Consider the following 55,980-nt stretch of genomic DNA (forward strand, 5'->3'; position numbering starts at 1 on the left):
TGGAAACCCGTCCGCTCCTCGTCGAAACCCTCCTGCCCGGGCAGGAACACCTCACCCTCGACCCGCGACACCAGCGAAGAGAACTCACTCATAAGCCACCCTTTAGACTCGGCGCTCATGGAACTGCGCCAGTTGGAATACTTCGTCGCCGTTGCCGAGGAGGCGAGCTTCACCAGGGGCGCCGCGCGCGTACACGTGGCGCAGCCGGGAGTGAGCGCTCAAATACGCCGGCTGGAGCGCGAGTTGGGACAGGAACTGCTCGACCGCAGTGGCCGTCAGGTGCAGTTGACCGATGCGGGCGTCGCCGTGCTGCCGTACGCCCGGGCCGCACTGGCCGCCGTGGCCGGCGCCCGCCTCGCCGTGGACGAGGTCACCGGGCTCCTGCGGGGTCAGGTATCCATCGGGACGGTCGCCTCCTCCTCCCATCTGTCGTTGCCGAAACTGCTGGCCGATTTCCACGCATTGCACCCGTCCATCGACATGGCCCTGTCGGAGGGGAATTCGGACCACCTCGCCGAGGGCGTCCGTACGGGGCGGATCGACGTCGCGGTGATCGGCATGGCCACCGATCCGCCGCCCGGCCTGGACGTCCAGGTCATCGCCGACGAACTGCTCGTCGGAGCGGTCAGCGCCGGCCATCCCCTGGCCCACCGCGAGCGGGTGTCCGTCGAGGAGATACGTGATCACACCCTGATCTGCCTGCCGCCCGGCACCGGGCTGCGGACGTCCGTCGAGGCGGCCTGGTCCGCCGTGGCCGCCACCCCGCGCATCGCCTTCGAGGCCAGCGATCCGCTGGTGCTCGCGCAGCTGGCCGCCCGGGGGCTGGGGCTCGCCATCCTTCCCCAGCCCTTCGCCCGCGCGCACGCCCGGCAGCTGCGCACCGTACGGATCGACAGTGCGCACCTGCGCGGGCGGCTGGCGCTGGCGTGGCGCGCGGAGGGCCCGGTCAGCCCGGCGGCGCGCGCCTTCCTCACGCACGCCCGCCGGGAGCTCGGGGAGCCGGCCGGAAGCTGAAGGGCCGGTCAGCGCGCCGCCACGGAGTCCAGGGTGAACCTGGTCCGGCGGAAGGGGTGTCCTGGCAGCCGGACCCGGCGGCGGCCGCCCGGATGCAGGGCCGCCCAGTCCAGCTCCGTACCCGCGAGCCAGAGCCGGCCGAGGGCCGTCAGCAGGATGCTCAGCTCCGGGGTCTCGTCGGCGGGGTGCGGCAGGGTGTGGAGCATGAGGCGGTCCGGGCCGGCGAGCGCCGGATGGCGGCGGGCCAGACGTCAGCGTCAGGCCCGGCCCGACCTCCAGGAGGGTGCCCGCGGGCTCCCGCGCGAGCGTGGACAGCGCGTCGCCGAACCGTACGGCGTGGCGCAGGTGCCGGCGCCAGTAGCCGGGAGTGGCGATGTCTCCGGGGTCGGCCCAGCCTCCGGTGGTGTCCGAGACGACGGGCACCACGGGCCTGGCCGGGCGCAGTGCGGCCACGTACGCCTCGAACTCGTCGAGGATCGGCTCGACGAGGGCCGAGTGCCCCGCCGTGGCGATCTTCAGCAGTTTGACCTCGACGTCCGGGCGCGGGAATTCCCGCACGAAGCGCTGCACCAGGCCGGCCGGCCCCGATACCGCGACCTGTCCGGGCCCGTTGACGGCTCCGATGCCCAGCCCGTCGGGGAGCAGCGGGAGGACCTCGGACTCGGGCAGCCCGACGGCGGCCATCGACCCCGGCGGCAGGCTCTGGAGGAGTCTGCCCCGGGTCACGACCAGGTCGAGCGCGTCGGGCAGGGAGAACACCCCGGCCAGGCACGCGGCGGCGTACGCCCCGAGACTGTGCCCGACGACCGCGGCCGGGCGTACTCCCCACCGTCCCAGGGCCCGGGCCAGCGCGTACTCGACCACGAAGACCGCCGGCTGGCCGACCTCGATGGTCGACAGCGCGTGGCGCGCCCGCTCCTCCTCGGCCGCGTCGCGCGGGTCGATCAGGGAGCGCAGGTCGAGTCCGAGCGCGGGCCGGGCCAGTTCGGAGCAGGTGTCGACGTCGGCCCGGAAGCCGGGGTCGGCGCGGTAGAGCATGCGGGCCATGCCCACGTGCTGGCCGCCCTGGCCGGGGAAGGTGAAGACGACGGGGCGCGCGGTCCCCGGGGCCGTACCGGACGGGGTCAGCCGGCGCTTGCCGCTGTTCAGCGCCGCCGCGGCAGCGGCCGTACCGGGAGCGACGACGAACCTGCGCGCGGGGCGTGCGGTGCGCCCGGTCTGGAGCGTCCACGCCACGTCCGCCACCGGCTCCCCCGGCCGGCCGGCCAGGTGCGCTCCGAGCCGTGCGGTCAGTTCGTCGAGGGCGTCCCCGTCGCGCGCCGACAGGGGCAGCAGCTGCCAGCCCCCGTCCTCTTCGGGCCCGGCGTCCGTGCGGTCCGCGCGCGGCGGCCGGGCCACGACGGCGTGCGCGTGCAGGCCGTGCGGGCCCGCGGCTTCGACGCCGGTCAGGCCCGGGCCGCCGGGCGCCTCCGGCGAGACGGCGAGCACGGCGTCGAGGAAGGCCGCGACGCCGGGCACGGTGTCGGTGACGGCGGTCCCGGGCGCCCGCGAGCGGTCCGCCCGGAACGGGACCACCGCCTCGGCCGCGACCCCGGCCACCGCGCGGGCCTGCCGCGCGACGCCGCCGGCGTCGTCCCCGTTGGCCACGGCCGTGCCGCGGACCACGGCGTGGATGCGGTCGCCCGCCTCGCGCGCCTCGCGCAGCGGCTTGAGGACGACGATCCCGCAGCCGCCCACCGACCCCTCGCCGTCCGGGCCGGCGGGGCGGACGGTGACCGCACCCGCCAGCGCGAGGTCGCAGTCGCCGGCGAGGAGCCCCTGCACCGCGGTGTGGACGGCCAGGAGCATGGTGGCGGCCCCGCCCTGCACCGTCACCGCGGGCCCGGCCAGCCCCAGCTTGTACGCGGGGCGGGCGGCGAGGAAGTCCGCGCCGGTGGCGATCCTGATCTGCCAGTCGTCCGCGAAGGGCAGCCGGTGCGGCTCGCGGCGCAGCCGCGCGGCGTACGGGGTGCTGCCGCAGCCCGCGTAGACGCCGATGACCCCTTCCTCGCGGGCGGGATCGCAGGCGGCGTCCTCCAGCGCGTGCTGGGCGCATTCGAGCAGGACGCGCTGCTGCGGGTCGGTGATGAGGGCCTCGCCGGGCGAGAGGCCGAAGAACGCGTGGTCGAAGGCGTCCGCGTCCTCCAGCAGGGGTCCGGGGCGGGCGCCGTGCGCCCACCGGTCCCGGTAGGCGGCGATGCCGTCCGCCTCGGGGAACCGGGCCGCCATGCCGATGACGGCGACGGCGGATCCGTCGTCGGCCGGGTCGGGGGCCTGCCCGGACGACGGTTCGGGTGCCGGGGCAGGTGCCGGGTCGGATTCCTGGGCATGTGCCTGGCCGGGTGCGGGGGCGTCGGCCTGGGCGTCGGCCGGGTCGGTCGCGTTCATGTCGTCGTTCCTCCTCCTTCGTTCGCTCACGCCACCGGTACGGCCGGCCGTACGACACGCCCGGCTCCTCCGCCGAGGACCACGTCGAGCGTGTTCGCCACCAGCTCGTGGGGCGTGCCCGGCCGTACGGCGCTGACCTCGTCGAGCCGCCGCAGGGACGCCTCGTCGAGGGTCACGTCCAGCGCGGACAGGTAACCCTCCAGCTGGCCGGCGCTGCGCGGGCCGATGACGGGCACGAGGGCCGTGGCCGCCGCCGCGGCCCGGGCGCGCAGCCAGGCCACGGCCACCTGGGCGGGCTGGTGCCCGCTCTCCCGGGCGACGTCGAGCACGGTGTCGAGTACGGCGGTGCGCTGCGCGCTGTCCTCCGTACGGATGCCGCGGCCCTCCCAGTCGCTGAGCCTGCCGCGCCGGCTGTCGCGGTACTTGCCGGTCAGCAGCCCGCCTCCGAGCGGCGCCCAGAGGGCGGTGCCGAGGCCGAGCGCCTCGGCCATGGGCAGCAGTTCCCGGTCGGCGCTGCGCTCGGCGAGGCTGTACTCGAACTGGACGCCCACCAGCGGGGTCCAGCCCCGCAGTTCGGCCAGTGTCACGGCCCGGGAGACCTGCCAGGCGGGGAAGTTGGACAGCCCGGTGTAGCCGATCTTTCCGGAGCGGACCAGCTGGTCGAGGGTGGTCAGGATCTCCTCTACGGGGGTGACGGTGTCGGGCAGATGGGCCCAGTAGAGGTCGATGTGGTCGGTGCCCAGGCGCTTCAGGCTCGCGTCGACCGACCGGATGATGTTCTTGCGGCTGTTGCCGGTGGTGGAGACGTGGGGGCGTGCGTTGCCCAGCGAGAACTTGGTGGCCAGGACGAAGTGATCCCGCTCGCTGCCGATGAGCTCGCCGAGGAACTGTTCCGACTGGCCGAGCTGGTAGCTGTCGGCGGTGTCGATGAACGTTCCGCCGGCGTCGGCGAAGCGCTCGAACATCTTCCGGGCCTCCTCCCGGGTGGCCCCGCCGCCCCAGGAGGCACCGAAGTTGGCGGTTCCCAGGGCGAGTTCCGAGACCCGCAGGCCGTTGTTGCGTCCGAAGGTCGTATAGCGCATGGTGCGCCTCCTCTGTCGCGTCAGTGCTCGGCGCTGAGCGCCCGGTGGACGTGGCGCAGCAGCTCTCGCCGCTGCTCGGGGTCGCGGAAGTAGAAGTGGCCGCCGCGCAGGGTGTGGTGGCGGAAGGGGCCCGTGGTGTGGGCGCCCCAGCCGGTCAGGTCGCCGTCCTCCTGGTCCCCGGCGAACGCGGTGACCGGGACGGTGAGCGGGGTCCCAGGGTCGAACGCGTAGGTCTCGGCGATCTCCATGTCGGCCCTGAAGTAGCCGAGGACGACGTCGCGCAGCTCGTCGTCCTCGTGGACGACGGCGGGCAGCGCACCCCAGCGCCGCTCGATCTCGGTGAGCAGTTCGGCCGGGGGCAGCCGGTGCACCGGCTGACGGGTGGTGAACGGCGGGGGCTGGACCGAGGAGACGAAGAGCCGCCGCGGTCCCGGCCGGCCGGCGTCGCGCAGCCTGCGGGCGACCTCGTGGGCGACCAGGCCGCCGAGGCTGTGTCCGAAGAAGGCGAACGGTCCGGGCCCGAAGCCGACCTGCTCCACGAGGGCGTCGACCAGGTCCGGCATGCGGGTGAACGGCGGCTCCTGCTGGCGCGGGGCTCTGCCGGGCAGCTTCAGGCCCAGGACCCGGACCCCCGGCAGGTCGTCGGACCAGCGCAGGAACTCGCCCGCGGAGCCGCCGGCGTGGGCGAAGCAGTACAGCTGGGCCGTGGCGCCGGGTTTGCGGTCCCGGCAGGCGAGCCAGCGGGTCGCGGTGGGCCCGGCGGACCGGGCCGCCGCCGCGGTGGGGTGCGCCATGTTCACGCCTGCCTCTCGTGGGTCCGTACGTCCTCGCCGGCCAGCTTCTCGTCGAGGAACTCCGCGAACTCGACGGCGGTGGGGGCGGCGAAGAGCGCTTTCGCGGTGAGCTCGACGGGCAGCCGTTCACGGATCTCGGCCAGCACTCGGGAGGCGATCAGCGAGTCGCCGCCGAGGTCGAAGAAGCTGTCCTCGGGGTCGACCTCCGCCATGCCCAGGACCTGGCGGAACAGTTCCAGGACGAGGGCGAGGGTGCCCCCCTCGGTGCTGTCGTCGTTCCCCTCCCGGCCGGCGGCGGCAGCGGCGGGCCCGGGGGCGGGCAGGTCCTGGCCGGGGTGCGGGCCGGTGGCGGACTCTGCTTCCGGCCGGTCCTGCGGGGGCAGCAGCACGTACGGGCGGCGTTCGAAGGGGTAGCCGGGCAGCGGGACTCTGGCGCGGCGGGCGCCGTCGTGCGCGCCGCTCCAGTCGACGGGGACTCCGGCGGCCCACAGCCTGCCGAGCGCGTCGAGTACCGAGGCCGCCGCGTCGCTCTCGTACTCCGGCCCGGCCAGCGGCGCGAGCAGCAGTTCCTCCCGGCCGCCGGGGGCCGCGGCCGGTCCGGGTCCCGGTCGCAGCAGGACGGGGGCGGCCCTGCCGGAGGGGGCCGGCACGGTGGTGAGACCGGCGGCCTGCGGATCGCACGGGCCGTCACCCGCCCACTCACGCGCCCACCAGGCGGCGCCGGGCGCCGGGCCGGAAGCGTCGTGCCATCGCCCGTCCCGGCTGGAGTACAGCGGGATGCGGGGCGGCCGGGGGCCGCTCGTACGGGCGAGGGCGAGCAGCGCGTCCTGGCGCGCGGACCCCGTGGCGCGGGCCCGGGCGGCCGCCAGGCGCAGTGCGCCGGGCAGGTCGAGGACCTCCGCCACGGCGGCCGCGACGAGAGCCCCTCCCCCGGTCCCGGCGACGCCCGCCGGCCGTACTCCCCACCGGATCCACAGCCGGGCCAGGGCGTACTCCCGGGCGAAGGCGCGGACGGCGCGGACGGCCGGGTCCGGGGAGCCGTCGCGCTCGTCCGGGACATCCCCGGACAGGCCGGCGCCGCGGACGACCGCCGCCAGATCGGGGTCGAGGGCGTCGAGGCAGGCGGCGAAGGCGCGCTCGTACTCCGGCTCGGCGAGCGGGTGCCGGCCGGGGCCCGGGAGCCCGCCGGCGCCGGGGAACACCAGGACCACCGGGCGGTTGCCCGGCACCCCCACGGTGGGCCCGGTGCGGGCGGCCCCGGCGGCCAGGGTGTCGAGTGCGGCGGCCGCCTCCGCGGCCCCCCGTGCGACGACGTAGCCGCGGCAGGGGTGCTCACGGCGGCCGGTCTGCAGGGTCCAGGCGACGTCGGCCAGGACCGCCTCGGGCGCGGTCCTCAGGTGCGCGGCGAGCCGGCCGGCCGCGGCGCCCAGGGCGGCCGGGGTCCGGGCGGAGAGGACGAGGAGCTGCACGGGCCGGGCCGGGCCGGTGGGCGGTGGGGCGGGCGCCTCCTCCAGGACGACGTGGGAGTTGGCCCCGCCGACGCCGAACGCGCTGACTCCGGCGCGGCGGACGCCGCCCCGGGGCTGCCACGGCTCATGGCGGGTGGCCACCCGGAACGGTCCGGACGCGAAGTCGATCTGCGGATTGGGTTCCTGGAAGTGGAGGGTGGGCGGTATCGCGGCGTGTTCCAGCGCGAGGATCGTCTTGATGAGCCCGGCGGCACCCGCGGCGGCGTCGGTGTGGCCGATGTTGCTCTTGACCGATCCGATGGCGCAGTAGCCCCGCTCGGCGGTGTCCTCCTGGAACGCCCGGGTCAGTGCGGTGACTTCGATGGGGTCGCCGAGCGGGGTCGCCGTGCCGTGCGCCTCCACGTAGGTGATGGTCCCGGCGTCCACCCCGGCGGTGAGCTGGGCCGCCCGGACCGCGGCCGACTGCCCCTCGACGCTGGGCGCGGTGAAGCCGATGCGCGCGGAGCCGTCGTTGGTGACGGCGGAGCCGCGGATCACGGCGAGGATCCTGTCGCCGTCGGCGCGCGCGTGGCGCAGGCGCTTGAGGACCACGATCCCTACGCCGTTGCTCGCCACGGTCCCGTCGCCGCGGGCATCGAAGGTACGGGTGAGGCCGTCGGCGGAGAGGATGCCGTCCTCGCTGTATCCGGACGCCTTCGGCGGGACGTGCACGGCGACGCCCCCTGCGAGGGCGAGGTCGCAGTCGCCGCTCAGCAGCCCCTGGACGGCGAGGTGGACGGCGACGAGAGCGGTGGCGCAGGCGGACTGGACGGTCGTCGCGGGTCCGCGCAGGCCCAGCCGCTCGGCGGTGCGCGAGGCCAGGAACTCCGGTGCCGCGCCGAGCAGCAGGTCGTCGTCGGTCAGGTGGGCGAAGCGCTCCCGGTGGGTCAGCACCGTCCGGAGGTGGGCGGTCTCGGTCGATCCGCCGTACACGCCCACGGGCCCCGGGCAGCGGTCGGGATCCTGCCCCGCGTGTTCGAGGGCAGCGACGGCGCATTCGAGGAACACCCGGGCCTGCGGGTCGAGGAGGAGGGCCTCGTCGTCGGAGTAGCCGAAGTAGCCCGCGTCGAACCGTTCGGCGTGCTCCAGCAGGCCGCGGGCCGGTACGTGGAGCGGGCCGCCCGCCGTACCGGCGCCGTCACCGGCGGCGGTACGGAGCGGCCGGGCCTCGTCCCGGGTGATGGTGTCGAGTCCCCCGGCGAGGTTCTGCCAGAACTCGTCGGTGTCCCGCGCGCCGGGAAAGCGGCCCGCCATGCCGATGACGGCCACGTGGCCGCCGTCGTCCGGGAACGGGCCTGCCACGTGGCCGCTGTCGTCCGGGAACGGGCCTGCCACGTGGCCGCTGTCGTCCGGGATCCGGTCGGCGTCAGTCACCGGTGCCTCCCCTCAGGGCGGCGCGCCGGCTGCCGAGCCGGGCGCGGTCGACGGCGCGGGGCCTGGCCGCCGGGGACCGGCCGCCGTCGTCGAGGTAGCGGGCGAGCGCGCTGACGGTGGGGTGGGCGAACAGCTCCACCAGCGGCACGTCCCTGCCCAGCCGCCGGGCGATGCCCTCACGGACCATGGCCAGCAGGAGGGAATGCCCGCCCAGGTCGAAGAAGTTGTCCTGCGGACCCACGTGCGGCAGTTCGAGCACCTCGCTCCAGATGTCGGCGACGACCTGCTCGGTCCGCTGTTCCGGTGGGGGCGACTGGGATGTCACGGGGGCCACTCCAATGCGTCATTCGCGGGAATTACAGGGCGGTCGGCCATTTGATCGTCCAAGTGCCGGACCCGGATGTCCAATAGCTGCATTCCCTCGGGGTCAGAAGAATTCGTTATGGGAATTGCGGGCACGGGCATGCGCGAAGGCGCCGGCGGCCCGTCGCGGGAAACGGGTCGCCGACGCCTTGCGGAGTGAACGTCTTTCAGCCGCGCAGCACCGTCTTGCTGCGCATCAGGAAATCGGCCAGATAGCCGTCGTGGGGCATACCGGTGTCGGTCCAGTGGGTGGGGTGGTCGCCGATGTGGAGGTTGCTGATGCTCGGCTCGTGCAGGAGGGCGTCGATGAGCCGCTCGTCGGCCGTGTAGGCGCCGAGGACCAGGGTGTCGCGCAGCGGCGCGGTCCACGCCTCGCGGTTCCAGGGGCACACCCAGACGCAGGGGAAGGGCACTTCGGTGCCGGCGGCCGGGTCGTCCGGCCGGTCGAGCTGGAAGACGGCGGGTCGCAGTACGGCGCTGCCGTCGCCGAGTTCGTCGACGATGCCGTCCCCGCCGAGCCAGGTCCTGGCGCCCTCGGCCCGTCCGAGGACGTACTTCTCCAGCATCCTGGCGGAGGCCGCGCTCTGCACGGGCAGCACGGCCTTCTCGTCCTGCGGCGGCAGGCTCGGCAGCGTGGCGAGGCGCTCGGCGAGGGCCCGTGCCACGGGCGCCGGGTCGCCCTCGACGAACACCGCGGTCGCGTTGACGCAGCCGGTGCCGCCGTGGTGCGCGATCGAGTCGACTACGGTGTCGAGATGGCGCCGCCAGTCGCTGTCGGCGGTCAGGAGGACCTTGCTGCGTCCGGGGGTCAGCGGCAGCACGCTCCGGTCGTCCGCGAACTCCCGGATGACCTCGTCACTGCCGTACGCGAGGTCGGCGTCGCGCAGCATGGCCCCGGCCGCCTCGTGCTCGGCAGGCAGCAGGACCACGTGGTCGTCGGGGAAGCCCGCGGCGCGCAGGGCCGTGACGAGCCGGTGCGGGGTGAGGGGTTCGCGGCGGGAGGGGCGTACCGCCACCCGGTAGCCCAGGGCCAGCGCCTCGGGCCACAGGCTGTGCGTGCCGGGGTGGTTGCCGGCGGCGTGGACGGCGAGGACCTCGCCGCGCCGGGCCCACACCGCCCGTCCGGTACGGGTGAGGGGGTCGCGCCAGTCGCCGACGGCGCCGGCGGGGCGGGCGAAGCGGAGCCCGCGGTAGAGGTCGGCGGTACGGCGGGCCAGGGTCCGGGTGGCCGTGCGGACCACGGGGAGCGGGATGCCGGCGACACGGCTGACGGCGTGCTCGTAGGCGGCCGGGGTGAGTCCGCCGAGTTCCGCTGTGGCGAACAGCTCGCCGGCGCGGGCGATGGCCGCCACCCGGTCGTCCAGCGGCAGCGGGGTGGCGGTGCGCAGGGCGCTCATGGCCCGGCTGACGAACAGCCGGGGCGCGAGGCCGAGTTCGACGGCCGGGACGCCGGTGAGATCGGGTACGACCTGGCGGTTGCGGGCCCGGTACGCCCCGGTGGGCCCGAGCACGTCCAGTACGAGCGGCCCGGGTCCGGCCGTGGCCGCGCTGTCGTGCGCGGCGGGCGCCGGCCCGGCAACGGGTGCGGTGGGGGGTGTGAGGGGCGGCCGCGTCATCAGTAGACCCCCTCGATGACGGCCTCGTCGTCGAAGCGGGTCACCGGCGCGATGTCCTGGACCGAGTCGCCGGCGTGTCCCGCCGGCGCCTCGACGCGGGTCGCGAGATCGCGTTCGAGGTTGTTGGGCAGCAGCAGCCCCTTGCTGACGTGGTTCATCACGACCTGCCCGCGGGCTCCGTGCGGCACCGGGTCGCCCGTGGCCGGGTCGACGACGCGGAAGGTCACGTACGGCGAGAGGGTGTCGAAGACGCACGCGTCCGCGTCGTCCTCGTCGAACCGCTGCCCGGCGATGCCCAGGATCATGGTGCTGCCGTAGTGGCCGTAGAGCCTCACCCCGGGGAAGACCTCGGTGCGGTACAGGTGGCGGGTGTCGGCGTCCATCTGGGTGCCGCCCCAGCGGATCGCCTTCACCTTCTCGTTGACGAGGTCGACGAGTTCGTCGCGGCGCGCGAGCCGCTCCAGCAGCGGCGGGGTGATGGTCATGACTCCGATGTCCTGGGTGCGCAGGATGAACGCGGCCTGGTCGACGACGTGTTCGGCGTAGTCGTCGGCCAGGTCCTGGCGCCCGGCGGCGATCAGCTTCTTCACCCAGCGCGGGTCGAGGTCGACGTGGAAGCCCAGGCTGCCGTGCGTCGTGGCCGACTCCTGGAAGATCCGCCCGACGATGTGCGGCCCGGAGGGGGTGACCCCGAGCCACTGGGCCCCGCGCGGGAAGCCGTGCAGGTCGAGGTTGGCGGTGCTCCAGGCGAGCATGCGGTCCATCCAGTCCCGCAGGCAGATCACGCGCTTGGGCGCGCCGGTCGTGCCGCCGCTCTCGAAGGTGCCGACGATGTCCGCCGCACCGCCGTAGCCCCGCGGCAGCAGGTCGGTCACGGGGACCTCGCGCAGCTCGTTCACCACGTTGGGGAAGAGCCGGAGGTCGGCGTGGGTCTTGACGTCGCGGCGCGGGTCGAAGTCGAGCGAGGCGGCCCGGCGCAGCCAGTAGGGCGACCCGGTCCGCGGGTCGAAGTGCCATTCCATGGCCGCGCGGACGAACTCGTCGGGATCCGGGGCCACATCGAAGGGCAGGTCCAGCACGGATCGCTCTACGGGTGACACTGTGCCTCCTGGGGCAGCTGGAGCGGGGATACGGTGACCGCGCCCGGCGGGCTCACGGCAGGGTGTGGAAGGTCCGCCGGTACCAGAGCAGCGGACTGCCGGGGTGCCCGGCCCGGACCCCGGCGAGCGCCCCGAGCAGCAGGTCGTGGTCGCCGGCGGGTACGACCTCGTGGCGCAGGCAGCGGTAGGCGGCGTGCGCGTCGGGCAGCACGGGCAGGCCGGTCCCCGGCCAGTGGGCGAACTCCTCGCCGGCGAAGCGGTCGACGCCGTGGGCGGCGAACTTCGCGGCCAGGTCGCGGTGTTGCCCGCCGAGTACGTTGACGACGAACTCCGGTGCGTTCACGAGCGCCTCGTGGCAGCTCGAGGTCCGGCCGACGCCGACCATCAGCAGCGGCGGGCCGAGCGAGACGGAGGTGACGGAGCTGGCGGTGAACCCCCAGCGGCGGCCGAGGCCGTCGACGGTGGTGACCACCGTGAGGGCGGCCGGCAGCAGCGCCATGGCGTCGCGGAACCGCCCCGGGTCGGTCAGGGTGGTGGCGTCCTGGACCGGTGTCCTCACAGTGCACGCTCCATCGGGGAGGCGGTCGCGGCGGTCCGGCCGAACCGGCCGGGGGAAAGGAAGCCGAGGGTGATCTCGGAGGTGCGGCCGGTGGCCAGGTCGGCCAGGGCCTCACCGATCCCGGTGGCGTGTTTGAAGCCGTGGGCGTTGCACCCGCCGGCGACCACGATCCGTCCGTCGTCGTCCAGCGGGCCGAGCACGAACTGGCCGTCCGGCGTGCGGGTGAACAGCGATACGGCCACCTGGGCCGGCAGGTCCTCCAGGCCCGGCAGCCGGCCCGGGAGCATCCGGGCCACGTCGGTCCAGTCCTCGGGCCGGACCGACCGCTCGCCGTCGTCCTCCGGGTCGAGGGCACGGGCCCCGGGCCCGTACCCCTCCAGGCCGAGCTTGACCTCGTACCCGCCCTCCCGGCCGTTGCCCCACAGGACGGGACCCTCCTCGGTCTCCCGCATGAAGACGGGGAAGCGCTCCAGGTCGAAGCTCCCGTCGTCGGCCGCCGGCCGGAACCAGGTCAGGGGCATCCTCAGGGTCCGCAGCGGCAGTCCCGGCACCAGGGCGGGCAGCCACGACCCGGCCGTGACCACCACGCGGCGCACCCGGGTCCCGCCCTCGGCGGTCCGCAGCAGGACGCCGCCGGGCACCGCTTCGACCGCGCTGACGCGGGTGTCGGTGCGCACGCGGGCGCCGGCGGCGCGGGCGAGTCCGGTCGCGGCCCGTACGGAGTCCTCCGCCCGCAGCAGGCCGGCGGACGGCTCCCACACGGCGAGGTGGTGCCCGGGTACGCCGGTGTGGCGCGGGAACCGCTCGCGCAGCTCGGCCGCTCCCATGGTGCGCACCTCGATGCCGTGCGTCCGGGCCGCGCGCAGCGTCCCGCCGACGACGACGCCCTCCTCGGGCCCGATCAGCAGGCCCCCGTGGGGGAAGAACAGCCGCCGGCCGGCCTCCTCCTCCAGCCGCTGCCACAGCTCGCCCGACCGCCTCGCGAGCGGTACCAGCCCCGGGTGCTCCAGGCACGTGGTGCGGAACATCCGCGAGCCGCCGTACGAAGAACTCAGTGCGTGCCCGGGCCGGCGGCTCTCGAAGCCGATCGTGTCGACGCCGCGGGATGCCAGCTGCCACAGGGCGGCGGACCCCCACGCCCCCAGTCCGATCACGGCCACGTCCGCGTCCCACCGACTCATCTGCTCCTCTTCCCGTTTCTCCGTCTGCGACCGGACCGGCCGGAACGACCGCGACCACCGGACCACGCGGTCGCGGTCCGGCGCCTGAGTGGTCGGTACTCAATTCCGGTACCCGGACAGCACCGGGCCGGGGCGGTCCGGCCGGTGTGGCGCCCCCGGGCGCCCCGGCCCGGTTGAGTACCGCTCACTCACGCCCCCGCCACCCCGCCCGTGGTCCTCTCGGAGCACGAGAGCGACGAAGGGGGAACGGATGCTCATCAGGATCCTGGGCGTGCCCGAGGTGCACGACGAGCGGCAGCGGCGTCGGGTGCGCCTGGCCGGCCCGATGCAGGGCGCCCTGCTCGGTGCGCTGCTGGCGCGGCCGGGCGTGGTGGTGCCGACCGGGCGGCTGACGCGTGAGCTGTGGGGCGAGCGCCCGCCCGCCAAGGCGGCCAACGCCCTGCAGGCCCACGTGTCCCGGCTGCGGGGACGGCTGGCGCTGGCGGAGCCCGAGCGCGCCAACGCGCCCCGCCTGGTCCGGCACAGCACCGGGTACGAGCTCGCGGCCGGGGAGCGCGATACCGACGCCGGCCGGTTCCGGCTGGCCGTGGCCGCGGCGCGGGGGCTGGCCGAGCAGGAACCGCAGGCCGCGTACGAGGCGTTGCGGCAGGCGCTCGCGCTGTGGCGGGGCGAGGTGCTCGAAGGCATTGCCAGGGGTCCGATCTGCGCCGGGCTCGCGGCCGGGTACGAGCGGATCCGGCAGGACGCGCTGGAGACGCTCTTCGACACCGCCCTGCGCACCGGGCGCCACGAGGACGTGCTCGGCGAGCTGCGGGCGGCGGTGGCGGCGCACCCGGGGCGGTCCCGGTTCCAGGAGCAGCTGGCCCTCGCGCTGCGCGGCCGGCCGGCCCCGGTGGTGGTGCGGGCCCGCCGTCCGGGGCCGGACTCCGGCCGCCCCGACGAGATCGAACGGCTGCACGGGATCATCCGGCTGCTCGCCTCCGAGCAGCGCTCCCTGCGTACCCGGCTGGAGCGCCTGACGGCGCTGGTCAGCTGTCCGGAGTAGACGGCTTCACGATCATGTGGCCGTGGCCCGGTGCGACGCGGAACGTCGAGTCCGGCTGCACGAGATGGGTGCTGATCGGGGTGTTCATGTGGTAACAGACCATGGATGAGGGCACGTTGAAAACGGTGGGCGCGTCGACGAAGAGCGGCGCCTCGGCCCGGACGTAGCCCATGCCGGCCTCCCAGTGCGCCGTGGTGGCGCCGGCTCCCCGGCCCGTGCGGTGCTCCAGCACCTGGCCCACCATCTCCTCGCAGGTGGCGGCGAATCCGGCATCCTCCAGCAGGGCACGGTCCGTCCGGCGCCGCACTTCCCGGTACTCCGGGGTGTCCTGCAGTTCGCTCAGCGCGCGCACCCGGATCCGCAGGCCGTCCGGGTCGACCCGCTCCACCGCTCTGCGGATCCTGCGGCGGACGTCCTTGACGGTGCTACGGGCCGAGCGCGCCGCGTATTCGGGGGTGCGGCCGTCGGCGACGAGCATGGTGTCGATGTGCGTGTCTACGTACACCACGTCCACTTCGGCGAAAGTGCGGCGGGCCCATTCCAGCAGTGCGGTCAGGCGCTCCTGGTCGAAATAGCTGTTTCCCGCACTGACGCCGACGAGAGCGTGCTCGCCGCGTTCGAGGATGCGCCGGCAGGATTCACTGAGCGGCTCGGTGTACATCCCATGGCGTAATTCGGCGAGTTGATTGCCTCGCATGTACGGTCCCTCCCTCAGCTCTTGTCGGATGCGGGCTCGCGCAGGGCGTCGATCATCCGTTCGCAGAGGCCGTCCAGGATTTCCGCCATGTCGACGTCACCCCCCATGGGGGCGAACATGACGTCGTCCAGGCTCCGTCGGACGGCGTGCAGCCCGGGGTTGTGCCCACCGGTCCGCTCCAGGAGGTCCAGGACCCGGCGGGCCGCGTCGGTGCAGCGGTACGCGCCGTAGTCCGCGGGTTCCTCCAGCAGTCCGCGCCCGCTGCTCAGCAGGTACGCCGCCAGCAGGGCGAGTTCCTCATGCAGCCGGGCCTGCGGCAGGACGCTGTCCCCAGATTTCATGGCTGATCACCTCGTTCTTGTCGCGGCGGTCGGAGCGTGCGGGAGCCTCGGCCGGGTGGCCCACGGGGACCACCAGCAGCGGCTCGATGTGGTCGGGGATGCCGAGGAGGGTGCGTACGGCGGCCTCCCGGAAGCTGCTCACCGGGCAGCCGCCCAGCCCGCGCGCGTGCGCCGCGAGCAGCAGGTTCTCCACGGCCATGGCTACGCACAGGCGGCTGGTCTCGTAGATCTTCCGCGAGATGTGCCCGGGCAGCCGGTCGGTGCGGGAGCGGTCGACGCAGGCCACGACGACGAGCGCGGGGGTGCCGATGATGCCGGGCGAGAAGGCCCGCAGCCGGCGGACCCGTTCCGGCTCCCGTACCACGACGAACGACCAGGCCTGCTTGTTGGAGGCGGTCGGGGCGCTGACCATGGCGCTCAGCAGGTCGTCGACCACGATGTCGTCGACGGGCTTGCCGGAGTAGTTGCGCAGGACGGTGCGGCTGCGCATGACGTCGAGCAGGTCGCTCATGCGGCCACGTCCTGTCCGGTGAAGGCGGGCATCACGTGCGCGGCGAACAGTTCCATCGCCGTGGCGGCGCGGGCGAAGGCCGTGGCGCCGGGGTTGAACTGGAGGCTGAAGGACAGGTCGGTGCCGAACCGGGCACGCACCGCGGCGATCTGTTCGCGTACGCCGTCCGGGTCCCCGGCGAGCACCTTGCCCCCTTCGAGCGCCGCCCTGAACTCGTAGTTCTTCGCCTTGTCCAGGAACTTCTCGTAGCCGGGGTAGTCGGCGGAGCCCTCGGTGGCCAGTGGGGCCACCGCGCGCGCCATGTGCTCGACGTACTGGCGCTCGTGGAACTCGGCCTGCCGGTGGGCCTCCTCGCGGTCCTCGGAGACGTAGCAGGTGAACTTGATCTGGATACGGCGCTCGGCGGAGGGGTGGCCGGCCCCGTCCCAGGCGCCGCGGTAGGCGTCGAGCATCGCGGCGAGCTGTTCCGCCGAGGTCACCGAGGGCACCACCTGGAGGTGGTGACCCGCGGCGCCGGCGGCCACACAGGAGTCCACGCTGGTCGCGGAGGCGATGTACAGGGGCGGATGGGGCTGCTGGTAGGGGCGGGGCAGCAGCGTCACCGGGCCGAACTGGTGGAAGCGGCCTTCCCAGACCAGGTCTTCCGTGGTCCACAGCTGCCGGACGGCTTCGACGCCCTCCGCGAACCGGGCGCGGCTCTCGTCCATCGGGATGCCGAAGGCGGCGAACTCGGTGGGCAGGAAGGCCCGTCCGAAGCCGACGTCCAGCCGCCCGTGGGAGAGGTGGTCCAGCATCGCCAGCTTGCCGGCCAGCTTCACCGGGTGGGTGAAGGCGGGGACGACGGCTCCCGTGCCGATGCGGATGCGACTGGTCCGGGCCGCCGCCGCGGTGAGCAGCGTCACCGGGTCGGGGCTGTAGCCGCCGTAGGCCGTGAAATAGTGCTCGACCGTCTGCGCCTGGGTGAATCCCAGCGCCTCGGCCAATTCGATGAGCCGCAGCGTCTCGTCGTAGTACGCGGTGGCGGATTTGACCGCTGGATCGACCACCGGGAAGAAGTTGACACCGAATTCCGTCATTCCCGCACCTCCTGGTAACCGGGGTTGGTGTGCCGGACCAAGGGAAAGCGGGTGCGCCGCAGCCCGTCAACCGGAGGCCGCATTTCGGCGTCAGGCTGTCAGCCCGGCGTCAGGAATGCTGTTTTCCATTGCCCGGGGCGGGGCCGGAATGCTTGATTTCCGGCATGCCTGCCGTGGGATGCGGCAGCGCCCCCCGACCTCAACGCCGGAGGACCCGTCATGCGCGGAACCTACGCCGTGCCGTACGCGAGCCGTGGCAGCATCCTCGGTGCAGCCGAGGCCAAGGCGCTAGAGCAACTGATCGCCTCGGACGGCTCGTTGTCCACGGGATCGTTCCGGAACCGCTTCGAGCAGCGGTTCCGCGAGCACATCGGCACGCGGCACGCCCTGTCCGTCACCAGCGGCACGGTCGCACTGGAACTGGCCATCCACCTGCTGGACCTGAAGGAGGGCGACGAGGTCATCGTCACCCCCCAGACGTTCCAGGCGACCGTCCAGCCGCTGCTCGGGCTGCCGGCCACCGTCCGGTTCTGCGACGTCGACCCCGACTCGCTGAACATGGACCCGGCGTCACTGAAGTCGCTGATCACCGACCGCACCCGGGCCGTGGTACTGGTCCACTACGGCGGCTGGACCGCCGAGATGGACGAGATCACGGCGGTGACCCGGGACCGGGGCATCACGGTGATCGAGGACTGCGCGCACGCCCTGGGCGCGGTGTACGACGGCCGCCGTCCCGGCTCCCTGGGCGACATCGGCTGCTTCAGCTTCCACGCGTCCAAGAACATCACCACCCTCGGCGAGGGCGGCATGATCACCCTGGACCGGGACGACTGGGCCGAGCGGCTGGACCGGCTCCGCTCCAACGAGGTGGACGGAGACTTCGCCCCTGCCCGCCACGAGGGCCTCGCGCCCGGCCGGGAGTTGCTGCCCTGGATGAAGTACGCGTCGTCCGCCTACGAGCAGGTGTGCTCCGACGTCCGCCGCGCGGGCACCAACGCGACCCTGTCCGAGGCGGCGGCCGCCGTGGGCCTGGCCCAGTTGGAACGGCTGGACGAACTGGTGGACCGCAGGCGGGAGATCGCCCGCCGACTGGACGAGGTGATCGCCCGCCACCCCTGCACCCGCCTCCAGCGCCCCCGGCCCGGCGTGCGGCACGCCCAGCACCTCCACACCTTCTTCGTGGACGGCCCGCCCGGCCTGCGCGAGGCGGTGGTCCGCGGGCTCGACGAGCGCGGTGTGGAGGTCCAGCTGCGCTACCTGCCGCTCCATCTGCTGCCGGAGTGGCGCGAGCGGGGCCACGGCCTCGGGGAGTGCCCGGTCGCCGAGGAGACGTGGTTCGGCCAGCACGTCAACCTGCCCTGCCAGCCGGGCCTCTCCGACCGCCAGGTCGACCATCTGGTGGCCGCTCTCGAAGACGTTCTCAGCTCCGAAGTGAAAGGACTGTCATGCCTCTCATCGACGTAAAGCTCTACCAGGACCGGATCGACGAGCGCACCCGCGCCGAGCTGATCGGCCGCCTCACCGACGCCGCGGCGGGTGTGCTGGGCGAGGAGGTGCGCGACGCCGTCTGGGTGGTGCTCACGCCCGTGCCCCGGGAGAACTGGGGCATCGCGGGGAAGCCCGGCGCATGAACTTCGAGAGCGTCCACCTCGCGGGAGTCGGCACCTACCTCCCGCCCGCCGTCACGACGCAGCAGGCGGTCCGCACCGGCCGCTACGACGAGGAGGCCCGCGCGGCCTCCGGCCTCGAGTCGGTCGCCGTCGAGGAGTCCCTGCCCGCCGTAGACATGGCCGTACGCGCCGCCCGGACCGCCATCGGGCGATCCGGCCACCGGCCCGAGGACTTCCTCGGCCTGCTCCACAGCAGCACCTACCACCAGGGCCCCGAAGGCTGGTCGCCCGCCCACTACGTCCTGCTGCACACGCTGGACCGGCCGGTGTCCGCCTTCCACGTCCAGCACGGCTGCCTCGGTCTGCTGGCCGGACTCCAGACGGCGGCGCTGCGCCTGACCGCCTCGGCCGATCCCGGCGCGGCGATGCTGCTGACGGCGGCCGACAACTTCGCGACACCCCTGGTGGACCGCTGGCGGTCCTCGTCGATGTTCGTGCTCGCGGACGCCGGCTCCTCCCTGGTCGTCTCACGGCGCGGCGGCTTCGCCCGGCTGCTCGCCATGGACTTCGTCTCGCAGCCCGGCATGGAGGCCATGCACCGCGGGGACGAGCCCCTGCTGCCCCCGCAGACGCCGGTGGACCGGGTGATGGACTTCGAGACCCGGCTGGAGCACTGGCGGCTGAAGTGGGCCGAGGGCGGCGCCATCCCCCTCGGGGACTTCGGCGAGCTGATCGCCGACAGCGTGCAGCGCACGCTGGCTTCTGCCGGCAGCTCACTCGACCAGGTCACGCGGATCGTGCACAACGGCTTCAACCAGGATCCCCTGAACGTGTTCCTCCTCGACCCGCTGGGCCTGAGCGCCGAGCGAGGTACGTGGGAGTTCAACCGTCGCGTCGGCCACGCGAGCGTGTCCGACTTCGCCCTCGGTCTCGAACACCTCTGGAGCAGCGGACAGGTACGGCCCGGGGACCAGGTGCTGATGCTCGGCTTCACCACCGGCATGGAGGCCGCCTGCGCCCTCCTGGAGATCACCGCCGAGCCCGGCGGGACCGGCTGACCCGGTCAGAGACCGAGAGGAGTTCTTCCGATGCTCGAAGGATGCACCCCCTGGCCGCCCGAGGCGGCCGCACGTCACCGCGCCGAGGGCCACTGGCGCGGCGAGAGCCTGGTGGACCTGCTGGACACGGCCGTCGCCGCACACGGCGGCAAGGCCGCGCTCGTCCAGGACGACGTACGGATCCCGTACGCCGAACTGGGCCTGCGCACCCGCCGGATGGCCGCCGGCTTCCGCGCGCGCGGCATCGGCGCGGGCGACCGGGTCGTGGTCCAGCTGCCCAACGGACCGGACTTCGTCGTCGTGTGCTTCGCGCTGTTCCGCCTCGGTGCGCTGCCGGTCTTCGCGCTGCCCGCCCACCGCGCCCAGGAGATCCGCCACCTCTGCGACCACTCCGGCGCGGTCGGGTACGTCTTCCCGCGCAGCCACCACGGCTTCGACCACCTCGCCCTGGCCCGGCAGGTCCGCGCGGAGGTCGTCGGGCTCACGCACCTGTTCGTCTCCGGCGCCGCGCAGGCCGGGGACGGGGACGTCGTACCGCTGCCGGAGGTGGACGCCGAGCCCGTGCCGCTGCCCGCCCCCGACCCCTCGGACGTGGCGTTCTTCCTGCTGTCCGGGGGCACCACGGCCCTGCCGAAACTGATACCGCGCACCCACGACGACTACGTCTGCCAGACCCGGGCCGCCCGCGCGGCGGGCCCCGTCGGCGGCGACGACGTGTACCTCGCCGTCCTGCCGGTCGAGTTCAACTTCACCTGGGGCTGCCCCGGGGTGATCGGGATGATCGGTGCCGGCGGCACCGTGGTGCTGGCCCAGGACCCCACCCCCGAGCGGTGCTTCCCGCTCATCGAACGGGAGGGTGTGACCTTCACCTCCGTCGTGCCGAGCGTCCTGCAACTGTGGCTGGAGGCAGCGGAGTGGCACGAGGCGGACCTCGGCAGCCTCCGCTTCCTCCAGGTCGGCAGCGCCAAGCTGTACCCGGAGGTGGCCGCACGCGTCGAGCCCGCCTTCGGCTGCCGGCTCCAGCAGGTCTTCGGGATGGCCGAGGGACTGCTCACCTTCACCCGCGAGGACGATCCGGCCGCCACCGTACTGACCACCCAGGGGCGGCCGGTCTCCGCCGCCGACGAGATCCGCATCGTCGACGAGCAGGACCGGGAGCTGCCGCCGGGCGGCATCGGCGAGCTGCTCACACGCGGCCCGTACACCCTGCGGGGCTACTACCGGGCCCCGGAGCACAACAGCCGGGCCTTCACCGACGACGGCTTCTACCGCAGCGGCGACCTGGCGCGGCTGACGCCCGAGGGGAACCTCGTGATCGAGGGACGCATCAAGGACGTCATCATCCGCGGCGGCGACAAGGTCTCCGCCGCCGAGGTCGAAGGCCACCTCCTGGCCCTCGGACCGGTCGCCCGCGCGGCCGTCGTGCCCTATCCCGACGAGTTCCTGGGTGAGCGCACCTGCGCCTTCCTCGTCCCCGTGGACCGGGCCCCGGTGCTGGCGGAGATCAAGGCGGCCCTGGAGCAGCGCGGCCTGGCCGCGTACAAGCTGCCGGACCGCGTCGAGATCGTCACCGAACTGCCCCTGACCGGTCTCGGAAAGACCGACAAGAAGGTGCTCGCCGCGCTCGCCCGCGGCGAGGCCGTCCCCGCCGCAGGGGCGTTCCTCCCCGCCCGCGCGCCCCGTGCGGCGGCGCCGCACGCGGGCTGAACCGACCGCCACAGAAAGGCCGACACCACGATGGACACCGACGCGCCCCGCTCGGCGGACGAGATCCGCGCGGCGGTCGCCGCGCTGATCGACACGGCGCCCGACGACATCCCCGACCAGGCGAACCTCGTTCTCCTGGGCCTGACCTCACTGGACCTGATGCGGCTCAGCGGCCGCTGGCGGCGCAGCGGCGTACCCGTGAAATTCGAGTCCCTGGTGGCGGATCCGACCATCGGGGGCTGGGTCCGGCACGTCGCCTCCGTCACCGCGGAGTCCTGAGCCCGGCCGCCCCGGCCCACGCCCTCCGGCCCACCGCGCCCCGGCGCACGCCCCGGCCCCCTCTCCGTACCGGCCCCGAAAGGAGCCAGAACCTTGGCGCTCTCCGCCATTCCCGCCATCCGCCCGTACCCCCTGCCCGCGCCCGCCGGCCTGCCGGAGAACACGGCCGCCTGGGAGGCCGACCCCGCCCGCGCGCTGCTGCTGATCCACGACATGCAGCACTACTTCCTCCAGTTCCTGCCGGCCGGACAGGAGCCGCGGACGGGTCTGGAGGACCGCGTGACCGCGCTGCGGCGAGCCGCCGCCGAGGCCGGCGTGCCGGTCGCGTACACCGCGCAGCCCGGCGACATGACCCCGCGCCAGCGCGGCCTGCTGACGGACTTCTGGGGGCCCGGAATGAGCGCGGCGCCCGAACACCGGGGCTTCCCCGAGCAGTTCGGCCCGGCGGCCGGGGACCACGTACTCACCAAGTGGCGGCCCAGCGCCTTCTTCCGCACCCGGCTGGCGGAGCTGATGCGCGCCCTGGGCCGCGACCAGCTGGTGCTGTGCGGGGTGTACGCGCACATCGGGGTGCTCCAGACCGCCTGCGACGCCCTGGCCCGCGACATCGAGTCGTTCGTCGTCGCGGACGCCGTGGCGGACTTCGGCGAGGCCGACCACCGCATGGCGCTGGAGTACGCGGCGGCCCGCTGTTCCGTGGTGGTGCCCACCGAGACGGTGGTGGCCGCCTTCCGGGGCGGGCCCGCACGGCGGGGTCCGGGTGCCGCCCGATGACCGGCCCGACGCGGGGCGCCGGTGACGTGGCCGCCCTGCTGGACCGGCTGGCCGGGGCGGACGGGCCGGCCTCGTTCGCCCTGCTGCACCGGCCGGAGGCGGGCGACGCCGCCTCGGTGGACGTGCTCGTCGGTGACATGACGCCCGTCTCGGTCCTGGCGGAGGTCCCGCTGCCCCCGGCCGGCCCGGGCGAGCGTCACGAGCAGCTGGTCCTGCTGCCGTACCGGCAGATCACGGAGCGCGGCTACGCCTGCCCGGACGACGGTGAGGAGCTGCTCGTCCTGGACATCCGCGAGCAGGGCACCGTACCGCTGGAGGCCCTGCTCGCCGCGCTGCCGCAGTCCCCCCTGACCGTCCGCGGCGGCGCGTTCGACGTGGACGACGCGGCGTACGCGCGGACGGCGCGGCGGATCGTCGAGGACGAGATCGGATCGGGCGCCGGGGCCAACTTCGTCCTCCGGCGCACGTACACCGCGTGGATCGACGACTGGTCGGCCCGCTCGGCGCTGGCGCTGTACGGGCGGCTGCTGCGCAACTCCCCCGGGTCGTACTGGACGTTCCTGATCCGTACCGGCGGGCGCACCCTCATCGGCGCCAGCCCCGAACGGCACATCACGCTGGACGGGGGCACGGCCGTGATGAACCCGATCAGCGGCACGTACCGCTACCCGCGCGGCGGCGCCACCCCCGCGGGCGTCCTGGAGTTCCTCGCGGACGGCAAGGAGCGCAACGAGCTGTACATGGTGCTCGACGAGGAGCTCAAGATGATGAGCCGGCTGTGCCCGCAGGGCGGCCGGGTCGTCGGGCCGCGGCTGCGGGAGATGAGCCACCTCGCGCACACCGAGTACTTCATCGAAGGACGCTGCGACCGGGACCCGCGCGAGGTGCTGCGCGAGACCCTCTTCGCGCCGACCGTCACCGGCAGCCCGCTGGAGAGCGCCTGCCGCGTCATCGCCAAGTACGAGCCCGAAGGCCGCGGTTACTACGCCGGGGTCGCCGCCCTGCTCGGCCGGGACGGCGCCGGGGAGCTCCGGATGGACTCCACCATCCTGATCCGTACGGCGGACGTGGACCACGCCGGCCGGCTGCGGCTGGGCGTCGGCGCCACCCTCGTACGGGACTCCGACCCGGTGTCCGAGGCCGCGGAGACCCGGGCCAAGGCCGCCGGGCTGCTCGCCGCCCTGGACATCGGGCAAGCATCCGGGCGGACGCCGCACGAACCCGCCGCGGGCCGGCTCGGGGCCGATCCCGGGGTCTCGCGCGCACTGCGGGCGCGCAACGCCCCGCTGGCGGACTTCTGGCGGGCCTCCCCCGGTGACCGCTCGCCGCGCCCGCCCCGGCTGGCGGGCCGCCGGGCCCTGCTGATCGACGCCGAGGACACGTTCACGGCCATGGGCGCGACGCTGCTGCGCGGGCTCGGGCTCGACGTGACGGTACGGAGGTTCGACGAGCCGTACTCGGTGGCCGGGCAGGACCTGGTGGTCGTGGGGCCCGGCCCCGGCGACCCCCGCGAGACCGGCCAAGAGAAGATCGCGCACCTGCGGGAGCGGACGCGGCAGTTGCTGGCGGCCGGCACCCCGTTCCTGTCGGTCTGTCTGGGCCACCAGGCCCTGTGCGGCGTGCTCGGTCTGCCCCTGGTCCGCAAGCGGGTGCCGCACCAGGGCGTCCAGCACACCGTAGACCTCTTCGGGCAGCGCGAGGACGTGTACTTCTACAACACCTTCGCGGCCCTCTCCCCGGCCGGTCACCTCGAGGGACCGCCGTCGCGCCCGGGACGGGTGGAGGTGTCCCGGGACCCGGCGACGGGAGAGGTCCACGCGCTGCGCGGGCCGGGCTTCGCCTCGGTGCAGTTCCACCCGGCGTCGGTGATGACCCGCAACGGCATCGGCATCCTCGAACGGCTCCTCGGCTCCGTGCTGGCGCCCGCGCCGGTGCCCTCTCCGGTCCCTTCCCCCGAATCTCCCCGAGATCGCGAGGCCATCGCATGAGTTCCTCCCTGATCACCGGCAGTGCGCTCCCGGCCGCGACGGCGGCCCCGCCCACCGCACAGCACCCGGGCTGGCAGGACGAGGAGGCCGTGGACGACGTCACCCGGCGACTGGCCGGCTACCTGCCGCTGGTCCTGCCCGCCGAGTGCGACCGGCTGCGGGCCCGCCTGGCGGCGGTGGCCCGCGGTGAGGCGTTCCTGCTCCAGGGCGGCGACTGCGCCGAGACGTTCGACGCGCTGAGCGCCGAGTCGGTGGCGGCCAAGCTCGACACCCTGTTCTCCATGGCGGGCTCGCTGACGGCGGGCACGCGGCTGCCCGTGGTGGTACTGGGCCGGATCGCCGGCCAGTTCGCCAAACCGCGGTCACAGCCGACCGAGGTGCGCGAGGGCGTGACCCTGCCCGCCTACCGGGGCGACGCGGTGAACGGGCTGGAGTTCTCCGCCGCGCTGCGCACCCCGAACCCGTACCGGATGCTGCGGATGTACGGGGCCTCGGCCGCCACCCTCAACAGCATCAGGGCCCTGTCGGCCGCCGGGGAGGATCCGAAGGAGTTCTCCGTGTCCCACGAGGCTCTCCTTCTGGACTACGAGCAGCCCCTCACCCGGCTCGATCCGCGCACCGGCACCCGGTACGCGGGCTCCGGCCACCTGCTGTGGGCGGGCGAGCGGACGCGGCGGCCCGACGGGGCCCACATCGACTACCTCGCCGGTATCGCGAACCCCGTCGCGGTGAAGCTCGGCCCGAGGGCCACCGCGGCCGAGGCCGTGGAGCTGGCCCGGCGGCTCGACCCGGACCGGGTGCCGGGCCGGCTCACCTTCGTCGTCCGCATGGGCGCGCAGCGGGTACGCGAACTGCTGCCGGACCTGGTCGACCGGGTCACCGCCGCAGGCGCGCGGGTGGGCTGGGTGTGCGACCCGATGCACGGCAACACCTACACCGCCCCCTCGGGGCACAAGACGCGGGCGTTCGGCGACATCGTCGACGAGGTGGCCGGCTTCTTCGAGGTGCACCGCTCGCTCGGGACGCACGCCGGGGGCGTCCACGTGGAGATGACGGGGGAGGACGTGACGGAGTGCGTGGGCGGCAGCGGCGGCCCGGACGTCCGCGACCTGCCCCTGCGCTACACCTCCGCGTGCGACCCGCGGCTCAGCCGGGACCAGTCCCTCGAACTCGCCTCGCTCACGGCACGGATCGCGGGGATCAGCCCGGTCGCAGCGCGCCCGGGTCGAGCCGGCGGGCCAGCTCCGAGCGGGCGGTGATCCCCAGCTTCCCGTACGTGCGGTGCAGATGGTTCTCGACCGTACGCACCGACACGTACAGCCGGTCGGCGACCTCCTGGTTGGACAGGCCGGCGGCCACCAGGGCGGCGACCTCCCGTTCCCGCAGGGTCAGGGAGGCCGGGAGGTCCTCGCGTCGGCGCTCCGGCGGGCCCGCCCACGGCGGCAGCCGTCCCCCGGTGGCGGCTGTGATCTCCTGGCACAGCAGCCGGGCCGCGCTGCCCCGGCGGTGCCGGCCGCCGGCCTGATGCGCCCGGGCGGCCTGCGTGGCGGTCTCGGCGGCCAGCGGCCGCAGCCCGAGGGCCACGAAGCGCCTGGCCAGCTCCTCCAGCGCGTCGCCGTCGTGCCGGGCCAGCGCCTGGACATGGCGGGCCTGAAGGGACGTCGTACCGGTCAGCAGGGACGGCTCGGGCAGCGATGCGACGGCCTCCGCCGTGGCGCCGAGCCGGGCCGCGAGGTGGAGGGCCGAGACCTCCTGGGCCCGGCGGCCGGCGGAGCCGGCGGACCGGGCGACCGACAGGGCCAGCCGCACGGCCCGGGCCCGGTCGCCGACATGGGCGTGGACCAGGGCGGATTCGAGCGCCGTGCCGTCCTGCGCCAGCGGATAGCGGGCCCCGCGGTCCCCCAGGGAACGCACCTCGACGAGGGTCCGTACGGCCTCCGCGTGCGCTCCCGCCTCGGCGAGGGCGGCGGCGAGCTGGGCCAGCGTCCAGGCGGGGGCCGTGAGCCAGTCGGCGGGCGCGTCCACGGCGGCGGCCCGGCGCAGTTCGTCGACGGCCGCGCTCCAGTGGCCGCGCGCGCGGTGCAGCCGGACGCGCAGCAGCGCCACGCGCACCCGGTCCCGCGGATCGCCCTCGTCCCACCAGCGCATGCCGCCGAGCAGGGCGGCGGCCGAGGCGACTCCCGCCGTGTGCAGGGCGGCGTAGGTGCGCATCCACTGGGCGGCGGTGTCGACGGGCGTGCCCTCCTCCTGGTCCGGCGGCAGCCCGGCGAGCAGCCGGGCCGCGGACACCGGATCGCCGCGCTGGACGAGGGCGAAGGCCGCGGGGACGGTGACCAGGCCGGCGAGTGCGGCCTCGCCGGGCGGCGGTTGGCATTCGCGTCCGGCGGCCGCCGACACGTCCGCGAACCGGTCCTCCAGCAGTCCGAGCAGGCTGCGCGCGCCGCGGAACCGCAGCCGGCCCGGGCCGTCGGCCCCGGCCAGGCCGCGTTCCACGACCTCGACGGCCTCTCGCAGCCGGCCCAGGCCGAAGGCCATGTTCACCGCGCGGACGGCGACGGCCTCCTCGGTCCGGCCGGCGGGCAGGCCCGGCGCCTCGGCGAGCACCCGTTCGGCTTCACGGTGCCGGCCCTGGCCCTGGAGGGACTGCGCCAGCACGAGCCGTACGCCACCGGCCACGGCCTCGTCGGCCGGACCGTCCGGGTGCGACAGGGCGGTCCGGGCCAGCGTCTCGGCCTTGCCGAAGTCGTGCCGGTGCAAGGCCCGTTCGGCCGCGGTCCGCAGCTGTCCGGTGGGGGGCGTCTGGCCCGCGGCGAGCCGGAGGTCGACCACGCGCGGGACGTCGTCGTGGCGCCGCATGCCCACCGCCTCGATGCCGTCGGCGAGCTGGCGGCGCAGCCGGCGTCCTTCGAGTTCGGGCATGGCGCGCAGCACCACGGCGGAGTACAGCGGGTAGGCCAGCCGCAGACGCAGCCGCCGGCCGGAGCGTTCGGTGACGACGAGGCCGCTGCGGTCGAGCGATTCGGCGGCGTGGGCCAGCCCTGCGGCGGCCGGCAGGTCGGCTTCCAGGGGTTCGGCCAGGGCGATGAGCTGGACGAGTTCGCGTTCGTCCGGCCGCAGGCCGTTCAGTCGCAGCTGGACGAGGGCCGCCGGACGGCCCTCGGGGGCAGCCGGCAGCTCGCCGCGCCACTGCCACAGCGCGTCCTCCCGGCGCAGGGCGCCGTCGGCGAGGGCGGCGTCGGTGAGTTCGCGCAGCAGCAGGGCGTTGCCTCGGGTGGCGGTCCACAGCCGTTCCGCGCAGTCGACGGACAGCTGGCCGCCGAGCCGGGCCCGGAGCACCTCGGCCGCCGTGGTCCGGTCGAAGTGGGGTACTTCGACGCGTTCGACGAGGCGCTCGACCCACAGGGCGCTGATCTCGCCCGGCATGGCCACGCCGGAGAGGGCCGCCGCGATCAGCCGGATCCGGCCGTCGCGGACGAGGGCGTACAGGCAGGCGGCTGCCGCCGGGTCGATGAGGTGGGCGTCGTCGAGGCCCAGCACCGGGCCTTCCCCGGGCGGGGCGGGCGGGCCCTGCGGCACTCGGGGGAACTGCCTGAGAGCGTCGGCCAGTGAGCCGCTCGCGCCGGTGGGGACGGCGCCGCCCGCCCAGAGGGTGGGGGAGCCGGCGGCGGCCGCCCGTTCCAGCGCGGCGTGCAGGAGCCGGCTCTTGCCCACCCCCCATTCGCCGCTGAGCAGCACACCCCGCGGTCCGGCGAGCACCCTTTCCACGTGGTCGAGTTCGGCTTCCCGGCCCGCTGTCGGCCAGTCTTCGGAGGTGGCGATCCCCCTGGGCATGGCTGTGTGCCTTCCGTTTCCCCCGGTGTGTCCGGGCCGTCAGAGGAAGAGGGTGCCGCGCGCCACGGTCACCGCGCTGCCGCTCATCTCGACCGACGTGACGCGGTCGCCTTCGCGGGTGGCCCGCGCGTACATGGTGGAGGGCCTGCCCATCCAGGCGCCCTGGTTGATCTCGATCTCCGTACCGTCCTCGATCAGTGCGTGCCGGGCCAGGTGGATGGCCAGCGGGCCGGAGGCGGAACCGGTGGCGGCGTCCTCGACCACTCCGTACGCCGGCGAGAACATGCGCGTGTGCCAGGTGCGGCCTTCCCCGGCGAAGCAGTTGGCGGCCATGTCCGGAAAGGCGCCGAGGGCGCGGTGGTCGGGGCGCAGTGCGGCCAGGGCCGCGACGTCCGGCAGGCCGACGAAGACGTGGCGGGGGCCGTTGCGGTAGACCTCGACCGGGAGGGTGGAGTCGTGCAGGCCCAGGGCGGCGAGGAGTTCGGGGGTCTTCTCGTACGGCTCCCAGACGGGCAGCGGCTGACGCATGCGGATCCGGGTGATCCGTTCCCCGGTCCGCTCCAGGTCCACGGGGACGGCGCCCATCGCGGTCTCCAGCAGCAGGCGGCCGGCGCGCCGTTCCTCTCCGAGGACCTGGGCGGTGCCGAGCAGCGGATGGCCGGCGAACGGCAGTTCGTTGACGGGGGTGAAGATCCGGACGCGGGCGTCGCCGCCGTTCTCGGGCGGCAGGACGAACGTGGTCTCGGAGAGGTTCATCTCGCGGGCGATGCGCTGCATCCGGCGGGGGGTGAGGCCGGCCGCGTCCAGGTAGACGGCGACCGGGTTCCCTTCGAGGGGGGTGCGGGTGAAGGCGTCGGCGACGACGTACTGGTACATGGTCAGTTCGTTCCGTTCGCTCCGGGCCGGGCGGGCAGCAGAGTGGTCAGGACGGCGGCGAGGGCCGCCGGGACGGCGAAGGCGTAGAAGTTCCATGCGGGGGCGACGCCCCGGGCGGCGAGGAAGCCGCCGAAGGCGGGTCCCGCGATCGCTCCGAGGCGGCCGAGGCCCAGGGCCCAGCCGAGCGCCTGGGTCCGCAGGTGGGCGGGGAAGTACGCGGCTACGTGGCCGTTCACCAGGATCTGCGTGCCGATGGTGCCGAATCCGGCCAGGGCCACGAGGGCGAGCAGCACGGCCTTGGTGTGCACGGCGGACAGCAGGAGGACGGATCCGGCCGCGACGCAGAACGCGGCGGCGATGACGGGCCGCATGCCCACCCGGTCGCCGAGGGCGCCTCCGGCGAGGGTGCCCGCGATGGCGCCGGCGTTCAGGACGACGAGGAAGACCAGGGAGTCGGTGAGCGGGTAGCCGGCAGCCCTCATGATCTGGGGGAGCCAGGTGTTCAGTCCGTAGACGAGCAGCAGGCCGACGAAGCTGATCAGGGCGAAGAGCAGCGCCGGCAGCCGGTGGGGCGGGCGGCGCAGTGCCGCGTACGAGCCCCCGCGCGGGGGTGCGGCTGCCCGGCCGCCCTCGTCGGCGGCCGGGAGCGTGCCCGTCGCGGACTGGTCGGGCAGGTGGCGGGCGAGCAGCGGGAGGATCAGCAGCGGCGCGAGGCCCACCGCGAACATGGCGCGGAATCCCCAGGCGGGCAGCACCCACAGGGCCAGGGCGGCGGCGAGGATGCCTCCGAACGAGTAGCCGGAGAACATCAGGGCGTTGGTGCGGCCGCGGCGGCGCGGATCGCAGTGTTCGGCGGTGAGGGCGACGGCCACGGGCATGACCGCGCCGAGCCCGACGCCGCCGAGGGCCCGGTAGAGCCCGAGGGTGGCGGCGGAGGTGGCGAGCGCGCACGCGGCCATGGAAAGGGAGAACCAGGCGACCCCGAGCAGCATGATGCGGCGGCGCCCGACGAGGCCGGTGAGGGCGCCGGCGGCAAGGGCGCCGACGAGCATCCCGGCGGCGGCGTAGCTGCCGATGGCTCCCGCCTGGGCGGGGGTGAGCGCCCACGGCTCGTGGTGCAGCAGCTCGGGCAGGACGGCGCCGTAGACGATGAGGTCGTACCCGTCGAAGACGAGGACGGCGAAGCAGAGGGCGATCACCGTGCGGGCGCGGGCGCGCCCCGTGCCGGTGGCCGCCGGACGGACGCCGGCGGCCACTTCCTGTACTCCGGTCACGGCTGGAGCCTCAGGACCGACCAGGAGTCGCCCTGGCGGTCGTAGCACAGCCGGCGGTGCAGCCGGTCCGGGCTCGACTCCCAGAACTCCAGGCAGTGCGGGACCAGCTGGTAGCCGGTGAACGGCGCGGGCCGGGGCAGCGGCCCGAGCGCCGCCAGCCGCGCGGCGTCGGCACGCAGGGCCTCCACGTCCGCCAGCACCTCGCTCTGCCGCGAGGCCACCGACATGGCGTGGGTGGAGACGGGCCGGGCCGCCCACAGGGCGTCGCAGTCGCTGTCGGACAGCCGCTCGACCGGGCCGGAGACGATGATCTGGCGGCCGCTCTCGCGCCAGTAGAGCACCCCGGACGCCCAGGGCAGGGCGGCGAGTTCACGGTCCTTGCGGCTGCCGCGGTGACTGGTGAAGACCAGGCCCGTGTCCGTGAGCGAGGTGAGCTGCACGATCCGGCTGGAGGCGCGGCCGTCCGCGCCGGTGGTCGCCAGGGCGATCGCACCCGGTTCGCGGACCTCCCCCTTGGCCTGGTCGAGCCAGGTGCGGAGCAGGGCCAGGGGGTCGGCCGGGGGCTCGCGGAACTCCTCGGGTTCGCGGACGGGGGCCTTCGCGGTGGCCTGGTCGGGAGGGGTCGTCATCGTCCCGGTACCTCCAGTGCCCGGCCCAGGCCGACGAGGGAGGACAGGGCGTGCCGTCCTTCGACGGTCGCCTCTATGTCGAACCAGGTCCGGTGGGTGGGCGGATAGCCGATCAGCTCGGCGGCGCTGCGCGGGTGCGGCGGCGCCGCCGCCTCGGCGGACTCCCAGACCAGGACCGCGCCCCAGCGGTCGTTCTCCTCGTCGGCGATCCATAGTTTCAGTACCAGGCCGGGCTGGTCGGACCAGGCGGCGACGGCCTCGTCGCGCAGGAACCCGCGCAGCGACTCGATGGTCTGCGCGGACTCCGCGAGCTCCCACCACGCGATCATCGCCCTCATGTGGGGATGCCTTCCCGGCGGACCACGGGCACCTCGATGCCGAGCGCCCGGAGCTGGTTGAAGGGGTTCATGAACTCCCGGTTCTGCACGATCTTCCCGCCGTCCAGCAGGAAGGAGTGGAGGAAGTGGTTCTTGTAGTGGCCGTCCTCGTAGCCGGGGAAGCGGATCGCCCCCTCGCCGTCGCACTCCACCCAGAACCGGTTGGGGTCCTGGGTCTCGAAGATCTGGATGTTGAACCACACCCAGTCGGGGAAGCACTTCAGGGACCAGACGGCGTGCTCCGCCAGCCGCTCGCGGCCGCGGATGGCGATGGGTCCGGGGGTGTCGGCGGTCCACAGGCCGCCCTCGCCGTCCTCCACGAAGAGCAGGTGGCGTTCGAGACGGTCCTGACCAGTGGTGTGCATGTACGTCTCGACCGTGGCCCGGTTGATGCGCCGGAGTTCGGCATGGTCGGTGAAGCCTGGGCTGAGCGTGGCGTCGGACACGACGTGACCTCCCGTGGATGGGGACACAGATCAACTGCTCGGAATATGCTCCTAAAGACCGCTATATCCGGGCTGCCGGTCGCTATATCGCGGCTATACGCCGCACCCGGCACGGCCCACCGCCCCGCCGGACGACCTCGGCCCGCAGGAACCCGGCGCTCTCCGGACGCTCCGCACCCTCCGGCCCCTCCGCGGCTCCCCCGTCCTCCGCGCTCTCCCCTCCCTCCGCGTCGCCGGTGTCGTCTGCGGCGCTGTCTGCCGTCAGTACGCACATCAGCAGTCCCGGCAGCTCGAAGACGAAGCCGCCGTCTTCCGCGGGTCCGGCCACGCCCAGCATGTGGGCGTCCACCAGCAGTTCGAGGAGGTCCTCGGTGGCCCCGGTCGGCAGCTCCAGCGCGGCCGCGGCCACGCCCACCGTGATGTGTCGCGTTCGCAGGCGGGCGAGCCGCCGCAGGGCGCGGCGGGGACGGTCGGGCAGCCCGGCGACGCTGCACAGCAGCGCCGCGCCGACGTCGAGTTCGCCGACGCGCAGCAGGCCGAGGGTGTCGCGGCACGGGTCGGCCAGCCGGTCGGCGAGATGGCCCGGCGTCCAGTGCGGCCGGGCGGTCAGCTGCGCGGCCACGGCGCGGATGGCGGCGGGATGCAGATCGCACAGGTGCAGCAGCCGCTCGGCCGCCTCCGGGTGGCCGCCCACGACCGACGGGCCGCAGGTGATCGCGGTGAGCAGGTCCAGTGCCTCGCGAGGCTCCAGGCCGCCCAGGGCCAGGACCCGGACCCCGGGCAGGGCGGCGAACCGCGGCCGCCCGGTGATCAGGAACCGGGACCGGCCGCCGCCGGAGACCAGGGGGTGCAGCTGCGCCTCGTCGGCGGCGCCGTCGAGGACGACGAGGCAGCGCAGCCTGTCGAGCAGGGTGCGTAACAGCCACATCCGCTCCGTCGCCCCCACCGCCGGGTCGGGCCGTTCCCCGAGGCCGCGCAGGAGGTCGTCGACGAGCTCGGCCGTCGGCCGAGGCCGGCCCCCGGCGTCGTGGCAGCGGACGAACAGCCGGCCGTCGGGGTAGGCGGGCGCGCTGCCGTACGCGGCGCGCACCCCGAGGACGGTCTTGCCGCTTCCGGCCATGCCGGTGACCACGACGGGCCCGGCGCAGCCCGCGTCGTCGTCCGGTGCGGGGGTCAGCCACTGCCGGAGCCGGCGCAGTTCGGCGTGCCGGCCGGTGAAGTCCACGAGGTCCGGGGGCAGCGCGGTGTACGCCCCGGCGCCGCGGTCGAGGGCCTCGCCCGTCGGACCGGGGGCCTGCGGGAGCGGCCGGCGGGCGACCAGGGTGCCGGCGAGCAGGGACTGGAAGGTGCGGGTGAGTTCCTCCCCCGGGTCCACGCCGAGGTGCTCGGCGAGGACGGACCGGCCCTCGTGGTAGACGGTGAGGGCCTCGGCCTGCCGGCCGCAGTGGCTGAGCGCGGCCATCAGCAGCGATCGCAGCCGTTCACGGAAGGGGAACTGCGCGATGGACGCGGTGAGTTCGTCGACGACGTCCCCGGCCCGGCCGAGGGCGAGGTCGGCGGCCGTCTTCTCCTCCAGTACGGACATGCGCAGTTCCTCCAGCCGGGGGGTCTGCGAGAGGTCCAGGAACTCCGTGGCACCGGTGAGGGCCGGACCCCGCCACTGCCCCAGCGCCTGCGCGAACAGGGTGGACGCCTGCTCCGGCCGGCCGGCCGCCTGCGCGTCGCGGCCGCGGGCAGCCAGACGTTCGAACTCCAGGTAGTCCACGGTCGCGCCGCTCGCCCGCAGCCCGTACCCGCGGGGCAGCCGGACGAACTCGACCGCACCCCCCAGCGCCTTGCGCAGCCGGGAGATGTACGTGTGCACCTGGGCGCGTACGGTCGCGGGCGGGGCCGCTCCCCACAGCGCCTGCTGGATCTCGTACTGGGACAGCCCCCGCTCCCCCGCCAGGACCAGGGCCGCGAGGAGGGTTCTGGGCCGCATCCCGCCCAGCGACCGGGCGCGGCCGCCGTCGAAGGCCTCTATCGGTCCGAGTATGCGAAGTTCCATGCCGTCCCTCGTCCGGGCTCTCCGGGCTCGGGCGCCGTCACGGGCTCGTTTTCAAGACGAGTCGCAGCAACTCAGGTACGCCCGAGTCGAGATGCATCCAATATGAGTCGAAGATCGACCCGGAGGGGGACGCTAGTCTCGGGTCCGACGGGTGTCAACACACCCCCGGGCGTCGACGCGCCGGGTTCCGACCACTAGATTGCCCGCGACACAGGGAGGTGCAACCTTGGCCAACTCGGACGGCGGTGCGAGACTCAGCCTTGCCGACAAGATCAATCACCTGTTCGAAACGGTGGTTCCGGCCGGCCGTCAGCCGTACAACACCGAAGAGGTGGCCCGGGCCATCACGGAGACCGGCATACCCATCTCCGGAAGCTACATCTGGCTGTTGCGCAAAGGCCAGCGCGACAACCCGACGCTCAAGCACCTCGAAGGCATAGCCACGTTCTTCGGCGTCCCTCCGGCCTACTTCTTCAACGACCAGGTCGCCTCCGACGTCCACGCGCAGCTCGCCCTCCTCGCGGCACTCCGGGACTCCGACGTCCAGCACGTCGCCCTGCGGGCCGCCGGCCTCTCCTCCGCGAGCCTGAACTCGATCAGCGAACTCATCGAGCACGTCCGGGCCCTGGAAGGACTGCCCCAGAGCGGTCCGCCCGAGGACGAACCCGCCGGTGCACAGGATTCATGACCTGATTCCCCCTGTCTGTCCGAACCCGACTCATGTTGCATGAGTTCGTGTGTGGCCGGTGTGACACGGGGGAGGAAGATTGCTGAAAGAGCGCGAGTTACGGCGGCGCTGCAAGCGTGAGCTCCGGGCGCTGGGGGTCCAGCCGCCGTTGGACGTGGCCGTACTGTGCAGACTGCTGGGAGAGCGCCGGGGCCGGCCCATCCGCCTGGTCCCGTACCGGCTCCCGGCGAACGGCCCCTACGGGCTGTGGATCGCCACCGACGCCACCGACTACATCTTCTACCAGCAGGAAACCAGCAAGGCGCACCAGGACCACATCATCGTCCACGAGATCGGGCACATCCTCGCGGACCACCACAGCGGCGAACTCGACGACGCGCTGCTCGGCGCGATCATGCCGAACATCTCCCTCGACGTGGTCAAGCGACTCCTGGGGCGCAGTTCGTACGACGAGGACCGCGAACGCGAGGCCGAGATGATGGCCACCATCATCCTCGAATGGGCCTGCGTCCTCGACCACTTCGCCCAGCCCGCCCCACGGGACTCCTCGGCCCGCCGCATCCAGCGGGCACTGACCGAGCGGCGCGGGTGGCTGTGACGTGCTGACGATCCTGCTCGGCACGGTCCTGCTGGTCGCCCTCCTCCGGATGACCCACCAGATCGCCAAGGCCCCGCACGACCGGCCGCTCCAGGCCGTGACGTACTGCATCCTCTGCGCCTGCCTGTCCTTCCCCATGGGTCTGCGCAGCGTCGCCGGCGACGTCGACGGCATGGTGGGCGCCGGAACCACGAAGCTGGTGCAGAACGTCCTGCTGCTCGGCACCGCCTACTGGCTCATGTGCTTCTACCTGCAATCGGCCTCGGACCCGCGCAGCGGCCGTCGGCGCGCCCGGATCGAGGTGATCCCGCTCCTGGTCACCGCGGTCGTCATCACGGCGGCGACGCTCGCGACCCCGCGCGCCGCGCGCACCCACGTCTACGCGACGGCGGACATGCGGGTGCCCGGGGTCACCGTGTTCTACCTGGCGGCCGGGGTCTACCTGACGTACGCGCTCGCGATGGCGCTGTGGTGGACGCTGCGCTACGTCCGGACCACGCACGGCCCGCTCGCCGTCGGACTGCGGCTGGTCGCCCTCTCCCTGGCCTGCATGGTGGGCGCGGGCGCCCTGCGCGCCGTACTGGCCCTCGTACGCGCGGGCGGTGGCACCGTTCCGCCGGTCGTGATCACGAGCGTCAAACTGCTGCTGGACCTGGCGATCCCGCTCTTCGTCGTCGGCGTCATCTACCCCGGGGCGGCCGGCCGGCTGACGGCGCTGCGCCTGCGGCTGCGGCACCGGCGCACCTACCGCCGGCTCACTCCACTCTGGACGGCGCTGCACGCGGCGTTCCCCGAGAACGCCCTGCACCAAGCGCCGTCCGGCGGCTGGCGCGACTGGCCCGCCCGGCTCAACCCCCGTGGTGCGCACCGGCGTTACTACCGGCGCGTGGTGGAGTGCCGGGACGGGCTGGTGCGGCTCAGTCCCCATCTCGCGCCCCTCGCCGAGGCCGGGCCGGTCGAGGAGCTGCCGCCGGGCGTCGTGGCCGGACACCTGCGCCGGGCGCTGCGGGAGTACGCGGCCGGGACACCGGTACCGGCCTCGGCGGTGGGGGTCGCCCTGCCGCGCGGCGACAGCCTCGACGACGACGTGGACCAGCTCCTGCTGCTCTCCGAAGCGCTCGGGACCGCTTGACCGCCCCGCTGGATCCGGCGGGGCGACCGATACGAAGGTGTGAGTGCATGGAGTACCTGATCACGGCCGGGCAGCTCGTCACGGGTCCCGGCGGCCGGCGGCTGCGCGACGGCGCCGTACTGGTGCGCGGCGCGACGATCGCGGGCGTGGGCCCGCGGGCCGAGATCGCCCCCTTGGCCGCGCCCGGGGCGACGGTCATGTCGTTCCCCGACGGCACACTGCTGCCGGGACTGATCGACTGCCATGTCCACCTGGCCCTCGACGCCGGGCCGGACCCCGTCACCGCCCTCCTCGACACCGACGACACCGGCCTGCTGGCCGGGATGGCCGAACGGGCCCGGCAGCTGCTCGACAGCGGCGTGACGACCGTACGGGACCTCGGGGACCGGGGCGGCCTCGCCCTGCGCCTGCGGCACTCCATCGAGCAGGAGGCCGCGCCCGGCCCGCGCATCCTCAGCGCCGGCACCCCGCTGACCCGCCCCGGCGGCCACTGCTGGTTCTTCGGCGGCGAGGTGGCAGACGAGGACGCCCTGCGCGACCTGGTCCGGCGCAACGTGCGCGACGGCGTCGACGTGATCAAGGTGATGGCCACCGGCGGTGGCATCACCAAGGGAGGCCCGCCGGTGTGGCAGGCCCAGTTCACCGCCGCCGAGCTGGACCTGGTGGTGGCCGAGGCCCGCCGGGCCGGGCTGCCGGTGGCCGCGCACGCGCACGGCACCGAGGGCATCGCGGCGGCGGTCGCGGCGGGCGTCGACACGATCGAGCACTGCACCTGGATGGCGCGGGACGGCTTCGACGTACGGGAGGACCTGGTCGCCGAGATCGCGGCGAAGGGGATCCGGGTCTGTCCCGCGGCGAGCCCGGACTGGCGCGGCTTCGCCCGGCGCTTCGGCCCGGAGCGGGCCGAGGAGATGTTCGACCGGCTGCGCTGGATGGCCGGCCGGGGCGTACGGCTCATCGCGGGCACGGACGCGGGCGTGGCGCACGCCGTCTTCGACGGCTTCGTGTCCAGCCTGGAGTTCTTCCGCCACATCGGCTTCTCCCCCGCCGAGGCGATCGACGCGGCCACGGTCGAGGCCGCCCTCGCCCTGGGCATCGCCTCCGACACCGGCCGCCTCGCCCCCGGCTACCGCGCCGACCTGATCGCCGTCACCGGGGACCCGCTGGCCGATCTGGCCGCCCTGCGCGACGTCCGCCTGACGATGTCCGCCGGCCGCCCCCACGTCCCGGCCGGCAACCCGCCGCCGGCCCCGCGCTGAGCGGGGGGCCGGCGGCGGGTCAGCTGCTCGGCGCGGGGTGATCCGCTGTCCGTAGGCGTCGATGGCGGCCTCCTTCGCGTCGTGCATGTCGTACACGGCGAACTGGGCGCACGGCTACGGGCCTTCGGGGAGGCGCGCGGGAGCGCCATGACCCCGCGGCCGACAGTGTCCTTGACCCCGGGAAGGGAAAAGGGGCCCGGCCCTACCGAGTGGTCTCGAGGGCCGGGCCCATGTCATGCGCGGCCGATCGCCGCCGTTCTCACCACGGGCTCCGCACCCTGACGCCGAGGGCCCGGACGCGGTCCTGGGCCTGCGGGTCGAGCTTCAGCAGCAGGTCCTCGCCGACGACTCCGTCGCGCCGCCAGATGGTGCAGAGGGTCTCCAGACCCGCTTCGGCGACCTCCGGCTCCGCGTCGGCCGAGGTCTGCACCAGGGCTTCGACGACAGGCCTGCCCTGCAGTCCCGCGACCGCCCGTGCCATCCGGGCCCGCTGCTCCGCGGGGACGGCCGGGTCGGCGAGCGAGCGCAGCACGTCCACCGTGTCGCGGGCGTCCTGGCATGGCAGCACCCACACCAGGTACACGAGCTGCGCGCCGAGCACGATCAGGTACTGCAGTGGCACGAGCAGGGCCACGGGCAGCAGCAGGACCAGGGGCAGCACGATCAGCCGGCCGCCCCGGATCCGCGAGGGACCGCCGGTCGGCGGCTCGAACCGCCGACCGGCCAGCAGGACGAGTACGAACATGGTCACGACCGTCAGGAGCGGCACCACGATCAGCCCCACTCCCAGCCCCGCGCCGAACGACGCCCAGAAGGGATCGTCGCCCAGAACGGGCAGCACCAGGGCCGCGGCCACCCAGCCGAGCGCGGCGGTCATGACGTAGCGCTGCAGGCAGACCCGCAGCCATCTTCCCGTGCTCACGGCAGCTTCCTCATCTCAGCAGCTCTTCGTACCGGTGCCATCAACCCACGTCCGGTGGTCACGGTCCTTGTAGAAGAGGCCGTCGAGACCGTCGCGGGCATCGTAGCCGCTGGTGTGGGCCATGCTCGTGGGCGATCCACCGCGGCTTCTGGTGCTTCCGGTACTGCACGACCGCCATGTCCGGATACGCGTCCGGCCCCAGCGTCCCCTCGCTCCGCGTCTTGCCCCAGAGCCGCCGGCAACCTGCTGCGGGGCTGACCTCCTGGCCAGCCCCGCACCACCCTTGAGAGTCAGCTGAACGACGGGATGACGTCGGAGCCGTACGCGTCGATGGTCGCTTCCCGGGCGTCGTGCATGTTGTAGACAGCGAACTGATCAACGCCGAGATCCCGCAGGGCGCGCAGCTTCTCGATGTGGGCCTCGGGCGGGCCCAGCAGGCAGAAGCGGTCGACGATCTCGTCGGGGACGAAGTCCGCGGACGGGTTCCCGGCGCGGCCGTGGTGGCTGTAGTCGTAGCCCTGGCGGGCCTTGACGTACGCGGTGAGCTCCTCCGGGACCATCGAGGAGTGCTCGCCGTAGCGGGATACCAGGTCAGCCACGTGATTGCCTACCATCCCGCCGAACCAGCGGCACTGGTCGCGGGCGTGGGCCAGGGCCTGCGCCGAGTCGTCGGCCGTGACGTACGCCGGGGCCGCAACGCAGATGGTGATCGAAGCGGGGTCGCGGCCGGCCTCCACAGCAGCCTGGCGGACTGCCTTGATCATCCACTCGGTGAGGTAGAGGTCCGCAAGCTGCAGGATGAAGCCGTCCGCCTTCTGTCCGGCGAGCGCGAGGGCCTTGGGGCCGTACGCCGCCATCCAGACCGGCAGCTTCCCGTCCCGGATCCAGGGGATGCGGATCGGGTTGCCACCGACCTGCGCCTCGCGGCCCTCGGCGAGGTCGCGGATGACCTCGATGGCCTCGCCGAGCCGGGCCAGGGTGTTGGGCGCGCGGCCCGCGACCCGCATCGCGGAGTCGCCGCGCCCGATCCCGCACACCGTGCGGTTGCCGTACATGTCGTTGAGGGTGGCGAAGGTGGAGGCGGTGACCTCCCAGGTGCGGGTGCCCGGGTTGGTGACCATGGGGCCCACGTGCATTTTCTGCGTGTTGGCCAGGATCTGGCTGTAGATGACGAACGGTTCCTGCCACAGCACGGCCGAGTCGAAGGTCCAGCCGTAGCGGAAGCCGTTGCGTTCGGCGCGGCGCATGAGGCTGATGACCTGGGAGGCGGGCGGGTCGGTCTGCAGGACGAGGCCGAAGTCCATGGGGCGGCTCCTTACAGGTACTGGCAGGTGGAGCGGGGGACGAAGACCCCGTGGCCGGCCCGGCCGATGTACTCGCGCCGGTCGATGACGAGTTCGCCGCGCGAGAGCACGGTGTCGACGCGTCCGGTGATCCGCTTGCCCTCGTACGCCGAGTAGTCCACGTTCATGTGGTGCGTCTCGGCGGAGATGACCTGCTCGGCGTGCGGATCGTAGAGGACGATGTCGGCGTCGGAGCCCGGCGCGATCGTGCCCTTCTGCGGGTAGAGGCCGAACATCCGGGCCGGGGTCGCGCAGGCGATCTCGATCCAGCGGCGGCGGCTGATGTGCCCGTCCAGGACGGCCTGGTGGAGGAGGTCCATCCGGTTCTCCACCCCCGGCAGCCCGTTGGGGATCTTGGAGAAGTCGCCCCGGCCGAGCTCCTTCTGGCCCCGGAAGCAGAACGGGCAGTGGTCGGTGGAGACCACCTGGAGGTCGTTCGTCCGCAGCCCCCGCCACAGCGCCGCCTGGTGCTCGCGAGGACGCAGCGGGGTGGAGCAGACGTACTTGGCGCCCTGGAAGTCGGGCTCCTCCAGGTTGTCGGTGGACAGGAACAAGTACTGCGGACAGGTCTCCCCGAAGACCGGCAGGCCCTTGTCGCGGGCCGCGGCCAGCTCGGCCACCGCCTCCTCCGCCGAGACGTGGACCACGTACAGCGGGGAGCCGGCGACCCGCGCGAGCTGGATGGCCCGGTGGGTGGCCTCGGCCTCCAGGAGCACCTTGCGGACCTCGCCGTGGTGGCGGGGGTCGGTCTCCCCGCGCGCCAGGGCCTGTTCGACGAGGACGTCGATCGCGATGCCGTTCTCCGCGTGCATCATGATCAGTCCGCCGTTGCCGGAGGCCCGTTGCATGGCGCGAAGGATCTGCCCGTCGTCGCTGTAGAAGACGCCGGGGTAGGCCATGAACAGCTTGAAGGAGGTGACGCCTTCCCCGATGAGGAGGTCCATCTCCTTCAGGGTGCCCTCGTTCACGTCCGAGAGGATCATGTGGAAGGCGTAGTCGACGGAGCAGTTGCCGTCGGCCTTGTCGTACCAGGTGTCGAGCCCCTCGCGCAGGGCGTGGCCCACGCTCTGCACCGCGAAGTCGACGATGGTGGTGGTGCCGCCCCAGGCGGCGGCCCGGGTCCCGGTCTCGAAGGTGTCCGAGGCGGCGGTCCCGCCGAAGGGGAGTTCCATGTGGGTGTGCGCGTCGACGCCGCCCGGGATCACGTACTTCCCGCTCGCGTCGATCGTACGGTCGGCGGTCCAGGACCCGGCGGCGGCCGAGCCGTGTGCGGCGAGCGCCGCCACGCGGCCGTCCTCGATCAGGACGTCGGCGTGCAGTTCGTCGGCGGCGGTGACGACCAGCCCGCCGCTGATCAGGGTGCGGATGCTCATGGGAGTCCCCCCTACGGGATGCTGCGGAGCGCCTGTTCGAGGATCTCGGCGCCTTCTTCCGCCTCGGCGACGGTGAGGGAGAGCGGCGGCGCGATGCGCAGCACGCTGGTGTTGTACCCGCCGCCCTTGCCGAGCAGCAGGCCGCCGGCCCGGGCGGCCTCCAGGACGGCGGCGGCCGCGTCCGGGTCGGCCTCGTCGGTGCCGGGCCGGGTCAGCTCCAGGCCGGCCATCAGGCCCCGGCCGCGGACCTCCCGTACGGCGGGCACGTGGGCGGCGATCGCGCGCAGCCGCTCCAGCAGCAGCCCGCCGACGCGCCGGGCGTTGCCCTGGAGGTCGTGCTCGAGCAGGTAGGAGAGGTTCGCGAGCCCGGCCGCCATGGTGACCGGGGAGCCGCCGAAGGTGGAGATGGAGTTCGCGTCCAGGCAGTTCATCACCTCGGCGCGGGCCACGACCCCGCCGATGGACATGCCGTTGCCGATGCCCTTGGCGAAGGTGATGACGTCCGGCGGGCCGTTCTGGGCGTGCGCCTGCCAGCCCCAGAAGTGCTCGCCGGTGCGGCCCCAGCCGGTCTGCACCTCGTCGCTGATCCAGAGGATGCCGTGCCGGTCGAGGACCTCGCGGAAGGCCCCGTACAGGCCGTCGGGCGGGGAGGTGAAGCCGCCGACGCCCTGGATCGGCTCGGCGATCAGCGCGGCCACTCCCCCGCGCGCCTGGCCCAGTACGTCTTCCAGATCGGCGACGGCCGACGCGGTGAACTCGGCGTCGGGCAGGGCGGCGAAGGGGCCGCGGGTGCGCACGGCGCCGTGGACGTAGTACGTCTGGAGCGGCGAGAGGCTGGTCGGGGACCAGCCCCGGTTGCCGGTGACCGACACGGTCGAGAAGGACCGGCCGTGGTAGCTGTTGCGCATCGCGAGGATCTGGTTGGAGCGGCGGTACGTCGTCGCGAGCAGCAGGGCGGCGTCGTTGGCCTCGGTGCCGGAGGTGGTGAAGAAGACCCGGGCGTCGGGGATGCCGGACAGCGCCGCGACCCGTTCGGCCAGCTCGATCATCGGCCGGTTGAGGTAGAGCGTGGAGGAGTGGATGATCCGCCCGGCCTGCTCGGAGACGGCCTTGGTGACCTCGGGCAGGGCGTGGGCGGTCATCGTGGTGAGGATGCCGCCGAAGAAGTCGAGGTAGCGGTTGCCGTCGGCGTCCCAGACGTGGCGGCCCTCGCCGTGGGTGATTTCGAGGGGGTGGCGGTAGTAGAGCGCGAGCCAGTCCGGCATGACGCTGATGTGGCGGCTGTGCAGGGGGATCGGGTTGGTCACGGCTGTACGAGCCCTCCGTAGGCGTCGGGGCGGCGGTCGCGGTAGAAGGCCCACTGGTTGCGGACTTCCTCGATGAGTGCGAAGTCGAGGTCGCGGACGAGGAGTTCCTCCTCCTTGTCGCTGGCGACGTCTCCGACGAACTGGCCGCGCGGGTCCACGAAGTAGCTGGTCCCGTAGAAGTCGTTGTCGCCGTACTCCTCCTGGCCGACCCGGTTGATGGCGGCGATGAAGTACTCGTTGGCGACGGCGGAGGCGGGCTGTTCCAGCTGCCACAGGTGCGAGGAGAGGCCGCGGTGGGTGGCGGACGGGTTGTAGACCAACTGGGCTCCCGCCAGGCCCAGTTGGCGCCATCCCTCGGGGAAGTGGCGGTCGTAGCAGATGTACACGCCCACCCGGCCGACGGCGGTGTCGAAGACGGGCCAGCCGAGGTTGCCCGGACGGAAGTAGTACTTCTCCCAGAACCCCTTGACCTGGGGGATGTGGTGCTTGCGGTACTTGCCGAGGTAGCTGCCGTCGGCGTCGATGACGGCGGCGGTGTTGTAGTAGAAGCCCGCGCTCTCCTGCTCGAAGACCGGTACGACGATCACCATGCCGGTCTCGCGGGCGAGGTCCTGCATGCGGCGGACGGTCGGGCCGTCGGGGACGGCCTCGGCCCAGCGGTAGTGCTCGGGCTCCTGGACCTGGCAGAAGTAAGGGGCGTTGAACACCTCCTGGAAGCCGATGATCTTGGCTCCCTGAGCGGCGGCCCGGCGGGCGTGCTCCTCGTGTTTGGCGATCATCGATTCGGTGTCCCCGGTCCAGGTGGCCTGGACCAGGGCGGCGCGGACGACTTGGGCCATGAGCTGCTCCTCGCGACGGGAACGCCGGGTTCTACGCACGTAGACGCAGTACGTAGGGAGTAGAACGTAGGCCTCGGCACAGCGTGGGGCAAGACCGCGTTGCGCGGTTGGAGTAGTCGATCACGTTACGTCGCCCCGCGGTCGATTGCGTTCAGGAGACGGGCGGTTTACGCCGTGGCGATTCCGGCCACGCGCAGGGCGTGGACCAGGTCGCGGTGCCGGGTCCCGGGCAGCGCGCGAGCCGCGTGGAGCAGGCGGGGGACGAGCCACTGCGGGTCGCGGCGGGCGAGGCGGGCTACCTCCTCCGCGGTGCGGACCCGGACGAAGGCGCCGAGCAGGGCATCGGCCTCCCCGGCCCGGCCGGCCCCGCCGAGGGCGAGCGCCGCCTCGGCGATCTCGGCGGCGGGGCGGGCCACGCCCTGGCGCAGCAGCGCGTGGCTGTCGGCCTCCCGCCCGGCCTCGCCGAGCGCGGCCGCGGCGGCGGCGAGCCGCTCGGGCGGGAGCGAGGCCGCCTCCCACAGGACGCCGGCCCAGTCGGCCGCGAGCCCGGCGCGGACCAGCTCGGCGGCGAGGCCGGGCAGCCGCTCGGCGGGCCAGGCCGCAGCCTCGCACAGCAGCGCGTGGGCCTCGCCGGTCCGCGCCTGCGCACGCAGCGCGATCAGCTGCGCTACGAGGACCCCGGCCTGCCGGCCGGCGTCGACGGCCCCGGGGCCGGCTGCGGCGGCACCTCCACTGCCGGTGGCCTGCGGGGCGGAATGCCCGAAGCGTGCCCCGCGCGGTGCAGCCCGGGCCGGCTCGGGCCCCGGCGACGGGGCGGGATGCCCGAAGCGTGCCCCGCGCGGCGCTGCCCGGGCCGGCTCGGGCCCCGGCGACGGGGCGGGATGCCCGAAGCGTGCCCCGCTCGGTGCAGCCCGGGCCGGCTCGGGTCCGGCCCCTTCCGGCTCGTACCCGGGCGGCGGGGTGAAGGCCTGGGGCCCGGGCGCGGCGGCTCCGGCGTACCGGGCTCCCCCGGAGCGCCGGCCGCCGCGCAGCCACCGCCCCTCGGCCCGCCCGACGGGCGCCTCCGCCGGGACCCCGCCCCGGCCCCCCGCCTCGGGCGGCGCCTCCCGCTGCCTCGGCACACCCGGCAACACGCCGTCCCCCGGCGACGCGAAAGGCTCCGCAGGCCCGGACTTGGCAGACCAGGACTCGGCAGGCGCAGCAGGCGCGGCGGACCAGGCCGCGCCCGGCCGTACGCCCTCCCCCGGAGACGCACCGAACCCCTCGGGACCGGGCCCGGCGGGCCAGGGCTCGCCCTGCGCAGCAGGCGCGGCGGACCGGGGATCAGCAGGCACCGCATGCGCAGCCCCGGCATGCGCAGCCCCGGCATGCGCGGGCCCGGCATGCGCGGGCCCGGCATGCGCGGGCCCGGCATGCGCGGCAGGCCCGGCGGGCCAGGGCTCGCCCTGCGCAGCAGGCACCGCAGGGGCGGTCGGGTCGGCGACAGCCGCCAGGCGGGCCGCCAGGTCCTCGTGCCGGGCCGCGGCGCGGGCCACGTCGTCCCGGGTCCACGAGACCTCCCGGGCCAGGGTCTCCGCCTCCGCCCGGTCGGCGGCGGAGGCCAGCCGGGCGGACAGGTTCCGCAGGGCCGCGTCCGCCTCGGCCCGCCGGCCGGCCGCCGCCGCGAGCAGGGTCCGCAGTTCCCCGGTCCCGCCCGGCAGCCGGTCCCAGGCCCCGACGGCGGCGGCCCGCAGCCGGGCCGCGTACCCGCTCTCCCGCGCCGCCACCTCCTCGCCGCGCAGCCCGGCGAGGTCCCGCAGCAGCGACTCCACGACGTCCCACGGCGCCATCGCGGCCCCCTGGAGGCAGGCACGCAGGCCTTCCGGGTCCCGCCGCAGGAACTCCCCGTACCAGCCCGCCCCGGGATCGAGCCTCTGGGTCAACCCCCGTAAATAGTCCGAGAATTGACTGATCGCCAGTGAAGTCGCGGTCTCCATGACCGCATTGGATCCCACCCGTGTTACGGGCGGGCTACGGGAGTCTCAAAGCTTGACGGCGATCCCGGTGTGCGGCCGCACGCCCCGGCGCCAGAGCGTGGCCGGCACGTCGACCATCCAGAACTGCCAGGTGTACTTGCGCGACATCAGCCTGCGCACGCGCCGCAGCCCCTCCTCGTCCAGCAGCCGGGCCCGCCCCTCCCGGACGGCCGCGCCCTCCTCGACGCGCCCGCGCACGTCGCACGCGGTCACGGTGACCCGCCCGTCGCGGCGGATCCGCTTGACCTTCCACGAGTCGCTGCGCGTCCACACGTACAGCTCACCGCCGTCGGCCACCGCCCAGACCGGGGTGGCGACGGGCGTGCCGTCCTTGCGGAAGGTGGTGAGGCTGACGTACCGCGCCCTGCCGAGCTCCTCCATCGTCATCCCCCGACCCTAGGTGATCCCGCGGAGGTCCAGCCCTGCCGGTGCAGCCTTTCCAGGCCGTCCAGGAGGAGGTCCAGCGCGAACTCGAACTCGAACTGGTCGTCGCAGCTCCGGCCGACGGCGGACCCCTCGTCATGGGCGGCCGCCGCGGCCAGCTCCGCGATCCGCGGGTACCTCCCCGCCATCGCGGCGAGCACGTCCGCCCCGGCCTCCGGGCCGGCGCTCCCCGAGTCGTCGAACAACTCCTGGCTGAAGCCCAGCAGGCGGCTGCCCATCGCGTGCATCACGTGATGGGTGAGGTCGACGGAGAAGCCGCCGTCCCGGAAGGTGCCGATCATCGAGTCCAGGTACTCCAGCACGGCCGGGGTCGGCCCGGTCCGCGACTCGATCACCTGCGAGGCCCAGCGGTGCCGCAGCAGCGCCCGGCGGGCCGAGAGGACGCGCCCGCGGACCACGTCCTTCCAGTCGGAGCCGCCCGTCGGCGGGTCGATCTCGGCCACGACCGCGTCGACCATGCCGTCGAGGAGCTGCTCCTTGTTGGCCACGTGCTTGTAGAGGGCCATCGGTACGACGCCCAGTTCCTGGGCGAGCCTGCGCATGCTGAGCGACTCGATGCCGCCCTCGTCGGCGAGCGCGACGGCGGCCCGCAGCACCCGCTCCCTGTTCAGCGGCGCCCGGCGGGCGGCCTCCGCCTGCTGTGCCATGTCGCACCTCTCCTCGCGATCGGACGTCGATCGGTACCCCTCTTGATCCCGCTTGACGAGTGTACGGCGTACGCCTACGGTGGGCGCGAGGTGTACGGCGTACACCCTCATGGGTCGAGAGGACCGAAGATGAGCTCAGACAGAAGGACCGCGGTGGTCGCGGGCGTGCTGTTCCTGGTGACCGAGGTCGCCGCCATCGGGGGGCTGGCCCTCTACCAGCCGGTACTGGACGGGGCCGCGGGCACCCTCGCCCCCGGCGCCGGAACCTCGGCGTTCCTCGGAGCCCTGTGCGAACTGGTCCTCGTGGCCGCCGTCATCGGCACCGGGGTCGCGCTGTTCCCCGTCATCAAGAGGCGGCACGAGGGGATGGCGCTGGGGTACGTGTGCTTCCGCCTCCTGGAGGCCGTCGTCATCGCCGTCGGGATCCTCGGCGTCCTGACGCTCGTGACGTTGCGCCAGGACCCGGCCGGCGCGGCGGGCGCCGCGGGCACAGCGGGCGCCGACCGGGCCCTCGTGGCCCTGCACGACTGGACGTTCCTGCTCGGGCCGAACTTCGCCCTGGGCCTGAACACGGCACTGCTGGCGTACCTGATGTACCGCTCGCGGCTCGTCCCCCGGTTCATCGCGGTGCTGGGGCTGGTCGGAGGCCCGCTGATATGCGCCTCGGCGGTCGCCGTGCTGTTCGGGCTCTACGAGCAGGTCTCCGTGGCGGGCTCGGCCGCGGCCGTCCCGGTGTTCGCCTGGGAGGTGGCACTAGCCGTCCGGCTCATCGCCAAGGGGTTCGACAAGGGGTTCGACCCGGCCCGGGCCGACGGCTGAGCCGTCGCCGGCGCAGGCCGGACAGTCCTTCAGCGGCTCGCGGGCGGCCGACCGACCGCCGGGGGCGGCGCAGACGGCGAGCAGCAGGCCGCCCGCGAGGAGGGCACCGACGAATCCGAGGCCGAGTTGCTTCGATGCGTTCTTGGCTGACACGCCTTCACGCTTGCCCCGCACACCGCCGGTCCCCACCTGCCGATGGGCCGTTCGGCCGCCGGGGCCGGCCCGGACGACCTAGTGCTGTGGCCGGAAAGGTTCACCGGGTCGCGCCGCCCGGCAGACCTTTCCGGCCACAGCACTAGACCGGGACGAAGACGCAGCGGCGCAGTACGTCGTCCAGGGAGAGGCCGAGCGCTTCGGCGAGGGCGGCGACCGTGAAGAACGCGGGGGTCGGCGCCCGGCCCGTCTCGATCTTGCGGAGCGTCTCGGCGGAGAGCCCGGCGCTGGCGGCGACCTCGACCATGCTGCGGCCGCCGCGGGCCTCGCGCAGCAGCGCACCCAGACGCTCGCCGCGCTCGCGCTCTTCGGGGGTGAGAGGGGTACGGACCATGCCCCCATCCTACCCCGCCCCCAATACCTATACCGTTAAAGTTATACCGGTATAGTTATTGGCATGGTGGAACTCAAGACAACAGAGTCGATCGACAAGATGCGCGCGCCGGGCCGGGTCGTCGCCCACGCCCTGGCCGCCGTGCGGGACCGGGCACGGGTCGGCGTCTCCCTGCTGGAACTGGACGAGACGGCCCGCGAGGTGCTCCGCGAGGCGGGCGCGAGCTCGCCCTTCCTCGGCTACCGGCCGCGGTTCGCGCCGGTGCCCTTCCCCGCGGTGATCTGTGCCTCCGTCAACGACGCGATCGTGCACGGCATCCCCGGCGGCTACCGGCTGCGCGACGGCGACCTCGTCAGCATCGACTGCGGGGCGAAGCTCGGCGGCTGGGCCGGGGACGCGGCGGTCAGCTTCACCGTCGGCCGGGCCCGCCCCGCGGACCTGCGGCTGATCGAGACCGCCGAGGCGGCCCTCGCCGCGGGCATCGCGGCGGCGGTGCCCGGGAACCGGATCGGGGACATCGCGCACGCCATCGGCACGGTGTGCCGCTCCGCCGGGTACGGCATCCCCGACGGCTTCGGCGGCCACGGCATCGGCCGCAACATGCACGAGGACCCGGGCGTGCCCAACGAGGGCCCGCCGGGACGCGGTATGCGGCTGCGCCCCGGCATGGTCCTGGCGATCGAGCCGATGGTGATCGCGGGCGGGACGGACGACTACTCGTGCGACGGCGACGGCTGGACCCTGCGGACCGTCGACGGCAGCCGCGCCGCGCACGCGGAGCACACGGTCGCCATCACCGACGACGGCCCCAGCATCCTCACCGCCCTCTGACCGGGCAGGCGGTGCTTTGCGACACGGCCTACGGGGTCCCCCGCGGGTGGACGACCATCGCCGAGCCGCCGCCCCGCCGGGTCTTCTCGGCCGCCGCCAGCCAGCGATCTGACGCCGCGAGGCTAGATCACCGGTGGGCGGCCCAGTCGGGTCATGCGCCACACCGTCCGCCACCGCATGGGGCGACGCGGCGGACACGGGACCCGCACGCCTTCGAAGAACCCGGCCCACCACGACTTCAGCCCCGCCAGAGGGGGCCGCTGGACCAGCGTGTACGCCGCCCACGTCGTGAGGTAGACCGGCACGAGGACGGCGGGCAGGTGCCGCTTCGCCAGCCAGACCCGGTTACGCCCGGTGTTCCGGTAATAGACCGCGTGGCGGGATGCCGCGGTGCGGGGATGAGTCAGGACCAGGTCCGCCCGGTAGTCGATCTCCCAGCCGGCGTCGAGTGCACGCCAGGCGAAGTCGGTCTCCTCGTGGGCGTAGAAGAACTGCGCGGGAAACTCACCAACCTGGTCGATCACGCGCATTCGGATGGCATGGGCGCCGCCCAGGAACGTCGTGACCGGGCCGGAGGCCAGCGGGTCGGCGCCGCCGAGGCGGGGTACGTGCCTGCGCTGGGAGACGCCTTCCTCGTCCGCGATGCGGAAGCCGACGATTCCGAGGCGGGGGTTCGCGGTGAACGCCTCCCGGACAAGCCGCAGGGTGTCCGTCCGGGGCAAGAGGCCGTCGTCGTCGAGGACTAGGACGACGTCGACACCGCCTTGTTCCCGCAGCCACTCGACGCCGGCGTTCCTGCCGCCGGGGATGCCCAAGTTCTCCGGGAGCTCGACGGCCGCCACCCCGGCGGGTAGGCCGGGAAGCTTTGTCCCCTGGGCGAGCACGACGACCGTCGCAGGGTCTCCCTCCTGCGCCGCCACCGAATCGAGGAGGACCCGGAGTTCCCTGTCCCGGTCTCCCATGGTGAGGACCACGACGCCGATCGTCGGCCTGCCCGTACTGGTGTTGTTCATGCCTGGGCTCGTAGCAGTTCGGCGGCGCGCTGGTTCAGGGCTTCGGCCCCGGGGACCCGGCGCCTGCGGTAGCCGGCCGCGACGGACTGGATCGCCCTGACTTCCTTCCGGTTGCGGTCGGAGACCACCCCATCCATGAAGTCGAGGGAGCGGTCCCAGAGGGCTACTGCCTCCTCGTGCCTGTGCTGGGCCGCGACGGACTTGCCGAGGTTGACCAGGGTGAGACCGTGCACCCTCTGGTAGGTACCCGGCACCCGGCCCTTGAGCGCCGTCCGGTAGTGCTTCTCGGCCGCCTTGTGGTCCCTCATCTCCGTCAGGGTCTTGCCGGTGTGCGAGGCAACGGTGGCCGTGACGGGCCCGGAAGCTGCGGCGTACGAGGGCACCTGATCGTCTCCGGCCAGCATCGCGTCTTCGGCCGACAGCAGTGAGGCCGCCGCCTTCTCGCCCTGTCCGCCGGCCCCGTATGCCCTGGCGCACGTGACGAGCAGGAGTGCCTCGGTCTGCCGGTCGACTTTGCCCGACGCGCGTCGCAGTGCTTCCTCCGCCAGGCCGATGCATGAGCCGGGGTGGCCGAGGTCGAGTGCCTGGTGGGTCAGGGCCCGCATCATCCATGCGCCGTGCCCGTGAGCGTCGGACTCGCAGGCCAGCTGGAAGCCGAGCAGGTAGTAGCGCTGGGCGGCGCCTTCGCGGCCCAGGTCGTGGTGCTTCCAGCCGGCCAGACATGCCAGCGTGGCCGCCGCCCCGAAGGCGCTTCGGCGCACTGACTCTGACGGGAATCGCCCCTCCAGCATGGGGACTACCGTGTCCGTGAGGTAGGCAGTCACCGTCGTCAGCCCGTGACCGCCGCCCAATCGGTCGTCCGCGCTCCGGAAGGTTTCGGTGAGCTGCCGGACGGTGGCGACCTCTTCAGCCCCGACGCTGCCCCCGCGCTCGGCCGCCCTGAGCGTGGCAGCGACGGCTTCGTGGTCGTAGGCGAGGGGCAGACCGACGGCGCCCGTCGCGAAGGCGGAGTTGAGGAAGTCCCTGCGACGGAGCATCACGAATCTCCCGAGGTCGGTGGCGCTGGCCAGCGGATCGGCCCCCAAGGCCTCCCCGATGCCTGCGCAGCCTAGACCGATCTCGGTGAGGGTGACCTTCCGCTTCATCCTTCTGGTGAGAGCCTCGGCGATGTACGAGCGGGTCTGACCGCTTGGGGTACCGCCTGCGACCCAGGAGTGGACTGCCGAGCGAGAGGTGTGCAGTTCCTCCCCGGCCTCGGCGGCAACGGTACGGATCTCCCTGGCCAGGGACTCGTACGTGCACCCGGCCTCGGAGATGGCGTCCGCCAGCGGGGTGTTCGGATTCCGCCTCTCCGTCAACTCGTACTCCCTGAGCCGATCTTGAACAGTTTGAACAAGTTACTGCCCCACTCACGGTACCCGCGCACAGTGACCACCGCTTCACTGATTGCAAGGCCGGCCGCCTGTCACGTTCCACCCGAACCCTGTTTCTGGAGGCATCGTGCCCCACCGCTCAGAACTCGGCGCTCTGGCCGGCGCCACCGTCCTGGTGACCGGCGGCGCCGGACTCATCGGCTCCCGCATCACCGCCCAGTTGCGGGACCTCGGCGCCCGCCCTGTGGCCCTGTGCACCATGAGCGCCTACCCCGAGCGCGTGTACGCCGACCTGTTCGGCGTCCGCGCCGGGGACCCAGACATGATCCTGGGGGACATTCGTGACACCGCGCTTGTGCAGAAGCTCGTGGCGGAATCGGACTACGTGATCCACGCTGCCGCCCTCGCGGATGTCGCGGCCTGCACCCGCGAACCGCTGGCCGCCATCGACACCAACGTGGCCGGGACCCAGAACATCCTGGACGCCATCGCCGCGACCGACCGCGTCCGCCGCATGGTGTTCGTCTCCTCCGCCAGCGTCTACGGCGACGGCAACCCCGAAGAGACCGACAGCCCCGAACTACTGACCATGCGCCAGCTCCTGGAATCCGTTCACGGTCGCATCCCGCCCCAGTTCCACGAGTTCACCCGCATGCGCCCCAAATCCGTGTACGGCAACACGAAGGCGTGGGGCGAGGAGCAGACCGCTCTCGTCCTGGGCCAGGTTGGCACGTCGTACGCGATCGTCCGGTACTTCTCCGTCTACGGCGAACCGCAGACCATCAAGCCGAACTCCCACTCCTGGGTCGTGGCCTGGTTCGCCGCGCGGGCCCACCTCGGTCTCCCTCTCCACCTCAACGGCGGCGGCCGGCAGGTGCGGGACATGGTCCACGTGGACGACATCGCCGAGGGCACCTTGCGGGCCCTGGCCAGCCCCCGCGCGCACACCGAGACGGTGAACATCGGCACCGGCGTCCCCACCAGCGTCAGGAAGGTCGCCCAGTTGGTCCAGGCCCACTACCCGAACACCCCGTTCCTGGAGACGCCGCTCCCGGCCGGTGATCCCCTCGGCGGGTACGCGGCCACCCGCCGGATGGAGAACATCCTGGGCTGGACGCCGAAGGTCACCATCACCGAGGGCGTGGCCCGCTACGTGAAGTGGCTCCAGGACACCCCGGCCGCCGCCCCGGACTGGCTCAGGCGGGAGCCCGTTACGGCCTAGATGACCGGAGGCCGGCCCAGCTGGGTCAGCCGCCAGACCGTCCGCCAACGCATCGGGCGCCGGGGGCCGCCGGATCTCCGGATGCCCTCGGCGAACCCTGCGAACCAGGCTTTCAGCCCCGCCACGGACCGGGTGCGGACCACGGTCAGTGCCACCCACACCCCGAGGTAGACCGGCACCAGCGGGACGGGCAGGTGCTGCTTGGCCAGCCAGACCCGGTTGCGGGCCGTCATCCGGTAGTACACCGCGTGCCGGGCCGGGGACGTCTTCGGGTGCTGGAGCACCAGCTGCGGTTCGTAGAGGATGTCCCAGCCGCGGTCGATCGCCCGCCAGGCCAGGTCGGTCTCCTCGTGCGCGAAGAAGAAGGCGTCCGGCCAACCCCCGGTCTCCTCCAGCATCGGCATCGACAGAGCGTGCCCGCCGCCCAGGAACGTCGTCACCAGGCCCCGCCGCATCGGGTCACCCGCCCGCAGCCGGGGTACGTGCCGCCGCTGCGTGGTCCCGGTCTCGTCCGCGATCCGGAACGAGACGATGCCCAGCCGGCAGTCCGCCGCGTACAGGTCGGCAATCCGCCTGAAGACGTCCGCCTCGACGAGCAGGCCGTCGTCGTCCAGGTCCACCAGGACATCGACGTCCCCGAAGTCCCGCAGGCGGCGCCAGGCGACGTTGCGGCCGCCGGAGACCCCCAGGTTCTCCTCCAACTCCACCCCGGTAACGCCCTCGGGCAGGCCCAACAGGGCCGTCCCGTTCCCGACCACCACGACCCGGGCTGCCGGTTCGTCCTGCTTGGCCACCGAGGCCAGCAGCGCCAGCAGCTCGGGGATCCGGTCGCCCATCGTCAGCACGGCGACACCCACACGCGGCCGGGTCACGACCACCACCACTTTCTTCCCGGGGCAAGGTGAACGGCGAGCGTACCCCCGCCGAACCCGGGCCCCGGACCGTATGAGAGGCCACTGCAATGGAACGGATCACCCTCGGCGACTACGTCACCGCCCCCACCGAGGGGGCCATCGCCACGACCGTCTACGGCGGCCTGGAGAAGTTCGAGCTGGCCGAGTTCCTGGCCCAGTGGAAGGGCCTCCAGCGCGAAGCCCTTGTCACGCTGGGGGAGGACCATCGCATCCATCCTTCCGCGTTCATCCACCCCACGGCGATCATCGGGGACGACGTGATCATCGGGCCTGACGTCAAGGTCCACGAGTTCACGACCGTACGGAAGGGCAGCGTCCTGTGCGCCGGCGCCCAGGTCGGCTTCAACTGCGAAGTCACCGCCACGTTCGTCGGGGAAGGCGCCGTCCTTGGGCACCGGATCGGCGTCAACCGGACCGTCCTCGGGGCCCGAGCCCACCTGTCCGCGAGCGTCACCGTGGCCGCGATCAACATGACGGCCGACATGCGCAAGCCCGACAGGGAAGTGATCATCCGCACCATGACCGGCCTCTACCGGTGCGGCACGACCCGGTTCGGGGCCCTCATCGGCGACGGCACCCAGACCGGCAACAACATCAGCATCGGCCCCGGCGCCGCCATCGGCCGCCGCTGTCAGATCACCAGCGGCGTGACCCTGGCCATCCGCACCGTGCCGAAGGACTGCACCGTCACGGCCCCTCACACCATGGAAACCAGCGTCCGCCGTCGCCGGCGCATCTAGGTCCTGTCCGGGCGATCTTCGTGGATCAGCCCGCGTCGTCTGGTGCGGTGCATCGCAAGGCGGAGGAGCGCAGCTCGTACTCGGCCGTACTCGCGCGGTCCGACAACGCGGCGAGGCGCCGTGCCAGGCGGCGCGGGCCCGCGAAGATCGCCCGGACAGGGCCTAGCAGGAGGCTCCTTACGGGCGTTGGCCGCTTGGGCACTTCTGCTGCTCACCGCCCCCATGCAGCCGGACGATCCCCTCAGGGGCGCAGCGCCAGCGGCGCTGCGCCCGCCCAGGCGAACCCTGCACACATGCCTCACGTGACTCAAGGAGCGGTAGGCGAGCTACCTGGGGTTCGCTTGACAACCCTAGGCGGCCCCAGGATCCTCACCGCCCTCTGACCGGGCAGGCGGTGCTTTGCGACACGGTCTACGGGTTCCCGCGCGGGTGGACGACCATCGCCGCGCCGCCGCCCCGCCGGGTCTTCTCGGCCGCCGCCAGCCAGCGCCCGTCCGGCAGCCGCTGGACTCCGGTGGCCGCGCCGATCTCCGGGTTCTGCCGGAAGCCGTGGCCGATGGCCTCCAGTTCGGCGCGCACCGGGCTGTCCCACAGCCCCGGCTCCAGTTCGGTGGTGGTCTGGTTGCGCTGGCTGGCCCGGGGCGCGGCGATCGCGTCGACCAGCGGAAGGCCCCGGTCCAGGTGGCCGGTCAGGGTCTGCAGGACGGTGGTGATGATGGTGGCTCCGCCCGGGGAACCCACTGCCAGGACCGGCTTCCCGTGCTCCAGCACGATGGTCGGGGACATGGACGAGCGCGGCCGCTTGCCGGGGCCGGGCAGGTTCGGGTCCGGGACACCGGGGGCGGCCGGCGCGAAGGAGAAGTCGGTCAGTTCGTTGTTGAGCAGGAAGCCCCGGCCCGGCACGGTGATCGCGCTGCCGCCCGTGGACTCGATGGTCAGGGTGTAGGAGACCACGTTGCCCCACCGGTCGGCGACCGTCAGGTGCGTGGTGTTCTCGCCCTCGTAGGTGGTCGGCGCGGCCTGCCCGGTCGTGGCGCACGGCACCGGGTTCCGCGGGTCGCCGGGGGCCAGCGGGCTGGTCAGCGCCCGGTCCGGGCTGATCAGGCAGGCGCGGGAGTCGGCGAACCGCTGGGAGAGCAGCTCCCGGGTAGGCACGTCCTCGGCGGCCGGGTCGCCGACCCAGCGGCCCCGGTCGGCGAAGGAGATCCGCGAGGCCTCGATGAAGCGGTGCAGGTATTGCGCCTCGGAGAGGGGGCCGAGGTCGGTCCGCTCCAGGATGTTGAGCGCCTCGCCGACGGTGGTGCCGCCGGAGGAGGAGGGCGCCATGCTGTAGACGTCCAGGCCCCGGTAGCTCATCCGGGTCGGGGCCTGCCGTTTGGTCGCGTAGGCGCGCAGGTCGCCGGTGGTCAGGTCGCCGGAGCGGACCTTGCGGGTGGCGGCGGGGTCGACCGGGGGTTTGCGGACGGCCTGGACGATGTCCTCGGCGATCGGGCCCCGGTAGAGGGCACCGGTCCCCTTGCGGCCGAGTTCCGCGTAGGTCGCGGCGAGGTCGGGGTTCTTGAAGGTGGAGCCGACCACGGGCAGGGCGCCGCCCGGCAGGAACAGCTTCGAGGTGGCCGGGAAGTCCCTGAACCGCTCCTCGTTGGCCGCCGTCTGGGCCCGGAAGGTGGCGTCCACGGTGAAGCCCTCGCGGGCCAGTTTCTCGGCGGGCTCGAGCAGTTGGCGCAGCGGGCGGGTGCCCCAGGAGTCGAGGGCGCTCTTCCAGGTGGCCGGGGTGCCCGGGACGCCGACGCCGCGGCCGCTGGTCTGGCCCTCGGCGAAGGGGATGGGGACGCCGTTCTCCTGGAAGAGGTCGGCGGTGGCCGTCGCCGGGGCGGTCTCCCGGCCGTCGATGGTCCGCACCTGGCGGGAGCGGGCGTCGTAGTGGACGAAGTAGCCGCCGCCCCCGATGCCCGCCGAGTACGGTTCGGTGACCCCGAGTACGGCGGCGGTCGCGATCGCCGCGTCCACGGCGTTGCCGCCGGAACGCAGGACGGCGATTCCGGCGGCGGAGGCGTCGGCGTCGACGCTGGCGACGGCCCCGCCGTAGCCGGCCGCCACGGGGACCTTCGCGGGGGTGGTCGCGGATGACGGCGGGGCGGCGGCGCCGGTGGAAACGAGCGCCCCGACGAGGGCGAGCAGCGGTAACGTTCGGGCGGCGGGACGGTGCATCCGGACCTCCAGTCGGCAACGTCCGCCGAGCCTAGCGGCCGCCCTGCCGTCCCGTCAGGAGACCGGACACGGCCGTCGGCATCGGGCCGAGGGCCGCGCCGGGCGGGCCGCGCCGGCCGGGCCCTTCGCCCCTGTCCCCGCTAGGGCTGTGGCCGG

Annotated in this window: 50 protein-coding genes and 1 pseudogene; 18 read left to right on the forward strand and 33 right to left on the reverse strand. The window is 73.6% G+C overall.

The features are described from left to right. Nucleotides 1-117 precede the first annotated feature (117 nt). On the forward strand, nt 118-1,014 hold the full coding sequence (locus tag AB0D94_RS18320) for a LysR family transcriptional regulator (protein WP_362052733.1): 897 nt from the start codon (nt 118-120) through the stop codon (nt 1,012-1,014). Nucleotides 1,015-1,290: 276 nt separating this feature from the next. Here AB0D94_RS18320 and AB0D94_RS18325 read toward each other — a convergent pair. The 9 genes and pseudogenes from AB0D94_RS18325 to solA all read right to left on the reverse strand — a co-directional run. Continuing rightward, nucleotides 1,291-3,441, reverse strand: a pseudogene (locus AB0D94_RS18325) (type I polyketide synthase); the annotation flags it as partial. A 26-nt stretch (nt 3,442-3,467) separates the two neighbouring features. Beyond that, nucleotides 3,468-4,523 (reverse strand): aldo/keto reductase, encoded by a 1,056-nt coding sequence (locus tag AB0D94_RS18330; protein ID WP_362052500.1) that lies wholly within the window; start codon nt 4,521-4,523, stop codon nt 3,468-3,470. 20 nt (nt 4,524-4,543) lie between these two features. Further along, on the reverse strand, nt 4,544-5,317 hold the full coding sequence (locus tag AB0D94_RS18335; RefSeq protein WP_362052502.1) for an alpha/beta fold hydrolase: 774 nt from the start codon (nt 5,315-5,317) through the stop codon (nt 4,544-4,546). 2 nt (nt 5,318-5,319) lie between these two features. Further along, the gene (locus AB0D94_RS18340; RefSeq protein ID WP_362052504.1) at nt 5,320-8,199 is read right to left on the reverse strand and encodes a beta-ketoacyl synthase N-terminal-like domain-containing protein; all 2,880 of its coding nucleotides are present in this window, start codon (nt 8,197-8,199) and stop codon (nt 5,320-5,322) included. Continuing rightward, nucleotides 8,192-8,524: a phosphopantetheine-binding protein gene (locus AB0D94_RS18345; RefSeq protein ID WP_362052506.1), complete on the reverse strand. Its 333-nt coding sequence runs from the start codon at nt 8,522-8,524 to the stop codon at nt 8,192-8,194. The genes AB0D94_RS18340 and AB0D94_RS18345 overlap by 8 nt, the downstream gene beginning before the upstream one ends. Nucleotides 8,525-8,729: 205 nt before the next feature. Continuing rightward, a complete protein-coding gene (locus AB0D94_RS18350; RefSeq protein WP_362052508.1) occupies nt 8,730-10,178 on the reverse strand; it encodes an aldehyde dehydrogenase family protein in 1,449 nt (482 codons plus the stop codon). Next, nucleotides 10,178-11,278: an AMP-binding protein gene (locus tag AB0D94_RS18355; RefSeq protein ID WP_362052510.1), complete on the reverse strand. Its 1,101-nt coding sequence runs from the start codon at nt 11,276-11,278 to the stop codon at nt 10,178-10,180. Before AB0D94_RS18355 ends, AB0D94_RS18350 begins: the two co-directional genes overlap by 1 nt. Nucleotides 11,279-11,330: 52 nt before the next feature. Next, a complete protein-coding gene (locus AB0D94_RS18360) occupies nt 11,331-11,837 on the reverse strand; it encodes a flavin reductase family protein (protein WP_362052512.1) in 507 nt (168 codons plus the stop codon). Beyond that, nucleotides 11,834-13,018: an N-methyl-L-tryptophan oxidase gene (gene solA / locus AB0D94_RS18365; RefSeq protein WP_362052514.1), complete on the reverse strand. Its 1,185-nt coding sequence runs from the start codon at nt 13,016-13,018 to the stop codon at nt 11,834-11,836. Before solA ends, AB0D94_RS18360 begins: the two co-directional genes overlap by 4 nt. A gap of 250 nt (nt 13,019-13,268) precedes the next feature. Here solA and AB0D94_RS18370 point away from each other — a divergent pair, with 250 nt between their 5' ends. Next, entirely contained in the window at nt 13,269-14,063 is a 795-nt protein-coding gene (locus tag AB0D94_RS18370) for a BTAD domain-containing putative transcriptional regulator (protein ID WP_362052516.1), read from the forward strand. Here the strand turns inward: AB0D94_RS18370 and AB0D94_RS18375 are convergent. The 4 genes from AB0D94_RS18375 to AB0D94_RS18390 are packed head-to-tail and all read right to left on the reverse strand — an operon-like array spanning nt 14,047 to nt 16,688. Then, entirely contained in the window at nt 14,047-14,760 is a 714-nt protein-coding gene (locus AB0D94_RS18375; RefSeq protein WP_362052518.1) for a tRNA-dependent cyclodipeptide synthase, read from the reverse strand. The genes AB0D94_RS18370 and AB0D94_RS18375 overlap by 17 nt on opposite strands. A gap of 14 nt (nt 14,761-14,774) precedes the next feature. After that, the gene (locus AB0D94_RS18380; RefSeq protein WP_362052520.1) at nt 14,775-15,101 is read right to left on the reverse strand and encodes a DUF6092 family protein; all 327 of its coding nucleotides are present in this window, start codon (nt 15,099-15,101) and stop codon (nt 14,775-14,777) included. Beyond that, nucleotides 15,058-15,612 carry a nitroreductase family protein gene (locus tag AB0D94_RS18385; RefSeq protein ID WP_362052522.1) on the reverse strand — a complete coding sequence of 185 codons (555 nt, stop codon included), beginning with the start codon at nt 15,610-15,612 and terminating at the stop codon, nt 15,058-15,060. Before AB0D94_RS18385 ends, AB0D94_RS18380 begins: the two co-directional genes overlap by 44 nt. Continuing rightward, on the reverse strand, nt 15,609-16,688 hold the full coding sequence (locus AB0D94_RS18390) for an LLM class flavin-dependent oxidoreductase (protein ID WP_362052524.1): 1,080 nt from the start codon (nt 16,686-16,688) through the stop codon (nt 15,609-15,611). Before AB0D94_RS18390 ends, AB0D94_RS18385 begins: the two co-directional genes overlap by 4 nt. Before the next feature lie 219 nt (nt 16,689-16,907). Here AB0D94_RS18390 and AB0D94_RS18395 point away from each other — a divergent pair, with 219 nt between their 5' ends. From AB0D94_RS18395 to AB0D94_RS18430, 8 genes are all read left to right on the forward strand, one after another. Next, a complete protein-coding gene (locus AB0D94_RS18395) occupies nt 16,908-18,155 on the forward strand; it encodes a DegT/DnrJ/EryC1/StrS family aminotransferase (RefSeq protein WP_362052526.1) in 1,248 nt (415 codons plus the stop codon). Next, nucleotides 18,137-18,322 carry a tautomerase family protein gene (locus AB0D94_RS18400; protein WP_362052528.1) on the forward strand — a complete coding sequence of 62 codons (186 nt, stop codon included), beginning with the start codon at nt 18,137-18,139 and terminating at the stop codon, nt 18,320-18,322. Before AB0D94_RS18395 ends, AB0D94_RS18400 begins: the two co-directional genes overlap by 19 nt. Then, nucleotides 18,319-19,359, forward strand: coding sequence for a ketoacyl-ACP synthase III family protein (locus AB0D94_RS18405; RefSeq protein ID WP_362052530.1), 1,041 nt, complete (start codon nt 18,319-18,321; stop codon nt 19,357-19,359). Before AB0D94_RS18400 ends, AB0D94_RS18405 begins: the two co-directional genes overlap by 4 nt. Nucleotides 19,360-19,389: 30 nt before the next feature. Then, nucleotides 19,390-21,066 (forward strand): AMP-binding protein, encoded by a 1,677-nt coding sequence (locus AB0D94_RS18410; RefSeq protein WP_362052532.1) that lies wholly within the window; start codon nt 19,390-19,392, stop codon nt 21,064-21,066. Nucleotides 21,067-21,096: 30 nt separating this feature from the next. After that, nucleotides 21,097-21,345, forward strand: coding sequence for a phosphopantetheine-binding protein (locus tag AB0D94_RS18415; RefSeq protein ID WP_362052534.1), 249 nt, complete (start codon nt 21,097-21,099; stop codon nt 21,343-21,345). A 93-nt stretch (nt 21,346-21,438) separates the two neighbouring features. After that, nucleotides 21,439-22,119, forward strand: a complete 681-nt coding sequence (locus tag AB0D94_RS18420; protein ID WP_362052536.1) for an isochorismatase family protein — start codon at nt 21,439-21,441, stop codon at nt 22,117-22,119. Continuing rightward, nucleotides 22,116-24,107 (forward strand): anthranilate synthase family protein, encoded by a 1,992-nt coding sequence (locus AB0D94_RS18425; protein WP_362052538.1) that lies wholly within the window; start codon nt 22,116-22,118, stop codon nt 24,105-24,107. The genes AB0D94_RS18420 and AB0D94_RS18425 overlap by 4 nt, the downstream gene beginning before the upstream one ends. Next, the gene (locus AB0D94_RS18430; RefSeq protein ID WP_362052540.1) at nt 24,104-25,366 is read left to right on the forward strand and encodes a 3-deoxy-7-phosphoheptulonate synthase class II; all 1,263 of its coding nucleotides are present in this window, start codon (nt 24,104-24,106) and stop codon (nt 25,364-25,366) included. Before AB0D94_RS18425 ends, AB0D94_RS18430 begins: the two co-directional genes overlap by 4 nt. Here the strand turns inward: AB0D94_RS18430 and AB0D94_RS18435 are convergent. The 7 genes from AB0D94_RS18435 to AB0D94_RS18465 form a co-directional block, all read right to left on the reverse strand. Continuing rightward, complete coding sequence (locus tag AB0D94_RS18435; RefSeq protein WP_362052542.1) at nt 25,308-27,938, reverse strand: LuxR C-terminal-related transcriptional regulator; 2,631 nt, start codon at nt 27,936-27,938, stop codon at nt 25,308-25,310. The genes AB0D94_RS18430 and AB0D94_RS18435 overlap by 59 nt on opposite strands. A gap of 39 nt (nt 27,939-27,977) precedes the next feature. Continuing rightward, complete coding sequence (locus AB0D94_RS18440; RefSeq protein ID WP_362052544.1) at nt 27,978-28,814, reverse strand: PhzF family phenazine biosynthesis protein; 837 nt, start codon at nt 28,812-28,814, stop codon at nt 27,978-27,980. A 2-nt stretch (nt 28,815-28,816) separates the two neighbouring features. Continuing rightward, nucleotides 28,817-30,088, reverse strand: a complete 1,272-nt coding sequence (locus AB0D94_RS18445) for an MFS transporter (RefSeq protein ID WP_362052546.1) — start codon at nt 30,086-30,088, stop codon at nt 28,817-28,819. Next, the gene (phzG, locus tag AB0D94_RS18450; RefSeq protein ID WP_362052548.1) at nt 30,085-30,717 is read right to left on the reverse strand and encodes a phenazine biosynthesis FMN-dependent oxidase PhzG; all 633 of its coding nucleotides are present in this window, start codon (nt 30,715-30,717) and stop codon (nt 30,085-30,087) included. Before phzG ends, AB0D94_RS18445 begins: the two co-directional genes overlap by 4 nt. Then, on the reverse strand, nt 30,714-31,055 hold the full coding sequence (locus tag AB0D94_RS18455; protein WP_362052550.1) for a hypothetical protein: 342 nt from the start codon (nt 31,053-31,055) through the stop codon (nt 30,714-30,716). Before AB0D94_RS18455 ends, phzG begins: the two co-directional genes overlap by 4 nt. After that, nucleotides 31,052-31,540 (reverse strand): PhzA/PhzB family protein, encoded by a 489-nt coding sequence (locus AB0D94_RS18460; RefSeq protein WP_362052552.1) that lies wholly within the window; start codon nt 31,538-31,540, stop codon nt 31,052-31,054. The genes AB0D94_RS18455 and AB0D94_RS18460 overlap by 4 nt, the downstream gene beginning before the upstream one ends. An 82-nt stretch (nt 31,541-31,622) precedes the next feature. Further along, nucleotides 31,623-33,587, reverse strand: a complete 1,965-nt coding sequence (locus AB0D94_RS18465) for a BTAD domain-containing putative transcriptional regulator (RefSeq protein WP_362052554.1) — start codon at nt 33,585-33,587, stop codon at nt 31,623-31,625. Nucleotides 33,588-33,813: 226 nt separating this feature from the next. Between AB0D94_RS18465 and AB0D94_RS18470 the strand changes: the two genes are divergently transcribed. From AB0D94_RS18470 to AB0D94_RS18485, 4 genes are all read left to right on the forward strand, one after another. Beyond that, complete coding sequence (locus AB0D94_RS18470) at nt 33,814-34,275, forward strand: helix-turn-helix domain-containing protein (protein WP_362052556.1); 462 nt, start codon at nt 33,814-33,816, stop codon at nt 34,273-34,275. A 79-nt stretch (nt 34,276-34,354) separates the two neighbouring features. Then, nucleotides 34,355-34,873 (forward strand): hypothetical protein, encoded by a 519-nt coding sequence (locus AB0D94_RS18475; RefSeq protein WP_362052558.1) that lies wholly within the window; start codon nt 34,355-34,357, stop codon nt 34,871-34,873. Nucleotide 34,874: 1 nt separating this feature from the next. Beyond that, nucleotides 34,875-36,005, forward strand: a complete 1,131-nt coding sequence (locus tag AB0D94_RS18480; protein WP_362052560.1) for an MAB_1171c family putative transporter — start codon at nt 34,875-34,877, stop codon at nt 36,003-36,005. A 47-nt stretch (nt 36,006-36,052) separates the two neighbouring features. Beyond that, nucleotides 36,053-37,264 (forward strand): amidohydrolase family protein, encoded by a 1,212-nt coding sequence (locus AB0D94_RS18485; RefSeq protein WP_362052562.1) that lies wholly within the window; start codon nt 36,053-36,055, stop codon nt 37,262-37,264. Nucleotides 37,265-37,523: 259 nt separating this feature from the next. Here the strand turns inward: AB0D94_RS18485 and AB0D94_RS18490 are convergent, their stop codons facing one another. From AB0D94_RS18490 to AB0D94_RS18525, 8 genes are all read right to left on the reverse strand, one after another. Next, entirely contained in the window at nt 37,524-38,186 is a 663-nt protein-coding gene (locus AB0D94_RS18490) for a hypothetical protein (protein ID WP_362052564.1), read from the reverse strand. 290 nt (nt 38,187-38,476) lie between these two features. Beyond that, nucleotides 38,477-39,490 carry a TIGR03842 family LLM class F420-dependent oxidoreductase gene (locus AB0D94_RS18495; RefSeq protein ID WP_362052566.1) on the reverse strand — a complete coding sequence of 338 codons (1,014 nt, stop codon included), beginning with the start codon at nt 39,488-39,490 and terminating at the stop codon, nt 38,477-38,479. A gap of 11 nt (nt 39,491-39,501) precedes the next feature. After that, nucleotides 39,502-40,902: a dihydropyrimidinase gene (gene hydA, locus AB0D94_RS18500; RefSeq protein WP_362052568.1), complete on the reverse strand. Its 1,401-nt coding sequence runs from the start codon at nt 40,900-40,902 to the stop codon at nt 39,502-39,504. Nucleotides 40,903-40,913: 11 nt separating this feature from the next. Next, entirely contained in the window at nt 40,914-42,167 is a 1,254-nt protein-coding gene (locus AB0D94_RS18505) for an aspartate aminotransferase family protein (protein ID WP_362052736.1), read from the reverse strand. Between the two features lie 38 nt (nt 42,168-42,205). Next, nucleotides 42,206-43,048 carry a nitrilase-related carbon-nitrogen hydrolase gene (locus AB0D94_RS18510; protein WP_362052569.1) on the reverse strand — a complete coding sequence of 281 codons (843 nt, stop codon included), beginning with the start codon at nt 43,046-43,048 and terminating at the stop codon, nt 42,206-42,208. 167 nt (nt 43,049-43,215) lie between these two features. Then, on the reverse strand, nt 43,216-44,970 hold the full coding sequence (locus AB0D94_RS18515) for a hypothetical protein (RefSeq protein WP_362052572.1): 1,755 nt from the start codon (nt 44,968-44,970) through the stop codon (nt 43,216-43,218). A 99-nt stretch (nt 44,971-45,069) separates the two neighbouring features. Further along, nucleotides 45,070-45,450, reverse strand: a complete 381-nt coding sequence (locus AB0D94_RS18520; RefSeq protein ID WP_362052574.1) for a PPOX class F420-dependent oxidoreductase — start codon at nt 45,448-45,450, stop codon at nt 45,070-45,072. Then, on the reverse strand, nt 45,447-46,154 hold the full coding sequence (locus tag AB0D94_RS18525; RefSeq protein ID WP_362052576.1) for a TetR/AcrR family transcriptional regulator C-terminal domain-containing protein: 708 nt from the start codon (nt 46,152-46,154) through the stop codon (nt 45,447-45,449). Before AB0D94_RS18525 ends, AB0D94_RS18520 begins: the two co-directional genes overlap by 4 nt. 129 nt (nt 46,155-46,283) lie before the next feature. Between AB0D94_RS18525 and AB0D94_RS18530 the strand changes: the two genes are divergently transcribed. Beyond that, complete coding sequence (locus AB0D94_RS18530) at nt 46,284-46,973, forward strand: DUF4386 domain-containing protein (protein WP_362052578.1); 690 nt, start codon at nt 46,284-46,286, stop codon at nt 46,971-46,973. Between the two features lie 295 nt (nt 46,974-47,268). Here the strand turns inward: AB0D94_RS18530 and AB0D94_RS18535 are convergent, their stop codons facing one another. Then, nucleotides 47,269-47,520: a helix-turn-helix transcriptional regulator gene (locus AB0D94_RS18535; RefSeq protein WP_362052580.1), complete on the reverse strand. Its 252-nt coding sequence runs from the start codon at nt 47,518-47,520 to the stop codon at nt 47,269-47,271. Between the two features lie 63 nt (nt 47,521-47,583). On the opposite strand from AB0D94_RS18535, the gene map reads away from it, so the two are divergent. Continuing rightward, nucleotides 47,584-48,351: a type I methionyl aminopeptidase gene (gene map / locus AB0D94_RS18540; protein WP_362052582.1), complete on the forward strand. Its 768-nt coding sequence runs from the start codon at nt 47,584-47,586 to the stop codon at nt 48,349-48,351. A 122-nt stretch (nt 48,352-48,473) separates the two neighbouring features. On the opposite strand, the gene AB0D94_RS18545 is transcribed toward map, so the two are convergent. After that, entirely contained in the window at nt 48,474-49,364 is an 891-nt protein-coding gene (locus AB0D94_RS18545) for a glycosyltransferase (protein ID WP_362052584.1), read from the reverse strand. Next, complete coding sequence (locus AB0D94_RS18550) at nt 49,361-50,722, reverse strand: tetratricopeptide repeat protein (protein WP_362052587.1); 1,362 nt, start codon at nt 50,720-50,722, stop codon at nt 49,361-49,363. The genes AB0D94_RS18545 and AB0D94_RS18550 overlap by 4 nt, the downstream gene beginning before the upstream one ends. A gap of 142 nt (nt 50,723-50,864) precedes the next feature. Here AB0D94_RS18550 and AB0D94_RS18555 point away from each other — a divergent pair, with 142 nt between their 5' ends. Next, nucleotides 50,865-51,959: an NAD-dependent epimerase/dehydratase family protein gene (locus AB0D94_RS18555; protein WP_362052589.1), complete on the forward strand. Its 1,095-nt coding sequence runs from the start codon at nt 50,865-50,867 to the stop codon at nt 51,957-51,959. On the opposite strand, the gene AB0D94_RS18560 is transcribed toward AB0D94_RS18555, so the two are convergent. Next, on the reverse strand, nt 51,956-52,831 hold the full coding sequence (locus AB0D94_RS18560; RefSeq protein ID WP_362052591.1) for a glycosyltransferase family 2 protein: 876 nt from the start codon (nt 52,829-52,831) through the stop codon (nt 51,956-51,958). The genes AB0D94_RS18555 and AB0D94_RS18560 overlap by 4 nt on opposite strands. A gap of 89 nt (nt 52,832-52,920) precedes the next feature. On the opposite strand from AB0D94_RS18560, the gene AB0D94_RS18565 reads away from it, so the two are divergent. Continuing rightward, nucleotides 52,921-53,613, forward strand: a complete 693-nt coding sequence (locus tag AB0D94_RS18565) for a transferase (RefSeq protein ID WP_362052593.1) — start codon at nt 52,921-52,923, stop codon at nt 53,611-53,613. A 411-nt stretch (nt 53,614-54,024) separates the two neighbouring features. On the opposite strand, the gene ggt is transcribed toward AB0D94_RS18565, so the two are convergent. Beyond that, nucleotides 54,025-55,824, reverse strand: a complete 1,800-nt coding sequence (gene ggt, locus AB0D94_RS18570) for a gamma-glutamyltransferase (RefSeq protein ID WP_362052595.1) — start codon at nt 55,822-55,824, stop codon at nt 54,025-54,027. Between the last annotated feature and the right edge of the window lie 156 nt (nt 55,825-55,980).

Origin of the sequence: Streptomyces sp. NPDC048255 (genome assembly GCF_040652415.1) — a bacterium.
Lineage (GTDB): Bacteria > Actinomycetota > Actinomycetes > Streptomycetales > Streptomycetaceae > Streptomyces.

Bases quoted from the DNA above. Each gene is read 5' to 3' on its own strand.
- AB0D94_RS18320 (WP_362052733.1), top strand. From the start codon at position 118: ATGGAACTGCGCCAGTTGGAATACTTCGTCGCCGTTGCCGAGGAGGCG.
- AB0D94_RS18330 (WP_362052500.1), bottom strand. From the start codon at position 4,523: ATGCGCTATACGACCTTCGGACGCAACAACGGCCTGCGGGTCTCGGAA.
- AB0D94_RS18335 (WP_362052502.1), bottom strand. From the start codon at position 5,317: ATGGCGCACCCCACCGCGGCGGCGGCCCGGTCCGCCGGGCCCACCGCG.
- AB0D94_RS18350 (WP_362052508.1), bottom strand. From the start codon at position 10,178: ATGACGCGGCCGCCCCTCACACCCCCCACCGCACCCGTTGCCGGGCCG.
- solA (WP_362052514.1), bottom strand. From the start codon at position 13,018: ATGAGTCGGTGGGACGCGGACGTGGCCGTGATCGGACTGGGGGCGTGG.
- AB0D94_RS18370 (WP_362052516.1), top strand. From the start codon at position 13,269: ATGCTCATCAGGATCCTGGGCGTGCCCGAGGTGCACGACGAGCGGCAG.
- AB0D94_RS18375 (WP_362052518.1), bottom strand. From the start codon at position 14,760: ATGCGAGGCAATCAACTCGCCGAATTACGCCATGGGATGTACACCGAG.
- AB0D94_RS18380 (WP_362052520.1), bottom strand. From the start codon at position 15,101: ATGAAATCTGGGGACAGCGTCCTGCCGCAGGCCCGGCTGCATGAGGAA.
- AB0D94_RS18385 (WP_362052522.1), bottom strand. From the start codon at position 15,612: ATGAGCGACCTGCTCGACGTCATGCGCAGCCGCACCGTCCTGCGCAAC.
- AB0D94_RS18390 (WP_362052524.1), bottom strand. From the start codon at position 16,688: ATGACGGAATTCGGTGTCAACTTCTTCCCGGTGGTCGATCCAGCGGTC.
- AB0D94_RS18395 (WP_362052526.1), top strand. From the start codon at position 16,908: ATGCGCGGAACCTACGCCGTGCCGTACGCGAGCCGTGGCAGCATCCTC.
- AB0D94_RS18400 (WP_362052528.1), top strand. From the start codon at position 18,137: ATGCCTCTCATCGACGTAAAGCTCTACCAGGACCGGATCGACGAGCGC.
- AB0D94_RS18405 (WP_362052530.1), top strand. From the start codon at position 18,319: ATGAACTTCGAGAGCGTCCACCTCGCGGGAGTCGGCACCTACCTCCCG.
- AB0D94_RS18410 (WP_362052532.1), top strand. From the start codon at position 19,390: ATGCTCGAAGGATGCACCCCCTGGCCGCCCGAGGCGGCCGCACGTCAC.
- AB0D94_RS18415 (WP_362052534.1), top strand. From the start codon at position 21,097: ATGGACACCGACGCGCCCCGCTCGGCGGACGAGATCCGCGCGGCGGTC.
- AB0D94_RS18425 (WP_362052538.1), top strand. From the start codon at position 22,116: ATGACCGGCCCGACGCGGGGCGCCGGTGACGTGGCCGCCCTGCTGGAC.
- AB0D94_RS18430 (WP_362052540.1), top strand. From the start codon at position 24,104: ATGAGTTCCTCCCTGATCACCGGCAGTGCGCTCCCGGCCGCGACGGCG.
- AB0D94_RS18435 (WP_362052542.1), bottom strand. From the start codon at position 27,938: ATGCCCAGGGGGATCGCCACCTCCGAAGACTGGCCGACAGCGGGCCGG.
- AB0D94_RS18440 (WP_362052544.1), bottom strand. From the start codon at position 28,814: ATGTACCAGTACGTCGTCGCCGACGCCTTCACCCGCACCCCCCTCGAA.
- phzG (WP_362052548.1), bottom strand. From the start codon at position 30,717: ATGACGACCCCTCCCGACCAGGCCACCGCGAAGGCCCCCGTCCGCGAA.
- AB0D94_RS18455 (WP_362052550.1), bottom strand. From the start codon at position 31,055: ATGAGGGCGATGATCGCGTGGTGGGAGCTCGCGGAGTCCGCGCAGACC.
- AB0D94_RS18465 (WP_362052554.1), bottom strand. From the start codon at position 33,587: ATGGAACTTCGCATACTCGGACCGATAGAGGCCTTCGACGGCGGCCGC.
- AB0D94_RS18485 (WP_362052562.1), top strand. From the start codon at position 36,053: ATGGAGTACCTGATCACGGCCGGGCAGCTCGTCACGGGTCCCGGCGGC.
- AB0D94_RS18495 (WP_362052566.1), bottom strand. From the start codon at position 39,490: ATGGACTTCGGCCTCGTCCTGCAGACCGACCCGCCCGCCTCCCAGGTC.
- hydA (WP_362052568.1), bottom strand. From the start codon at position 40,902: ATGAGCATCCGCACCCTGATCAGCGGCGGGCTGGTCGTCACCGCCGCC.
- AB0D94_RS18505 (WP_362052736.1), bottom strand. From the start codon at position 42,167: ATGCCGGACTGGCTCGCGCTCTACTACCGCCACCCCCTCGAAATCACC.
- AB0D94_RS18510 (WP_362052569.1), bottom strand. From the start codon at position 43,048: ATGGCCCAAGTCGTCCGCGCCGCCCTGGTCCAGGCCACCTGGACCGGG.
- AB0D94_RS18520 (WP_362052574.1), bottom strand. From the start codon at position 45,450: ATGACGATGGAGGAGCTCGGCAGGGCGCGGTACGTCAGCCTCACCACC.
- AB0D94_RS18525 (WP_362052576.1), bottom strand. From the start codon at position 46,154: ATGGCACAGCAGGCGGAGGCCGCCCGCCGGGCGCCGCTGAACAGGGAG.
- AB0D94_RS18530 (WP_362052578.1), top strand. From the start codon at position 46,284: ATGAGCTCAGACAGAAGGACCGCGGTGGTCGCGGGCGTGCTGTTCCTG.
- AB0D94_RS18535 (WP_362052580.1), bottom strand. From the start codon at position 47,520: ATGGTCCGTACCCCTCTCACCCCCGAAGAGCGCGAGCGCGGCGAGCGT.
- map (WP_362052582.1), top strand. From the start codon at position 47,584: ATGGTGGAACTCAAGACAACAGAGTCGATCGACAAGATGCGCGCGCCG.
- AB0D94_RS18545 (WP_362052584.1), bottom strand. From the start codon at position 49,364: ATGAACAACACCAGTACGGGCAGGCCGACGATCGGCGTCGTGGTCCTC.
- AB0D94_RS18565 (WP_362052593.1), top strand. From the start codon at position 52,921: ATGGAACGGATCACCCTCGGCGACTACGTCACCGCCCCCACCGAGGGG.
- ggt (WP_362052595.1), bottom strand. From the start codon at position 55,824: ATGCACCGTCCCGCCGCCCGAACGTTACCGCTGCTCGCCCTCGTCGGG.